Raw genomic sequence first — 57,671 nt, forward strand, 5'->3', positions numbered from 1 at the left:
GATGGACTCCGTTCGTCAGTTTTTTGATTCATTGAAAGCCCGAATTCTTGGATAAACACTGACTGAGTTTTAAATGGGAAAAACTATAAGGCGCTGGATGCCTGAAGGTCTGAGGTACATGCTGGTGTCATCACTGGCATTTGCCCTGATGTCGAGCAGTGTAAAACTGGTCAACACCTACAATATTCCGGTTCTCCAGATTGTTGCCGCGCGGGCTTTTATTTCGCTGTTGCTGAGCTATGCGGATATAAAAAGAAAGGGCATTTCACCATGGGGCAATAACAAACTGCTTCTCACCCTGAGGGGAGTTGCAGGTGTTTTTGCCCTGATGTGTATTTTCTACGCACTGACCATACTGCCGCTGGCTGAAGCTAACATTCTTCAGAACCTGACGCCTATTTTCACCGCAGTGTTAGCGATTGCAGTGCTTGGAGAGAAGATTCATCGCTCAACGGTTATCTGTATTGTCCTGTCGTTCCTGGGGCTGATCATCACGGTAAAACCGGGGCTTCTGGTGAGCAGCGCCAATGACCTGCCAGCGATTGGCGTCATTGCTGCACTGGCAGGGGCAGCAGGCAGTGCCATTGCCTATGTTGTTGTGAAAAAGCTGAGTGTCAGCGAAGACAGTTCTGTCATTATCTTTTATTTTCCCATGGTCGCTTTACCGGTCTCCCTGGCGCTGCTTGGGAAAGATATTGTACTGCCAGGCATGGAAGCCCTGATACTCCTGATTATGATCGGGTTGCTGACCCAGGTGTTGCAGATTTGCCTGACCCGGGCCATGCAGGTAGAAGCTGCCAACAAAGTGACTGCCTACTCTTATATTCAGATTATTTTTTCAATGTTGCTGGGCGGATTATTTTTTAATGAAATACCATCCGTATGGACATGGCTGGGCGGAAGCCTGATTGTTGCAGGCGCCCTGATTAACGTGATTGGTCACTCTCGACCTGTAAAAGAGCGACCTGTAAAAGAGCCAGAAAAAAATTCCGGAAACTCTCAGAAGCCAGGTAATACTGTTTCTCTTGAGTCTCGTTCTGCCTGACTCTTAAGTAAGCCACAAAAAAAACTCCGGACACAGTGATTAAGATTCTTACAGGCCACTGTGCCGGAGGGGATTGTGCATCCATTCACAGCTTCAAAGATCAAAGAAAGGCTGCAACAGTCGTGGAATCAATCCGGTGAATCTCAGCGGAGCATCCGTTGCTATCAGACAGATGCAGTCTTCGTGAGTGTCCACTATTGGCTGATGACTGACGTCACCGTCAAGGTCAGCCACATCACCGGCACAAAATCGCCCAAATTCATCGCTGTATGAACCCTGTAACACCAGAGTCAGTTCTGAACCGCTATGACTGTGTTTGGGCATGCAGGTGCCGGGGGATATTTTCAGCAGCCGTAACTTACCTGCATAGGCAGGAATAACGAACTGTTTCATACCCGGTGCCAGCGTTCGCCAGTGCAGTCTGTGAAGATCTTCCCCCAACATGGGTTGCAACGGTGCCGGAATGCTACCCGTATCGGTTCTGAAAACAGGCTGGGAAGGTTCAGGATCAATACCGTCAAGCATGGCCAATATCTGACTCCGGCTACCTTCCGACATAGGAACAGGCTCCAACTGCTCCAGCAGAGAACGTCCAACGTCCTCAGCCTCAGAAACCAGTTTACGACAGTGTTCGCAACTGGGCAGGTGGCAGGCAATGACCATCGCGCTGGGTTCCGGCAAACTGCCCGCCGCATAACTCATCAGGGAGCTGGGATCAGGATGATGTGCTGAGGTCATGATTCCCCTCCAGTTGGCTGGTCTGCCTGGCCAATCTGTTTACGCAATTTGACGAAGGCCAGGCGCAGGCCTGATTTCACACTACCTAATGGAATATCCATATCGTCTGCAATTTCCCGATGCGATTTTCCTTCAAAGTACACTTTGTAAACCAATTGTGACTGCTGGTGAGACAGACTGTTGATCGCCTGAATAAGCTTCTCGGAATCTGCAGAGGCATGACTGGGCTCAAACCCCATTTCCGGATAAACATCCATCTGAACCGTAAAGCCCGGCTTCTCTTTACGCATCCGGTCTATCCACAAGTTGCGTGCGATCCTGAAAATCCAGGTGGATGCCGTGGCTTTATCCGGGTTGTAGCTGGCACAGTGTCGCCAAACCGACAGCATGGTTTCCTGAACCAACTCTTCCGCTATCTCCCCATGAGCCCCTTTGCGGATCAGGTGGTTTTTCAAACGGGGAGCAAAGTAGTCATAGAGATGCACAAACAGCTGCCTGTCCCGGTATTTAGCCAGGTCGACCAGGTTCTGTCTCAGTGCTTCCGGAGTTGTGCTGTCTGATTCCATATTGTTTTTGTACGCAATAGCAGTGAACATCGTGCTGTCAGCCACACTATTGTAATCTCTTATTGTACGAGGCCAAGCAACTTTCGGATTATTAAATCTGTACTATAAATTGAATGTGGGCAAGTTGATGTATTGTTGGATTCCCATGTTCAAAACCATCCTGAATATGAACAAAAAAGTTTCTACGCGCCTGTATTATACTGGCCTGCTGTTGATTGCTGCAGGTGCCTGCAGTCTGTGGATAGAGAAAAGGTTTTATCAGTATGTTGATCATGATGGCTGGCTACATGAAAGTCTGTTTCTGCCACTGGGCGTATTCAGTCTTCTGCTGGGCTTTGCTGCCCTCTTCTTATTTACAACGCTTAAAATAATGGCAATGATTAAAGTCCGTCGTTGATCCAGTTATGCAAGAGGCTCGTAGAAACGCTAACAAACTGCACATCACTTACTTCTGGATGGAACCCAATGAAAGGTCATGGACTGAATATCGCTGTTATCGGCTCAGGCATCAGTGGTTTATCTGCTGCCTGGCTGCTGAGCAAACAACACAATGTTACTTTATTTGAGAAAGACGATCGCTTTGGTGGTCACAGCCACACTGTTGCCGTCGACGACGATCAACAGAGTGTACCGGTAGATACTGGCTTTATTGTTTTTAACGAAGCCACCTACCCTAACCTGACCGCCTTTTTTGAACATCTGGACGTCGATGTCATCAACACCGACATGTCCTTTGCTGTGTCCATGACCCGCCCGGGAAACAAAAACAACATCGAATACTCCGGCTCTGATCTTAATGGGTTGTTTGCCCGGAGAATCAATGCCTTAAATCCCGGTTTCTGGCGTATGCTGGTCGATATCCTGAGGTTTTACCGGGCAAGCAGAGAATGGCGGGCAACACTGCCGGCTTCAACCACCCTGCGTGAACTGCTGTCACGGCATACCTACGGTAAGAAGTTCGTTAAAGAGCACCTGATTCCTATGGGAGCAGCAATCTGGTCTACCCCTGCCGACAAGATACTGGACTACCCTGCCTTGGCATTTCTACGCTTTTGCGAAAATCACGGTCTGCTACAAGTCACCAATCGCCCCCAGTGGAAAACCGTAAAGGGCGGCAGTCGTGAGTATGTCAGAAAAGTCATCAGCCAGCTTGGCAGAAACACTCTTCAGAACTGCTGTATTTCCAAAGTAAAACGCTATCCGGACAAAGTGATTATCAGCAACCGTCAGGGAACAGAGTGGCAGTTTGACCATGTGGTGATGGCATGCCATGCAGACACAAACCTTCAGCTGCTCAGCGAACCTGATGAGCTGGAACAACTGTTACTGGGTGCCTTTACCTTTCAGCGCAATACCGCCGTATTGCACAGCGATGCGCGCTTTATGCCGCAAAATAAAAGGGCCTGGGCCTGCTGGAACTACCTGGGAACAGAAACCGGCTGTCACCAGGGGCCGTCTGTGACTTACTGGATGAACCGGCTGCAACACCTTGATGGCAAAGACCTGTTTGTCACCCTTAATCCGGGGTTTGATATTGACCGCTCATTGATTCACGGCAGCTATCTTTACGACCATCCGGTTTTTACCAGAGCCGCCATCGAAGCCCAGCAGCGCCTCTGGGAACTGCAAGGGCGTCAGCGCACATGGTTCTGTGGCGCATGGTTTGGCTATGGCTTCCACGAAGACGGGTTACAGTCTGGCCTTGCGGTTGCAGAAGCCCTGGGCGGTCTGAAGCGCCCGTGGTCGGTGGCCGGGGAAAACCATCGTCTGGTATTGCCGGAATCTTTCGGAACCGATGGCTTAACTGTCCACAAAACAGAGAGTGTTGTATGAAATCAGCCGTTTACTGGGGAAGCCTGATGCACAACCGGATTCGCCCCAAAAAACACCGTTTTCGCTATCGCATGGCGTCCTGGCTGGTCAACCTGGATGAGTTGCCACAGCTGGATCGATGTTTATGGTTGTTTTCCTTTAATGCCTTCAATCTCATCGCCTTTTATTCCAGAGATTATGGCGATGGCTCCGGCCGGTGCCTGAAACAGCAGGTCAACGAACTGCTCTCTGAAAACAACATAGCGGCCGCGGACCAGGTCGAGCTGATGTGTTCTCCCAGAATACTGGGTTATGTGTTCAATCCCCTGTCGGTTTATTTCTGTTATCGCAGCGGGCAGCCGGTTGCGCTGGTCTACGAAGTGTCGAATACCTTTGGTGAACGACACTCTTATGTTATTCCTGTCTCTGTGACCCCTTTAGCAGACGGTGGTCAGGAGGTTATCTACCAGACCGCCCGCAAACGATTGCATGTTTCGCCTTTCTTCCCAATGGACTGCCACTACCGCTTTCGTGTCCGGCGACCAGACCAGACGCTTTCACTGACGATTGAGCTGCTGGACAGCCAGGGCAAACTCTTTGCTGCTGTCTTTCAGGGAAAGAAAAAAGCCCTGACGAATCAACGGATTCTTCTGCAACTCTGTCTGCTGCCCTGGCAAACCCTGAAAGTAACAGCCGCTATTCACTGGGAAGCCCTGAAGCTGTGGGCCAAAGGGATCAGCATCGTCAAACATCAGCCCGCAGAACGACCTTATAGCTGGAGTGCTGGTGAATCCATGACAAGGAAAGGAGGCCGGTGATGAATACAGCGGAAAAAATGCCCTCAGGCACAAATGGAACCACACCATCGCTATTGAGCCTGCCTCTCTGGTGGCTGAAGCGCAAACTGGAAAGCGCTGATATCAGTAAAATCATTCTCACCCTGAACTCCGGAAAAGAACTTCACATCGGCTCCGTAAAGAGTGGTGTTGCGGTTGCCAGACTGACGCTACACCGCCCACTGGCCGTTATGAGGGCTTCGCAGGCAGGTATTACGGGTCTTGCTGAATCGTATATATCCGGCGGCTGGAGTACGCCGGACCTTGTCGCCGTCACAGACTGGGCTATGACCAATGAGAAGGCACTGGACTCATTATTTGAGCCAAACTGGCTAAGCGGGAAAATTCAGAGGCTGCTTCATTTATTAAACAACAACAGTCGTAAAGGAAGCCGGAAAAATATTGCTGCACACTACGACCTTGGCAATGATTTCTACCAGCCATGGCTGGACAACACCATGACTTATTCCAGTGCTTTATTTCACCATGAGAATGAGTCCCTGGAACAAGGGCAGCGCAATAAATACCAACTGATACTAGACTGGCTGGAGGTAAAACCTGAACAGACAGTTCTGGAGATAGGCTGTGGCTGGGGCGGTTTTTCAAACGCTCTGGCTGACCGAACCGGCAGTGCTTATCATGGGATCACGCTGTCTACAGAACAGTTAGCTTATGCCCGGGCAATGTGTAAGGACGCTGGTCACCAGTTCAGCCTGACTGACTACCGGGATCTGTCTGGACAGTTTGATCGTCTGGTGTCCATCGAAATGATAGAAGCTGTGGGTGAAAATCACTGGCCTGCCTATTTCAGGAAAGTATACGACAGTCTCAAGTCCGGAGGTGTTGCCGTACTTCAGGTTATTACTATTGATGACAAGCGGTTTGAAGTCTACCGGAAAGGGGCTGACTTTATTCAGCGCTATATTTTTCCCGGTGGGATGCTGCCCAGCCATCAGATTATGCAAAGCCAGACAGCAGCAGCCGGGCTTGAGTTAGAAGACTCGATGGCTTTTGGTCAGGATTATGCCCGAACCCTGAATCTCTGGATGAAGCGGTTTAATGCCTGCTGGCCAGAGTTGAATCTTCAAGGTTTTGATCACCGCTTCCACAAACTCTGGAACTTCTATCTGGCGTATTGCGAAACCGGTTTTAAGTGCGAAAGCATCAATGTCCGCTTTTATAAAATCAGAAAACCCATGATCAGTGAATATCAATGTGATGGAGCAAGACTATGAGGAAATCGGTTTGTCAGCTGCTGGGACTGGTTTCAATGGCCTGGCTGGCAGGGTGCAGCACCATAAAGCCGGATGATTACGCAGGCACAACCCCCACGCTCAGGATTGAAGATTACTTTCAGGGGCATACGCTGGCCTGGGGTATGTTCCAGGATCGTTTTGGCAAAGTCCGCAACCGTTTCAAAGTTGATATGAACGGTAATGTAAAAGACGGTGTACTGATTCTTGATGAAAGTTTTTCCTATGAAAATGGATCAACGTCAAACCGGCGCTGGAACATCAGGATTCTTGGCGACGGGCGATACGAAGGCACAGCTGATGATGTTATCGGCGTAGCTAAGGGCAAAGCAGCGGGACATGCCTTTAACTGGAAATACCAGATAGATTTGCCCATCGGTGACAAAAAGTGGCGAGTGTCGTTTGACGACTGGCTGTACCTGCAGGAAGATGGTGTGCTGATCAATGTAGCAACGGTTTCCAAATGGGGTATAACCCTTGGCAGGCTGGTGTTTGTCTTTGGCAAAGAAGAGCCCTTGCAAAAGGCGTTCAAACCATGAACACCGCAAGCATGCAGCAATAACGATGAAAGCAACAAGATGAAAACAATAAAAAGCAACGTTGTCTGGATTACCGGAGCCAGCATGGGCATTGGCAAAGCCCTTGCCCTTGAGCTGGCAAACCGGGGACACACGGTAATCGCCAGCGCCCGCAGCCGGGACAAGCTATCGGTGCTGGTTGAGGAATCCCGCCCCCTGTCGGGTGCGATTCATGCTTACCCTCTGGATGTGACCTGCCAGCAGGCAGTTAATGATGTGGTCATTGCCATTCAGAATGATTTCCCGACCATCGACCAGGCAGTGTTAAACGCTGGCACATTTTTACCAATGCCGGGTAGCCGGTTTCGTGCTGATGTCATTAAACAGCAGTTTGACCTGAATGTGTTTGGAGTCAGCTACTGTCTGGAGGCACTGATCCCCATCATGAAACAGCAGAAGCACGGGGTCCTTGCCATCAATGCGTCACTGGCTGGTTATCGTGGGCTGCCAAAATCAGCGGCTTACGGTGCCACCAAAGCGGCATTGATCAATATGGCCGAATGCCTGAAGCTGGACCTTGACCCGTATGGTATTGATGTCAAAGTCATTAATCCCGGCTTTGTGAAAACCCCCCTGACCGACAAAAATGATTTCACTATGCCGTTCCTGATGGAGAGTGAGCAAGCTGCCAGAATCATCAGCAACGGGCTGGCCAGCAATAAATTTGAAATACGTTTTCCTGCCGTCTTTGCAGGAATAATGGGCTTTCTGAGACGGCTGCCGTACCGGTGTTACTTTGCACTGGTGAAAAGAGTCAGAATCTGAGACCTGAACCGTATATTTCATCACGGCGGCAAGGTCCGGGCCGGGGCAGGTAATGCACGTGTACCATGACCAGATTTTCCAGAAGAGACCGTTTTGCGGGGAACTTTTTCATAAAATAATCGTCTTAATCCTGAGCACTCACAAATTTCAGATGAGATGAAGTGAGCCCGGCTATTCAGAAGTCATTAAAAAGAATTTGTTGAAATGATTTCAGGCGTTTCCCCATCTTCAATAGCCCCTTCAAAGGCAGCTGATCCCAATGAAGAGTCCAAAGCAGGCTGCTCGAAAGCACAGGCGTCTGCTTATGTGGGGTAGTCTTCTGTTTCGGATAGCCCGGCAGAAAAAAAGAAACCGGTGGTTGATCGATCGGTAAAAAGGGATCCGGACAAATGGCCTCAATATGGTGGTGGTTCAGAGGTCTGGAATGAGAAGTTCAATGAGGCAGTCTCTCAGGCTATAAAAAAGTTCCGGGAGGGTGAGTTGGGCAGTGAAGATTTAATCATGCACTTTGAAGAAAAAAGAGGTGAAATAGCTCGCAACAGGGACACCAGGCGTGATGATGCCTTTGGACGCCGCCGTCCTCTGCTGGAGGCTCCTCCAGTTTGTACATCTCTACGTAATTCGGAGAATAACCCCTATGCTTATGCATTGGGTAGAGCGCTTTCTATACAATGCCAGAAAAGCTACAAAAATATTTTGGGAGCTCACGGGCGGCGGTATTTAGATTACATAGTACCTGAAACTAAATTCTGTCAGGAGCAACGCCCATATTTTCGATTCGGGATAGTTAAGGGGTTTATAGGTGATATAGAAGTGCCTCTGACTCAGACCATAATACTTAGCCTTAAGAAGCAATATCCTAACCCTTCCGATCGCAGAGGAGGCGCCGAATTTGGTTGGTCTCGGACAAATTATATTGGAGAAAATGAAGAATCAGCTATCTGGGTACATACTGATCCGGAAAAAATAGACATTGTTATGCCTCATATACAGAACCTTGTTGAGAGGGCTGTCCAGGGGGATCTGACAGTGATCCCGAAAATTCACTGGTGGTATGTTCACCTTGCACCAACGACTCGAGGCCCGGGCGGTACTGCTGAAATCTTGATAAACACACTGTGTCAATTGAATGAAATTGAACTGCCGGGCTAGGCAGAGGGAATTGCTCCTTCCGTAGAAGTTTTGCTTCAGCCCGACGAAGAAACGTTTTGCAGAGACTATCACACCTTGTTTGAAACGCGACAGGAAGAGCTCAGGAAAATATTCAGCCCGTAAGGATTCACAGACATCTTCACGGTAAAGTATTAACGAATGCGTAAAAGTGTTTCTTAAACCATTAAAACATCGTAACCTGCCCTGGATCATTTGTTATTACCGGAAGCTGCCTGGAATGCTCTCTTATCTCACCGTTCAGACCCTTTACTTTGCCATCTACGGCCTGCTGATCTTTTTCGCCGGGCAATTGCTGAAAGGCGTGGATGTTAAAAGCTATGGCTATGCCGTTCTGGTTGCCCTGGTGCTGACGCTGGTTAACCTGCTGATCCGGCCGGTGCTTATTATCCTGACCTTCCCAATTACTGTGTTAACGCTGGGACTCTTTGCCCTGATCCTGAACTCATTGCTTATTTACATTGTCAGCTTGTTGATGGATGGTTTCTATATCCGGCATTTCGGCTGGGCAATTATTCTCAGCATAACCCTGAATATTTTCAAGTTTATTGCCTTGCTGTTTGTTCCTGCCCTGATGCTCTACTGAAACAGCCCTGAGCCTTCAGAAATTCAGGGCACTGTTGTAAACATAACCCCGGACATATATTGCAATATCCGGTTCACCCGGCAACTGTAACCAAATTCATTGTCGTACCAGACATACAGGACACAACGCTCACCCTCTACGATAGTCGCTTTGCCATCCACTATTCCGGTATTGCGGTTACCCACAAAATCACTCGAGACTACTTCAGGGGAGGAAACATAATCGATCTGCCTCTGGAGGTCGGAATACAGGGATGATTTACGCAGGTATTCATTGATCTCGTCACGGGACGTATTCCGGTTGAGGTTCAGATTAAGGATCGCCATTGAAACATTCGGGGTCAGTACCCGGATGGCATTACCGGTCAGCTTGCCTTTCAACTCCGGCAACGCCCTGGCAACGGCACTAGCAGCGCCGGCTTCGGTCAATACCCTATTTAACGGGGCACTGCGCCCGCGTCGTTCGCCTTTATGATAAATAATGGGTGATCAGAGTCAGAGCCAGATAAATCAAAGCAATTAGAAAAAAACTCTTATTTAAAAACAAACCGTCATAATGTCGTATTCAGATATAGAATGATCTGAGAAAAATGAATTCATTTAATAGTTAGCAACTATTCAATTTAGTATTGACTGATTGTAAAACAGAATGGGTATCCCCCTTTATTAAAAAAACGGGTATTACAGAACGAGGAGGTTGTGGTGATGTCCCTTATCGGATGTAAACAAATAACAGTCCAGCTTACTTTCTTTCTACTCTTTCTGGTTGCGGTTGACAGAACTTTTGCCCAGAACATCTCGACGACACCCATTAGCACAGTTACGGTGTTATCGACCCTGTCCAGTCTGGTATTGGCTGCTAAGCACAATCTCGCCTTATGCGATACGAAAGTGAATTCAAAATACCGAAGCGCCTGCCGGAACATAGTGAACAAACTACCGCCCTCTACCATAAGATACAACAATGTAACGGTTTATACAGAAGGCTGGTTCAGCACAGCTATCTCGGCCAAAACTGCGAACAGCATTCATATAATATATGGCGATCTGACCCTGGCAGGATCCATATTGGTTTTTGCCGACAATGTAGTCATTGCCGGCTCTGGTAATCCGCAACTCACACTTTCCAGTACAATATGGCAAGGTCTTCATACTATTATTTATTCGACAGGCAAGAACCTGTTCGTTGATGGATTACAAATTGATCCAAGAGGTCTTATTCTTCATCATCTGAGCCATGTGCTTAATCATTTTATACATATAAAAGGAGGCAGCGCTTCAATCAGTAACGTCAGCATAAAGGGTGCCGAAGCCGCTGCCAAATCTATTATTCTGGCTGAAGGCAAGTCGGATACTGACAGTCCTGCTTCACTGACTCTTACTGATGTTGAAATCAGGGATGATGATGGAGAAAATCACAGCTATGCCTTAGAAACTTCAGGGATTAACTCAATTACTCTGGAGAGAGTTAAAACTCACAATTTCACTTCGAACTGTGCATTATTTTCATTTGAAAATGCCCATTCAATAAAAATGGCTACCATACAGTCTCGCATTAATAACCAGAAGGCACCCAATTCATCGGGAATTTTAGCGATTTACACCCAGCCTTCTTCTGACGTAAAAATTGACTTTGAAGATGTCAGCTTCTCTTACAAAGTTACAACACACCAGTCGCCCGTTATTATTGCCGCAAAAGACACCATCAGTGGTCAACTGTCGCTGGCAGGCAAAAATTCATTTGATCAATTTGCGGTTCGTTATCCAACAGGGCTGACTGTGTCTGTTAAGCCTCAGGAAAAACCAACAGGGATTGTCAGTACAGAAAGCACAACAGCCAACACCAGCACAATCAATACCGTTACCACCACTCCCTACGCTCCTGAGTACTGGTGGTCAGATTTACCTGATTGCGCCAGTACTCCCTATCAGGAATACCAAAACTCAACCGCCAGCACTGACTGGAACAGCACACCAGGCAGTACCAGAACCGAATGGCCAGTTACTGCCACGCCTTATCTGTCAACAACTTCCAGCGTAGCCACAATCAGTTCAGCAATCAGTTCAACAATCACACCAGCAACCACAACTGCTATCGACTCAACAGCGTCTTCTATACAACCAGGTGCCATGACAACAACAGTAAAACCAGGCAGCTCAACGCTAAAAACAGAATCCATATCGGCACCGACTCCCGGCACAACAAAACCGTCTTCCGTCGTACACTCATCCCCTCATCAGACAACCGGAAAACCGGCTCCTTCATCACGGTTAACGCCTGACCAGCGTACATCATCTGCCATATCGCCTGTCATTAAAAACAGATCAACACCTTCTCTATCAACTCGCCCAGACGTCAACAAAGACCTGACGACTCTCTCACCAAATGTGACTGAAGGCTCGCACTCAGAAGCGCCCAATTCGGATACAAAGGGTACAGGTGGTTCAACATCGCAGTTTGAATGGAAGTACATGAGTTTCCTTAGCTCATTAATCATTCCCGCAGGCTATGCTTTGGCATTTACAGGATGTCTCAAGCTTAAAAACAAAAAAGCCTGTAAAGCGCTGAATATTCTTCTTGCAAATTGTCCTGAATGTTTAAAGTGGCAACGGTACATGTTTATCATGTATGCCGATCTTCTATCCAATATGGAAATGGGGGAAGTTGGGAAAGCAAGTGAAACTTTATGCCAGAATCCTGAAGAGCCTTTATTTTCAAATTAGAAAACCTCCTTTTTTGTTTTTCCGGGACACTCACTTGAACCAAAGTTCAGCGGATGTTCCAGATAACTCTGTCAGTGGTTCAACGGCTGCATTGGGCAAAGGTTATTGAGGTTATTAAGAAAATCCATCACCACCTGGTTAAAGGTTTCCGCCATAACCACTGGATAATAATGCTCACCTTTACTGAATACATGACGGTGACTATGTTGCAGGGAGTGAGCGACTTCATCACCCATAGTCGTGGGGATCAGCAGATCATCCTGCGCTGACAGAACCAGAGCAGGACAGCGTATACTGGCAACATTTTCAAGATTGTCCGCTTCCACGATAATGTCCATTCGTTCCAGATAGAGTTTTACGTGGGAAGGGTCAGGACTTTCTGAACGGTTGAGTAGCTGCGGATGAGACTGAATCCACCAGCAAGGATAAAGGTACATGGGGTTATAGCGCAGAAATGCCTGCCCGCCAGATGTTTTCAAAAAGCTTTGCCGCGCCTGAAAATACCGGGAAAACAACGCTAACTACCCTGCTACGGTGCAAACACGGTCTCTGCTTCAATCTGGTTGATATTGTCAGGACGGGCAAAAGGAGAAGGAGGCTCTTCTCCCGCATGTCGGGGACGACCAATTCTGCGAAAAAAATCTGCCAGGCCACCAGGCAGAAATACCCAGAAAAACTTCAGTTCGCCCTCTCCGGTATTGGTAAATCGATGATTTTTGTGAGGAGCCAGATAGAAAGATGCCCCTGAAAACATGGGATATTCCCTGCCATCAATTTCAGCCACGCCTTCACCTTCAAACACAAGGATCAGTTCCTGCTGACCACTATGCCGATGCTCCCTAACATGTCCGCCGGGAGCCACCACCTGAATACCCTGTTCTACACCAGTGGCCTGCTGATACTGACGGGACGACACCCTGATCTCGACATAACCATTTGCAGGCATTGGTTGCCAGTACCCTTCACTGGCAGGAAGGTTTTGCATATCGTCTTGTTCAGCAGATGACATAAATCGGTTTGCCCCAGCTCAATGACTTCTGGGTAAAACAGTATAGATTCTCAGTCTGGTCATGGCGGGTTATTGAAACATTCAATTTATGCCGGAAATCCATAATTGAGCAAACGATCAGGCTGACCGCGTCTATTATTAGCAGACTGCAGAGAACTCCATGCAAACCTCTCAATAACCCAACATGCCAGCAATAATACCGGAGGCAGTATGCACACTTCCTGTGTTATGAAACTCAGGTTCAGAACACTGATCCACACTGCGACAACCGTCTTTCTCCTGTATTTCCTGAGTGCCTGCTCAGAGAGTGAAGAAGAGGTGGTTGATGTAGTTCGACCGGTGAAACTGTTTACAGTAAAAGACAGTGGCAGAGAAAATATCAGAGAGTTCCCTGCCACAGTAGAAGCCACCGAGGAGGCGGAAGTTTCGTTTCGGGTTGCAGGAGAACTGGTTGAATTCCCTGCACACCCGGCTGATGAAGTCCGGAAAGGGCAGCTGTTAGCCAGGCTGGATGACCGGGATTTTAAAAACACGGTTGCAGTGCGTCAGGCCGATTACGATCTGGCAGCAGCAGACTATCGTCGCATAGCTTCCCTTCGGGAGAAGAAAGTGGTCTCTGTCGCTGACTATGATCAGGCCAATGCCAGACTGAAGTCCAGCAAGATATCCCTGCAACTGGCAAAGGACCAGCTGAGGGACACTGTTCTTAATGCACCCTTTTCCGGACGCATTGCCCAGACCATGGTTGAGAACTACCAGTCCGTGCAGGCGCAGCAACCCATACTGATTTTGCAGAGCAGCAATACCCTGGATGTCAGTATTCAGGTACCTGAAACCATTATCACTAAAATCCGGGAAGAGGAAGTAAACCGCGATTACTCCCCAACCGTGCGTTTTGCCGGCAACCCCAATAAAGAATATTCCCTGACCTACAAGGAACACGACACCCGGGTTACACCGGGAACCCAGTCTTATACCGTTGTCTTTACCATGCAGACGCCAGAAGAGCTGACCATTTACCCGGGCATGGGTGGCACCGTCACCATTGACTTATCGAAAGTCACTTCCCGATCCAAAGCACTGGCTGAATATATCATTCCGCTGACAGCCGTATTGAAAGACGACAGCACAGGTAAAAACTCTGCCTGGGTTTACAACCCTGAAACCGGGATTGTAAACCCGGTCGAAGTGACACTTGGCCCGGTTACCGACCAGGGCATTACCATTTTAAGCGGACTGGAAGCGGGGGAAGAAATCGTCAGTGCCGGGCTCAGTCGCCTGCACCCGGGCATGGAGGTGAAACCGCTGGAACGTGAACGGGGGCTGTAACCGTGAATATCGCTGAATATTCTATCCGCAACCCGGTCATCAGCTGGACATTTGTCGTATTACTGGTACTGGGCGGAGCTGTCTCATTTTTGCAACTCGGGCAACTGGAATTTCCTGAATTCCCAATCCCCCAGGCCATGGTCCTGACCGCTTACCCCGGTGCCTCGCCGGAACAGGTCGAAGAAGAAGTAACACTGCCTCTTGAGCGTGCCATTCAACAGCTTGAATACGTGAAAACCATCGACTCTGTATCCAGTGCCGGACTGTCCCAGATATCGGTTGAACTGCTGGAGACCTTCAAAGCCAGTGACCAGCCGCAGATCTGGGACGAATTGCGGCGAAAGATCGGTGACGCCCAGAGAACTCTTTCTCCCGGTGTCTTGCCGTCGCTGGTTAATGACGACTTCAGTGACGTATTTGGTGTTCTCTTCAATATCAGCAGTACGGACTACAGTTACCGGGAGCTGGAAAATTATGCCGATTACATACGCAGGGATTTGTCACTGATTGAGGGTGTAAAAAAAATCAGTCTGGCCGGTACAGTGACCGATCAGATCATTATCGAAATGTCAGAAAGCAAACTGGCGGCTCTGGGCATTAATCCCGCCCGTATCCTAAGCCTGATCCAGAACCAGAACGTTGTATCTAACGCGGGTCGTGTACTGGTTGAAGGACTGTCCATCCGCATTCATCCCACTGGCGAGTTTCAGGATCTGCATGAACTTGAACAGTTGCTGATCAGTAACCCCGGCAGTTCCGAGCTGATCTACCTGGGTGATATCGCCACCATCAGCAGGAAACCGGATGAAACACCCACCAACCTTTATCGCAGCAATGGCAACAAAGCTATTTCCATGGGCATCTCGTTTTCCAAAGGCGTGAACGTCGTTGATGTTGGCAAGGCCGTTAACAAACGGCTGGCAGAGCTGGAGTACAGTCGCCCCGTTGGCATCGACCTGGATATTGTTTATGACCAGCCTGCTGTCGTAGAAAAGTCCGTTGCAGCCTTTCTGATCAACCTGGTTGAAGCTGTGGCCATTGTCATCGTCGTTCTGCTCTTTACCATGGGTCTTCGCTCCGGCCTGCTGATGGGGGCGATTCTGCTGTTGACGATACTGGGTACGTTTATCGGCATGAATATCCTTAATGTCGAATTACAGCTGATCTCCCTGGGTGCCCTGATCATTGCCCTGGGTATGCTGGTCGATAACGCCATTGTGGTCACTGAAGGTGTACTGGTTGGCCTGCAGAAAGGCCAGTCCCGGATCGAAGCGGTTAAAACCGTCGTCAGCCAGAATCAATGGCCTCTGCTGGGTGCCACTATCATTGCGATTATTGCCTTTGCTCCCATCGGGTTGTCATCCAATTCAACCGGCGATTTTCTGATATCCCTGTTCCAGGTACTGCTGATCGCCCTGCTGATCAGCTGGGTTCTGGCGATTACTATCACTCCGCTGTTCTGTTACCTGATGTTCAGTGAACCCTCTGAAGGTATGGTCGGGGATGCATCTGACCCCTATAAAGGTGCATTGTTTACGGTCTACCGCAGTCTGCTGAACATCGCCTTACGACACCGGCTGACCTCACTGGCTCTGACCATTGCAGCCCTTGTCGCCGCCATCATTGGCTTCGGTAGTATCAAACAATCGTTTTTTCCGCCGTCCAACACGCCCATCTTTTTTGTGGATGTCTGGCTGCAGGAAGGCACTGATATCAGGGAAACCGAAAAGACCATGCAGGCCATTGAGCAGGAGGTTATGAACTACCAGCAGGTGGTCAATCTGACAACGGTTATGGGCATGGGCGCACAACGGTTCATCCTGACCTACGCTCCGGAAAAAGTGTACAGCAGTTATGGGCAGCTGATTATCGAAGTAGCTGACCTGAACACCATCAGAAAACTGATCCCGGAAATGCAACAGAGTCTGGAAAGCGGGTTTCCGGATATTGATTTTAAATTCAAGCTACTCGAAAACGGTCCGGCACCGGCTGCCCGGATAGAAGCCCGGTTTTACGGTTCTGACCCGGAGGTTCTGCGCAGGCTGGCTGCTCAGGCCATCGAAGTGGCTGAGGCGGAACCCAGTGCTTACGCCATCCAAAACAACTGGCGGGAGCAAGTGAACATTATCCGTCCACAATTTGATGAAGCCGCCGCTCGCCGTAGTGGGCTTTCCAAGCAATCCATTGACCAGACCATGCTGGTGAATTTTTCCGGCAAACAGATTGGCGTTTACCGGGATGGCAGTCACCTGTTGCCTATTGTGGCAAGGTCGCCGGAGGCTGAGCGCCTGAATGCAAACCATATCAGCGACCTGCAGGTCTGGAGCGATGAGCGCAACACGTTTGTTCCTGTCAGTCAGGCGGTGACGGCCTTTGCTACCGAAACTGAAAACCCGCTTATTATGCGCAGAAACCTGAAGCGGGTATTAACCGTACTGGCAGATATTCCTCCCTTCAGTGAAGAGACGGCTGATTCTGTACGTCAGAAAATTCTGGAGGGTATTGAAGCCATTCCGTTACCAGCCGGTTATTCTCTGGAATGGGGTGGCGAGTACGAGTCCTCAAGAGATGCCCAGGAAGGCATCTTCTCGTCACTGCCTGTTGGCTATCTGATTATGTTTCTTATTACCGTTTTCCTGTTCAGTACCATACGACAGCCCATTGCTATCTGGGCAACCGTACCGCTGAGCATTATTGGTATTGCCGCCGGGCTGCTGTTGCTGAGAATGCCCTTTTCTTTTACTGCCTTACTGGGAATGCTCAGCCTTTCCGGAATGATTGTGAAAAACGGCATTGTTCTGGTAGAACAGATTAATATCGAGGCCGCTAAAGGCTCTGTTACTCTGCAAACCGCCATTCTGGATGCCTGCATCAGCCGGGTAAGACCCGTCTGCATGGCGGCACTGACCACCATGCTGGGTATGATTCCACTGGTATTTGATGCCTTCTTCAGCTCTATGGCAGTGACCATCATTTTTGGTCTGGGCTTTGCCACCGTACTGACACTGGTCGTTTTACCCGTTATTTATGCGCTGCTTTACCGTGCCCGGTTTGATCAGGCATAGAGCTTAATAGCGGAACCTTCACTATGGTTGAAGTAAAAATTCTGGAGGGGCTTGTAAAGCTATATACCCTTAAATCACATATTGGCCATGTCCAAAATCTACTCATTTATTCTCATGGCGATTATTACGGGAAGAATAGTTGGAAAGGTATTTCCCTGCGTATGAAGGACAAATACTGTTTCAATGTCCCTTTGTGGACAACTCTTTACTTTTATGGGCCTCACAAATTGTCACTGCAGAATAACTTCGAGAAACTTATCAAGGGTCACTATAAACCTTTCGAGCTAAAAATGCCCGGCGATGAAGTTGTCGATTACAATCTGGCATGCGACCAACCCGGAAGGCTCAACCCGCTACGGGGGACTGAGGATGTAATCAAATCAATTTTGGTTGATACCCGATTAAGGGAAGCCTCATATTTTGTGAAAAACCCATTGCTGGGTTTTGACATTGTTACTGTGGAACCAGCAGGCTTAGCTGGGACAAACTTAAAGAATGTACTTGATATCCTGTATCGATCAGGACGTGTCTACATCAGGATTCACTGTAATTTTTGCCGCAACAAATCAGGAACCATAGGGAAACGCCACAGACCCGATCATGTATGAGTCTAAGGCTGTAGAGTTTTTATTGACCACCCGTATAGCTCTTCAGAAACGAGTTTTCCGGGCTGTGTGGGTGTGAGCAATGAAGCATAAAAAATCATTTGTAGCTTTTTCAAAAAAAAACGAATATTATTCGAAAAAATTTCACTATCCGGTAACCTGATGTCCAGACAACAAAAACGCCAGCAAAGAGAGGCCGATATTCTGACAGCAACGATCAAGTTGCTGGATGAGCGCAGTTTTCTCGATCTGCGCATGTCTGATATTGCCAAGGCAGCCGACTGCTCCATGGGTGCCATTTACTCACACTTTTCCAGCAAGGAAGATTTGTTACTGGGGTGTGCCAATACCATTTGTAGAATGATGGCTCCCCTGAAAGAGAGTATTTCCCAACAGAACCTGCCACCTCATGAACGTATGGTTCTGTTGTGCTTTTGCATGTGGTACAGCGACGACCAGAATCCGGGGCATTATCGTCTCCAGCAACTGGCTATGAACCCGACCATCTGGGAACGTGCCTCGACCCAACGCTATCAGGCGATCAACGAGTTCTCCAATGAAATGTACGCCTGGATGAATACAGTCTCTAAACAGGCTCTGGAGCAGCACCCGTCACTGCCTTATTGTGATGACCTGGCACTTGAGCTGGAGCTGGGGCTTGTTTCCTGCATGTGGGGGTTATACCAGATAAAAGAGTCCGGCTTCGAAGTATTTGGCACGGTGCTGTCTGGTGATAATGCTTACAGCATTCTGAAGCGCAACATCAAGCGTTTCTTCTCAAGCTGGGATATTTCCCCGGACAAATTCGACGACCGCTTAGATGCACTTCAGATTCTGGCGAAAGGCATTGTCAAAAAAGAGCTTCAGGCCTGACCAGACCTGAAAATATGGATTTTATTTAACCTTAATTGAATATTATTCGTTTTAAATTCGAAAGAAATTTTACTAAACCCCCCAAAAGAAGGACTTTCATGAAAGCAACTTCACCCTTCAGGTTTGCTCGTGCAGCGGCAACAGCAACCCTTTCTATCAGCCTGCTAACTGCCTGCTCACAGTCAGTAGAACAAGAAGCCAGTGTTGTGCGTCCGGTCAGACTGTTCGAAGTCGTTAATCGTCAGGCACAAAACCTGCGCGAATTTCCGGCTATCGTCGCCGCCAGCGAAGAGGCGTCACTCTCTTTCCGGATTCCGGGCGAACTGCTTGAATTTCCGGTGTCTTCCGCAATGATCGTGGAACAGGGGCAATTGCTTGCCAGACTGGATGACCGTGATATCAGAAATGAAGTTGCTGTCCTTCAGGCTGATTTTGATCTGGCAGAAGCCGACTTCCGTCGTATTCAATCCCTTCGAGAAAAACAGGTGGTGTCCCAGTCTGACTTTGATAACGCCAATACACGACTGAAAGCTGCCAGAGTCAACCTGCAACTGGCTAAAGACCGTCTCAGTGACACCGTTCTGACTGCTCCTTTTTCCGGCCGTATTGCGCAGACCCTGGCGGAAAACTATCAATCCGTTCAGGCTCAACAGCCCATTATGATTCTGCAGGATCACAAAACGCTCGATATCAGCATTCAGGTTCCTGAAAGTATTCTGACTCAGGTTCAGGAAGAGCGCGTTGATTCGTCCTATCAGCCAGTAGTGTCATTTGCAGGAAACCACGGCACTGAATACAGGGTGTCTTATAAAGAACACGCTACCCGGGTCACGCCAGGTACACAGTCCTATGAAGTTATTTTCTCCATGCCCGCACCAGAGGCATTTACTGTTTATCCGGGCATGGGGGCCACGCTAGCCATTGACATGACTCAGGTCATGGGTAATGGCAATTCCGCCTCTGAATACATTGTACCCATGACGGCTGTACTGAAAGACGACGCCAGTGGTCAATATCAGGTATGGGTATACAACACTGAAACCGGCACCGTGACTCCGAAGCCGGTAACCGTTGGCCGCATCACCCAGTCCGGAATAACCGTTACTTCCGGCCTTGAGGATGGTGAACAGATTGTATCCGCTGGCCTGAACCGTTTGCGTGCCGGTATGGAAGTCAAGCCGCTGGAACGTGAGCGCGGGGTGTAACCATGAATATCGCTGAATATTCAATTAAGAACAAAGTCATCAGCTGGACTCTGGTGGTTGTGTTGCTGGTTGGCGGCATAGTGTCGTTTAAAAATCTGGGACAGCTGGAATTTCCTGAATTCCCAATTCCACAGGCAATGATCAACACCGCTTACCCGGGCGCTTCGCCGGAACAGGTTGAGGAAGAAGTCACCCTGCCCCTGGAGCGAGCCATACAGGAACTGGAATACATTAAAGACATCATCTCTGTATCCAGTGCCGGAAATTCACAGATTATGGTTGAGCTTGGATTTGATTACAGTGCCGATCAATTCCCGCAAATCTGGGATGAGCTTCGCCGTAAGGTCGGTGACGTCCAGAGCCATTTACCACCTGGCGTCTATCCGTCCATCGTCAACGATGATTTCAGTGATGTGTATGGCATTCTCTATAACATCAGTGGAGAAGACTACAGTTACCGGGAACTGGAAGACTATGCCAACATTCTGCGCCGGGAATTAACTCTGGTAGAAGGCGTTAAGAAAGTCACCATTGCCGGTACGGTTTCCGAGCAGGTCATTATTGAGCTTTCCCAGTCCAGACTGACTTCGCTGGGCATTGACCCTAACCTTATTTATGGCCTGATTCAGAATCAGAACATTGTTTCCAATGCAGGAAGCATGCTGATTGAAGGGCTGTCAGTTCGAATTCATCCAACCGGCGAATTTCAGTCGATTGCAGAGCTGGAACAGTTGGTCATCAATGTGCCCGGCAGCTCTGAGCTGGTTTATCTGGGCGATATTGCCAGCATTTACAAAGCAACCGATGAAACACCAATTAATGTCTATCGCAGTAATGGCGAAAAAGCACTCTCTCTGGGGATATCCTTTGCCAAAGGCGTTAATGTCGTCAATGTAGGCCGGACGGTTGATCAGCGCATGGCAGAGCTGGAGTCCAGCCGCCCCATCGGTATCGAGCTGACAAAGGTGTATGACCAGCCCGATATTGTTTATCACTCCGTGAATGACTTTATCATGAGCCTGATTCAGGCGATTACCATTGTTATCGTGGTTCTGTTGTTCGCCATGGGGTTACGCTCCGGGCTGCTGATGGGTGGCATACTGCTGCTGACCATCTTCGGCACCTTCATTGGCATGAACCTTCTGTCCATTGAGCTGGAGCTGATTTCTCTGGGTGCGCTGATTATTGCGCTGGGGATGCTGGTCGACAATGCCATTGTGATCACAGAAGGTGTGCTGGTAGGCCTGCAGCGAGGACAGACTCGCATGGAAGCCATCAAGAATATTGTTGAGCAGAACATCTGGCCATTGTTGGGTGCAACGACCATTGCCATCATTGCCTTCGCTCCCATCGGTCTTTCGCCGGATGCAACCGGCGATTTCATGGGCTCACTGTTTCAGGTACTGCTGATTTCATTAAGTATCAGCTGGCTTCTGGCGATCACCCTGACACCGTTCTTTTGTCATATCGTGTTTAAAGATCCGGATCAGACGACACTGACCGGTAACTCTGAAGACCCTTACAAGGGGGTTCTGTTTGTTGTTTATCGCGCTATTCTCAATAAGGCACTGAGACATCGCATTGTTTCACTGGTGCTTATTGTCGCTACACTGTTTGCAGCCATTGCCGGTTTCGGTCATATCAAGCAGGCCTTCTTTCCCCCATCGAACACTCCTATTTTCTTTGTGGATGTCTGGATGCAGGAAGGGACTGATATACGACAAACTCAGGAAAACATGCGTGCGCTTGAGCAGGAAGTCCTTTCCTTCAATGAAGTACACAATGTCACCTCTGTGATGGGGATGGGCGCACAGCGCTTTATCCTGACCTACCAGCCGGAAAATGTATACAGCAGTTATGGTCAGCTGATCATAGAAACGGATAATGTACACACCATTGAAACGCTGCTGCCACAACTCCGTGACCGCTTTGAGAGCAAGTATCCAGAATACGATTACAAGTTCAAGCTTCTGGAGAACGGCCCTGCGCCTGCCGCCCGTATCGAAGCCCGCTTCTACGGACCGGATCCGGATGTACTGCGTCAGCTCGGTAGCCGTGCGATTGAAGTGATAGAAGCCGTACCCGGTGCTGTCGATATTCGCAATAACTGGCGCGAACCTGTATCCATTGTCCGTCCACAACTGGATGAAGCTGCCGCCCGTCGCAGCGGTATTACCAAGCAGGCACTGGACCGCACTCTGTTGATGAACTTCAGTGGTCAGACGGTCGGTCTGTACCGGGACGGCAGTTATCTGATGCCGATTGTCGCCCGTGCGCCTGAAGAAGAGCGCTTTAATGCTGACCATATTGACGATTTGCAGGTATGGAGCCAGGAGCGCAATGCGTTTGTTCCCATTAATCAGGCGGTAAAAGGTTTTTCGACGGAGACTGAAAACCCGCTAATTATGCGCCGGAACCTGAAGCGTGTCCTGACCATTATGGCAGACGTTGCACCCTTCAGTGACGATACGCCAGAATCCATGCGTCAGAAATTGATCAAAGAGGTGGAAGCGATTCCTCTGCCCGAAGGTTACAGCTTCGAATGGGGTGGTGAATATGAAACTGCCAGTGAGGCTAATGAGGCCGTCTTCAAATCCGTGCCAATAGGCTACCTGACGATGTTCCTGATCACCATTCTGTTGTTCAGTACTTTACGACAGCCGCTTGCTATCTGGTCAACCGTGCCGCTGAGTATTATTGGTATTACGGCAGGCCTGTGGATGCTGAATATGCCATTCACCTTCACCGCCATGCTGGGAATGTTAAGCCTGTCTGGCATGGTGTTGAAAAATGGCATTGTGCTGGTTGAGCAAATCAATATTGAAGCGAAAACAGCCACATCCATCCAGAAAGCCATTACAGACGCCTGTATCAGTCGTGTTCGTCCGGTCTGTATGGCAGCCATGACCACCATGCTGGGTATGATTCCGCTGATTGCTGATGCGTTTTTCAGCTCCATGGCGGTGACCATTATCTTTGGTCTTGGTTTTGCCACCGTGCTGACACTGGTGGTACTGCCGGTGATTTACTCGCTGCTGTACCGTATTCGTTTTGACCAGTAACTGAAAACCCAATGAATCCCGGCATCCTGTTTTTTCAGGGGCCTGAGCAACCTCTGTCGGGGTTCATTACTCTCTCCAGACGACTCCCGTATAATCCCCGGTAAATTTCAAGCAGGGATTCAACGATATGATTCGTTTTGCTGTTGTCGGTACCAACTGGATCAGCCACGCCTTTTGCCAGGCAGCTCATACCACCGGACTCCTCAAGCTGGCTGCGGTTTATTCCCGTACACTGGATACTGCCCATTCCTTTGCAGCCCGATATCAGGTCGATGTCTGTCATGGCAACCTTCAGGCAATGGCAGAAAGCCCCGATATTGATGCTGTTTATATTGCCAGCCCAAACTCGCTACACGCCTCCCAGGCAGAGCTTTTTCTGAAACAGGGCAAGCATGTGATCGGCGAAAAACCGCTGGCTTCCAGTATCAATGAAGTGAAACACCTGATCACTGTCGCACAGGAAAACAGTGTTGTCTTAATGGAAGCCATGAAAACCCGCTATCTGCCAAACCTGCAGATAATCCGGGAGGCTCTGCCTTCACTGGGCAGGATTCGACGGGCGCATTTCAGCTATTGTCAGTACTCTTCCCGCTACCAGAAATACCTGAATGGAGAAAACCCGAATACCTTTAATCCGGAGTTTTCAAACGGTTCCCTGATGGATATTGGCATCTATCCCCTGACGGCTACCATTGAACTGTTCGGCAAACCTGAGCAGGTTTCAGCCAGCGGCAGTCTGCTGGATTCCGGGGTAGATGCCCATGGCTCTCTGACATTGAGCTATGACGGTTTTGAGGTGCTGGTCAGTCATTCAAAAGTGAGTGACGGTCTGACGCCCAGTGACATACAGGGAGAAGCGGGTTCGCTGTTGATCGAACATATTTCTGACTGTCGCAAGGTGACTCGTATTATCAGAGGGGAAAAACCGGAAGACCTGACCACAGATCAACCGGAAAACACCATGGAATATGAAGCAAGAGTATTTGCCGAACTGATCCGAAACCAGCAATATCAGCACCCTGGCCTGATTACCACTCAAATCGTCAGTGAAATCATAACCGACGCCAGAAAAATGATTAGCGTCGTGTACCCTGCCGATAAGTCGTTATAACAGCGGACTGATCAACTGCATGGTATTTTCCAGCAATTTTCTCCGGAAAGGCCGGTTTGCCCAGCTTGATGCTTCGACAGGTTCAGACAAAGCAATGTAACTTTCCAGTAACAGCGCCATGGTCTGGCCGAAAGCCCGGTCGTAGATGATCAGGGTGACCTCAAAATTCAGCCAGACGCTGCGCATATCAAGGTTCACCGTACCAAACAGAATGGTAGAACGGTCCACCAGCACACACTTGGTGTGCAACAGCCCGCCCTTAAACTGCTGAATATTAACGCCCACATCCAGCAGTTCTTCATAATAAGAGCGACTCGCGTAATGCACCATACGGGAGTCGTTTTTTTCCGGCACCAGCAGTTGCACATCCACACCCCGCATAGCGGCAGAACGCAGCGCCGTTAACAGGGCTTCATCCGGTATAAAATAGGGTGTGGAAATCAACAACTCTTCTTTACTCTCATAAATCGCTGTCAGCAATACCTGATGAATGGATTCCCTTTCTACATCAGGTCCCGAGGGCATGATATGCACAGATGCCCGGTTGTCACTCAACTGACTTGGGGGCATTTCATACGTTGACTGAAAAACAGAGAATGGTTCACCCGTTTCCAGAGTCCGGTCCCATTGCACGACAGTGGACATGACATGAGCCGCCACACCTTCCATACGCACCATGGCATCAACCCAGCGTCCGACATTGGCGTCGGTTTTAAAATATTTCGGGTCAACCAGGTTAAAACTGCCGGTCCAGGCAATATCATCATCGACTGCCAGTATTTTGCGATGGTTGCGAATGTCGATGCGTTCCACCAGCATACGCAGTAAACCCACCGGCAGCGATTCGGTAACACTGATGCCTTCCAGACGAAAGCGCCTGCCCCAGTATTGCCTTAAAAAACGGCGACTGCCGACACCGTCCAGCACGACCACACAATCGACACCCCGTTTGGCTGCCCTGATCAGAGCTTCTGCCAGCTCCCTGCCACGCCCGGCGGTGTCCCAGATGTAAAACTCCAGGGCAATGCTTTTTTTCGCCCGCTCAATATCCTGAAGAATGCCATCAATAATAGCGTCGGTTTCGTGAAAGAGTTGCAGATTGCTGCAGGGGATAACCGGAATACCCAGCGCCTGCTCGGAAAGGGTATAGATACCCGCATGCTGCCAGGCTGAATCCTGTCTGAAAGGTGTGTTTGAAATCACCGAAGTCAGGTGATCAGACCACTGCTCATAATCCGGATACAGTTTTTCCAGCCGTTTGATACGCTTGGTTCCCAGACGACGGGGGCCAAACAACAGATAACAGACAAACCCGGCAACCGGCAGGGCAAACAACAGCACCAGCCACGCCAGGGATACCCCGACGGAGCGACGGTGCATAATGATGTTCAGCGCAAACGCCATAATAAGGGCAAGGTAAACGCCCCCAAACAGGATGCTGTACCAGGAACTGTCCATTAACTGCCATAAAAATCATTGTTATCAGGAAAACAGTAAGTGGCCGTAATTATTCCACAGCAGTTTTCCAGTCATTATCAGGGAGATTATCACAATCATCGGTCGAATGATCTTCTGACCACGACTCATTACCACTTTAGAACCCAGTCTGGCACCAATCAGCTGACCGGTAATCATCACCAGGCCTACTTTCCAGACCACGGCTCCGCCCAGAATAAAGAACAGTAGCGACGCGATATTGCTGGTGCAGTTTAACACTTTGGTATGGGCTGTCGCTCTGGTCAGGGAGAACCCCATCAGGCTGACAAAGGCAATGGCAAAGAATGAACCGGTACCCGGACCAAAGAAACCATCGTAAAAGCCAATACCGAATCCGGCCGTCAGGGCAAACAGGTTCATGGAAAAGCGCTGTTTACGATCTTTATCGCCAACACTGGGAGAAAACAGGAAGTAACCGGCAATACCGATCATCAGGAAGGGGATTATCTGTTCCAGCACACTGGCATCAATCATCTGTACCAGCGTTGTGCCGATTGCACTACCCACAAAAGTCAGGACAATGGCGAGCTTCAGGTCGCCCAGTTTCACCATGCCTTTGCGGACAAAATAGTAACTGGCAGAAAAGGCTCCGCCACTGCTTTGCAGTTTATTGGTAGCCAGCGCCTGAGCCGGAGTTAATCCTACCGCCAGCAAAGCGGGTACCGTAATCAACCCACCACCACCGGCAATGGAATCGACAAACCCTGCCGTCAACCCCACCAGAAACAGCAACAGCGCCCAGTCCAGACTCAATACAAATTCCAAAGCCAGCCTCTTCGTACAATGAAACATTAGTTCTAACAACGCTGCATTGTACGTAGTTATATCTAACTTGGCATGAGGGGTTATGCGGTGTTCATGCTAACTCAGAAGCCCCAAAAGCCTGCATTAAAGTTAATGCGTTTTTTGAACCATCTCAGCTCTTTGTTTATTGGATGATGCTTGTAGAAATGCATTCGCTCATGGCTGTTTATTATAAAATCTGCACAACGAAAAAAGCCTGCTTAATTACTTAAGCAGGCTTTTCATAAATATGGCTGGGGTAGCAGGATTCGAACCTGCGCATACCAGGATCAAAACCTGGTGCCTTACCGCTTGGCGATACCCCAACTGATGTCATTACGACAAGGATGATGGTAGCTAGGGGCAGATTCGAACTGCCGACCCCAGCATTATGAGTGCTGTGCTCTAACCAACTGAGCTACCTAGCCATCAAACCGGAGCACATTATCTGGATTTCAAATCAATCTGTCAACCGTTATGTCATTAAGTTTCAACTCAAAAACAACCAGACCGGGGACTCAACTTCTGTTTCGCAGAAGCCGACAGAAAGATGGCTGGGGTAGCAGGATTCGAACCTGCGCATACCAGGATCAAAACCTGGTGCCTTACCGCTTGGCGATACCCCAACTGTGTCGTTAAGACGCTTTCGAAGTTACCATCGTTTCAATCAATGTCAACCAGTGGTTGCAGTCATTGTTTGAAATGGTAGCTAGGGGCAGATTCGAACTGCCGACCCCAGCATTATGAGTGCTGTGCTCTAACCAACTGAGCTACCTAGCCCCGAAAGACGAAACGCATTCTCAGGATTTATGCCTTTCCTGTCAACCACTTGGACTGCATTTTCAGCAAATACCTACCCACACTTCGTCATTGCGCTAACCTTTTTCAAAACGATGTATAGGATGTAGCCTGCTTTGCTGAACTTTCACACCCAGCTGACACCGGTCGATCTCAGCGCTTTAGACCCGGACTCTTTTGCAACCGGAACACTGCCCGACAGTCTGGCAGGGATTGATATTGGCATTCGCCCCTGCCGCAGCAATGGCCCAAACATTTCAGCGGTTGAAAGTGGTCAGAAGCTGCTGATCCATAACTATGGTCATGGCGGCGCAGGCTGGTCCCTGAGTCATGGCAGTGTCCTGCATGCCCTGTCACTGTTTGAAGACCGGCACTGCCGCCGGTCGTCTCCCATTACAATCATTGGGGCAGGCGTTATGGGACTACTCACCAGTCTCTACCTTTATGAGCGCGGTTATCGCAACCTGGAAATTGTTGCCCGCGAGTTTGAAGGCATCACCTCCTGTCGCTCAACGGGTTATTACGCCCCGCTGGCAATGAGCCTGAACAGTGACAAACAGCAGGCGTTCATCAATGACATCGGGTTCACCACATTCACAACCTTTCAGGCTATACAGCAAGGCAGCCACCCTTTGTTTAAAGTGGGCATCAGCCCGGTCAATGTTTACGCCGGTACTGGTGATCACTCTGAAGGAACACTGGAAACCCAAACAGGGCTTGAGCCTTATGTAGCAAAGGGACTGCTTCCGGAACCGGAACTTGGAGAAATTGATTTCGGCAACGGTCAGAAACACGTTATGCGTCGTTTTCAGACCTATTTTATGAACACCCCGGATATCATGGCTGAACTGACCAGCCTGCTGAACCAGAGAGGCATACGCCGCACCCAAAAAAACATAAACGAGTTCAGTGAAATCAACAGCGATATCATTTTCAACTGTTCAGGCATTGGCGCCAGACTACTGAACCACGACAACAACATTCACCCCAATCTGGGTGTTCTGCTGCTGTTAAAGCAACCGATTATAGAACAACTGCATTACATTATTTACACCCGCTATCGCAGCCCCTGGTCAGCCCCAACGGAGGACAACTACATCTACTTTATGCCCAGAGGCAACGGACTGCTCGGTGCTACCTTTATTCCCTTTAATGAAGGTACTGACGAAGCAGAAAACATGAAACAGGTTCGCCGCATTATCCTTGAGAACAAAGCCTTCTTTGGTACATAAGTACGCAACCAGACAACACAAAAGGAACCTCTGGCACTTCTTCCTGTCTTAACACTGATAGAGCTGATGATCATATCACCGCCCCTTAATAGTCGACTTAAGGAAGTTATAGGAATGGATTCTGGCAATAACGTTAGCTTCTCTGGTTCCGGCAATCCTGTATACCGCAGTGAAAACCCGGATTACAGGAGAGAGCGTGGCCGCTCCCGGGGGAGAAGAGGCCATTTCCATGGGTGGGCGACAACATCAGGCCAGCCTCGAATGCCAGCCCCTCAAACGACTGCCAGGCATTCCGCGAGCCGGGGAGCTTCGATAGCTGTCCGTGGAGCCATGCACACCAGCAGCAGTAGCGAGGAAACCCCTGAACAAAAATACGAACGCCTGAGCAATGATGAAACCCATTTAAGGATGGCCTGCTTTCTGGGCGACTTGTATTTTGAAGGCAAGTCCCTGTTCAACGAGCCCGTTTCAGCATCAAGGGTAATACAGGAGTTTGACAAGTCTCTTGACCAGAAAAAATGCATCCTGCAAAAAGGCGTTTTCCTGCGAAAACTGTTTTTCAAAAATCACACGCTAAACGGTAACCCAGTCTCCCCCGAGACTGTCTTATCTGTGTTTAAAGAATCCGGTGCATCGGACGAAATTGCGTATTTTTACAGAAATCTCTGTCTGCAGGGAATCAGGGTGCATGGAAAGCCTGTCAAACCCGAAAAAGTCATGTCGCTGCTGGCTCCGATTCAGCCGCCCTACGTAAAGGGTAAATTCCTTGAGGGATTATTCTGGGAAAAAATCCCACTGGAGTCAGGCCCTGTAACATCACAGATGGTACTGGACGAATATAAGCGTGTGAACGCCAGGAGAGAGGCAACCCAGTTCCTCGAAAGAATCCAGCCCTATGAAGATATTCCTTCGTCAGACCACAGGGCCAGAAACACACCCCGGAATGAACCAAAAGCCTTATCAGCCTTTGTCTGTCGCCCCAAAAGTCTCGCCACCCCTTTAGGTACCAGACAACGTGACCGTGCTGCAACTCTGGCTGAAACTGAAACCCCTGAGCATCAATATGAACGACAGCTCAGCGATACAACCAGTTACAGACGTGCCACCTTCCTGAGAGAACTGTACGAGGAGGGTAGAACGCTTTACGGCAAACCCGTTTCGGCATTAATGGTTGTAAATGAGTACGACAAGTCTTTGAATCAAACAAAATGTACTTTGGCAAAAGGTGGATTTCTACAAAGCCTGTTTTTTCATAACCGTCTGCTGAATGGCAAACCAGTCACTGCAGAATACGTCATATCGGTACTGGAAAGAGCCGGAGGACTAAAAGAGCTGGCGTACTTTTATTCATTCCTGTGCCTGAACCGGATACCCGTCGACGGTGAGCCTGTTACCCCGGAAAGCGTGATGGACAGGATGGAACACGAAGGCACTGCTGTGATGAAGGCCCGTTTTCTTGAATCACTGTTCTGGGGGGCGGTTCCACTGTCGTCGGCCCCCGTATCAGCAGACGACGTCTTAGCAGAGTATAAAAAATCACAGGACAGTGAAGCACAGGGGCGCTTTCTTGAGATGCTGTGCCTGAATGGCGTTTCATTGAAAAACGGTCCTGTGACAGCAGAGTCTGTGGAACAGCTTTACAAGCAAAGCCCACAGCCTCGCATCATATTTCTCGCTAAATTATGTCTCGCAAAAATGGCGTTGAATGGGCAGCCTGTCACACCCGAAATGATCATCGGAGAGCTGGGAGAGTTTCTCGGCCCACGGGATATAAGGGCTCGGTTCCTCATGGATTTGTGCCTGGAAGAAATCAAACTGGATGGCGAATTTGTATCTCCGGATGCTGTGGTAACCGCTTTTGAAGGCGCGAACGCAGAAAAAGAGCTGAACTGGTTTCTGGGTGAACTCTGCCTGAGAGGAATGATACTGAACAGCAGACTGATAAGCCCTGAAACCATCGTCGAAAAACTCAGACAGCCAGGCAACTCGCTGGAGCTAGCCAGATTTTATAGAAAGATGTATGAAGCAGACATTCAACTGCATGGTGAATTTATCCAGCCTGAAACCGTATACGAAGCGTTTCAGGCGGTTCCCGATTACATTGATGGCAAACACCTGGAACTCGCTCATTTTAAGGAAAATTTATTCTACCAACGGATCTGCCTGTATCAGGAACCTGTTACAGCAGAATATGTAGAGACAGCCTTTGGTAAAGCTGAGACTGGAAAGTTCAGGCAGGCAAGGGCTCACTTTCTGAGGCAGTTATGCCTGCAAGACATCAGGCTGAATGGCCAGTGTCCAACCCCCGAAGCCGTAAGGGATCTTATTCCGGCAACAATGTCCGGAAGAATCGACCTTGCCCGTTTCCTTCAGGAGCTTTTTTTCAAAGGCATAATGTTAGACGAAAAGCCGGTGACCCCGGAAGACGTAGCGGGTGCATTTCCAGAAACAAACGAAGGCAGGCTTGGACTGGCACGTTTCCTTCAGGAGTTATGCCTGAAAAGCATCAAGATAAACGGAAAGTTTGTTCGGCCAGAAACCGTCATGAAAAAATTACAGGAAACGGGTTGTGAGCTGGAACAGGCTCGCTTCCTGCAATCACTGTTCCTGAAGGGCAGAAAACTGAATCATAAAGAGGTCACTCCCCGGAGAGTAGCGGATGCCTTCCCAGATACAGTGGAAGGGCGGCTGGGGCTCGCCTGTTTTCTGCAACAGCTCTGCATGAAAGGGATAAACCTGGGCGGGGAGATGATATCTCCTGAAACAATCACACGGCAGTTTGAGCAGGAAAATGCATCTCTGCAACAAGGGCTGTTCTTACAGGCACTCTGTCTGCAAAAGCGCCCTGCAAACGGCAAGCAGGTGCCACCGGAAGTCGTGGTTGAAAAGCTGGAACAGGCAAGAGGTCGCCTGGAGCTGGGGCATTTCCTTGAAGAACTCTGCCTCAGAGGTATGCCTCTTAATGGACGCCCTGTAAAGCCTGAAACAGTCATCCATTATTATCAGAAAAATCGCTACCACCTGGAACAGGCTAAATTCATTGAGCGTCTGGCATTATCCGGCAAAACCACCGACACGGATATTTCTGATGACTCTGTATTAAAGGGCTTTCATGGGCTGTCAGTTTCGACAGAAGCGTACCAGATTGACTACCTGTTGAGCCGAATCCAAACCCTCCCCCCTGGCAATGAGGAAAAAAGACTTCAGCTGTATCAGGAAGCTGTTCGCCTAATAAACGACAGCGGCTTCACTTTTGACAAGACTTACTACTCTGCTCTACTCAAAATCCGCGCTTTGCTGCACGGATTGCCAGCTTACCCGGCCGGAAGCAAACTAACGCCCGATACGGTCGCCAGAGACATAAGGAGCATGCCCGTATCGGAACAGACCATCAAGCTGATGTTCTTCTTCCTGGCAGAGTGCTGTTTTCAAAAGTGGCCCCTTGACGGAACTCAGGTATCGCGGGCGCAGGTAAAGGCTTCCCTGAATGACCTCCCAGCCTCTAACGCCAGAACAGCCCTTTTTTACTGGTTTAATGAACAATGTCAGCAACCTGGCAGACAAACCTTCCCAGTACCTGAGCGCAACCCGGTCAAAGCTGGCCGGAGAAATAAACACCAGACAAGAGAACAGCAAAAAAACGTTCAACCAGCTTCTACCAGCCATTCACCAGTACCGCAGACACCAGCACCACAGGCACAAGCACAGCCACCTGTTACATTACCCCTGAGCGTGAACAAACCAGAAGGCAGTCATAACGCATCATCCAGAGTTATGAGTCTGATCAATGAGGTAAACAACCTTTACCCACACCCGGTGATCGTCATCACAAGGGACCTTTCGAACTATTCGCAAGGGCATGGTGAACAGATCAACCTGATTGGTACCGATGAAGGTATCGAGAAACTGGCAGAGAAAATACGCAACGAGTTTAACAGCCAGGACGACAATGAGCCTGAAGTGCCTACACAGTGTCTGATCTGGAGTATAACGAGCTGTAGAGAACTGCATTTACCACGTAAGGTCTTTATGACCTTGACAACAGCCCGCATCAGAACAGAGCTGACCATTAAAGCGGATACCTATCCAGGCCTGCCGGTAATAGCGGAAGATGCGGGAATCGGGATACACGGGGGAGCTCAGCCAGCAGCCTCAGTTCCCTCCTGTTCTATCGAAGATGAAGCGATACTAATTGCTGAGCGCATCAACCATTTGAATGAACATCTGTTAACACCGAAACTCTTAAGTACCAGAATGTACGTGCCAAACTCTGTGATCTTTTACGATGAGGGAAGTAGTGTATTTGCAATACTCATGCATGCAATGATGAGCCTCAATAAGGCTGAAGAACTCTCGGGTATGCAGGAGCCTTCCCTGAATGCAAGGTATAAACAGATGCTCGAATCCAGCATGACATCACTTAAAAGCAAAATAAAACAGCACCCCAAAATAAAGGGCTTCATTAAAGCAATGGAATCCTGGCTGAAAAACACACCGCCGAATAATAACTACGAAGAAAAACGGCATGCGTTTGTTAAAAAAATAAAGGAACAGGCATCGCTGCTGCTACGAAATTAGCCAAAGCCCCTGCAAGAGAGAAAAGAGCAAACAAATAGAATAGAAAAAATAGCAAAACGCATGGAGCAACAGGATCATGTTACATGAACACTCCATGCGTACTTTATAGAATACCGGTTTCTCCAATGAACCCGGCTGAAGCAGACCAGGCTCTCAGAAATTATATTTCAGAGAATAAACAACACCACTCTGAGACTCAGCATAACCCAGCTTGTTCTCAGCATAGCGGTATTGCAGACCAGCAGTAACACTGTCGGTTGCGTGCCACCACAACTCCAGCGCGCCATTATGGCCTGTCTTTTCTGATTTGCCTCCGACGTTAAGATAGTCTTTATCGCGACCGAACTCTGTTTCGTGCCAGTTAAACAGCGTGAAGTTCTGGTTCATCGCGCTGAAGTCATAGCTGGCAGTCCAGCCCAGAACATAACCGTTACTGCCGTTAAAGTACGTGGACTGGGTATTGTGACCGGCAAGGAAGGGCTTGAAGAAGAAATTATCACCAACAAAGTTATAACCAAAACCAAAGAAGCGGTTTTGTTCATCAAAACCCTGGCCACTAATGTCAAAAATCTGTCCAAACAGATTAAAACCTGTATCACCAAGGTTAATACGGGTATTACCTTTAATCGCTACACGACGTCCATCAAACCTTTTTCCGTCTTCATGACGAGAGCTGACTTCCTTATCGTGTACTTTTCGTTGGGTTTTTCACATCAACAAAGCCGTACAATTCACCCCACGAGAAGCCTGACCCACCTTCCACTCTCAGGTAAGCAAAATCACGCTGTTCTGTTTTATTTTCTGTACTGTTTGTCCAGTCCATAAAGTTCAACTGAACATTACTAAAACCGTACAAGTAATCAGCATTAGCAGAAGTGGACATCACGCCTGCGGTCAAAGCTGTAACCGCCAGAGCAGTAGCACGTAATGGTTTCATATACACAACCCCATTATTAGTAAATTTTTTAGAGTGCTGTTATAAGGTCTGATCTTAAGAAGAGTCTTTTTGTTAAATCGAACCAGATCTTCGTTAAAGGCAAGCTGCCTGACACGGATAGTAGTGGGTTGTGCTGCTGCTTTTGCTGAGCCAGATCAACATATCACACCATATTATCTCACCTGTTAACATACATTTGAAAACTGTCATCTTTAACCGGTTAGTTCATGCTTTTTTATTGACTATGGAAATGCCGCTTCTATCGCCGGAGACGACAAAAACATCAAGTCAGGGGGCATGCGCATTACAACTGTGCAAACAAGAAATTATGCTTTGACACAAAACCTGAATATTCAAGTATCATACTAGGGTTTCCTGTTTTACCTGCATTTCGGGGGAAGTGCAGTCAGCAAACAGGTAACACTTGTCTGACTTGCTCGATAGGGGATTTTTAATGCTAAAGAAGAAGTTTTTTAAAACAAAAAAAGAAGCTGAAGTTACTTTTGAGTTTTCCAGGGACGACATCAAATCCGTAGCACTCGCCGGAGAGTTCAATGAATGGAATCCGCTGAAAATGAACTACGTTAAAAAGGACAAGGTCTTTCGTACAAAAGTCCGTCTGCCAAAAGATTCGACATTCCGTTTCAAATACCTTCTGGATAATGAAACCTGGGAAAACGATTATCAGGCTGACGCTTATGTACCCAACACTTTCGGTACCGAAGACAGCGTGGTAAATACCAAAAAAAGCGTTTAATAAAACGTTGATGGTAAAAGAGTCAGCAACGCTGACTCTTTCCACTCAAAGGCAGAGTATTAAACGTTAAAACGGAAGTGCATTACATCGCCATCCTTAACGATGTACTCCTTGCCTTCCAGACGCAGACGACCGGCTTCCTTCGCACCCTGCTCACCATTGTACTCGATGAAATCGTCGTAAGAGGTCACCTCGGCACGGATAAAGCCACGCTCGAAGTCTGTATGAATAACGCCAGCCGCCTGAGGCGCTGTGGCACCAATTTTAACCGTCCAGGCACGCACTTCCTTCACACCGGCAGTGAAGTAGGTCTGCAGGTTCAGCAGCTGGTAACCCGCGCGGATCACACGATCCAGACCGGGCTCTTCCATACCCAGGTCCTGCAGGAATTCATCACGCTCATCATCTTCCAGCTCGGAAATTTCAGCTTCCAGTTTGTTGCACACAGGTACAACGACCGCACCTTCCTGTTCAGCAATCTCACGCACTTTATCCAGGTAAGGATTATCTTCAAAACCGTCTTCGTCCACGTTAGCAATGTACATGGTCGGCTTGGTGGTCAGCAGGTGGAACATGCGGGCCAGTGCCTGCTCATTGTCGTCCAGCTTCAGGGAGCGAACCGGGTTACCTTCTTCCAGATGCGGAATCAGCTTTTCCAGCAGTGCTTTCTGTGCAACAGCTTCCTTGTCACCACTCTTGGCAACGCGGACTACACGCTGGTGCTGTTTTTCACAGCTTTCCAGGTCAGCCATGGCCAGCTCAATGTTGATGATGCCGATATCCGCTTCCGGATCGACCTTGTTGGAAACGTGAATAACATTATCGTTTTCAAAACAGCGCACAACGTGGGCAATCGCATCGGTTTCACGGATGTTTGCCAGGAACTTGTTACCCAGACCTTCCCCTTTGGAAGCACCTTCTACCAGACCGGCAATATCGACAAACTCCATGGTGGTCGGCAATACACGCTCAGGACTGACAATCGCTGCCAGCTTGTCCAGACGGGGATCAGGCATAGCCACTACACCGGCGTTTGGCTCAATGGTACAGAACGGGAAGTTTTCGGCGTCAATGCCTGCCTTCGTCAGTGCATTGAACAGAGTAGACTTACCGACGTTGGGCAAGCCAACGATGCCGCATCTAAAACCCATAAAAGTTACCAGCCTTTATCTATTAACAAAAAGAATGAATGGGGCCGGATTATAAGGACTGCAAGACAATAATTCACCTGATTTAAACCCCGGTTAAACCACTGCCTGAAGGGTATAACAATACCGCAAAGCCACTTTACCAAGGGAATAAGCCCAACCAGATCGGCTAAATACCTAAAGTTGTACTAGTCTTTCGCTGCACTACTTTATGTACAGATGGTTTATTTCCAGTTTGTTATTTGCTCCCAACAGAGACAGTACGAGATTCTCAATGCCTGACAAGAATAAAACCGTGGCGGTTATCAGCGGCGGCCCCTCTCCGGAAGCTGAAGTTTCACGCATTGCTGCCAACCGGCTGATGCCGTCACTGACCAGACACTATGGCAAGGCTGTCCAGCTCGAGCTGGATAAACAACTGCCTGAACAACTGCTACGGCATGAGGTCGATGTCGTATTCCCCGCCACTTACGGACCACAGGGAGAAGACGGCTGCCTTCAGGGTTTACTGGAAGTGATGGGGATTCCCTACATCGGCTCCCGGCCACAGGCCAGCGCCAACGCCCTGAACAAAGTCACCACCAAGCGGATTCTCAGCCATCTAGGCATGCCGCTGGCAAAAGACCTTGTGATCTACGCCTCAGATGGCCTTGAGAAGAACGTCAACGACTGTATTGAGCAACTGGGCGAACAAGTGATTATCAAACCGTTCTCCCAGGGCTCCGGAATCGGCATCCAGTTCGCCAGGGGTTATGACCAACTGAAAGCTTGCCTGCAGGAAAGCTTCAGCAAAGACCATGAGCTTTTGGTTGAAGAATTTATAGTGGGCAGGGAGATCACCGCTGGTGTACTTGAGCTGGACACCACACAGGTTCTGCCCGTTATCGAAATCACTACCTGTGACGGAGCCTGGTACAGCTATGAATACCGTTACAACCCGGGCATGAGTGACCATATTATTCCCGCCCCCATCCCACAGGAACAGTACAGGCGTGTGCAGGAACTAACCCTGCTGGCCCACACCGGCCTTGGCTGCCGGGATATCAGCCGTTCCGATTTTATTGTACCGGAGTCTGGCGAACCCATTCTGGCGGAACTGAACAACCTGCCCGGCATGACGCCCACCAGTCTGTTCCCGGACAGTGCCCGACATGCAGGTATTGAGTTTGAGGATTTAGTCTGTTGTCTGGTTGACCAGGCCTTAAAGCGAACCAAAGCGAAGAACCCCGCGGCAATATGGAAGCTGCCGGAGCTGGCTCTGTCGAAGTGATTTTGAATGTATTACGTACGAGCATTATTCATGACAAGCCAGCTTATCAAAGCGATGGCGCTTTTCATCATAACAGCAACAACGAGTAAGGCTAATGAAGAATGCCACTATCTGTTTGAATGACCTGGAAGGGGATATAACCATTCTTATGTGCGGACATTATTACCATTACGACTGTATCCACTTATGGCTTGATACTTACTTGAACTCTATGTGTCCATTATGCAGGCATGCCGTTAGTGGCAGACCTGAAATCGCTGATGGCAGGCTTGAAGAGGCTTTCAGAGTCTTTACGGAAGACCTTCAGGAAAGAGCAAACCGCTATTACCATGCTGCGGTCCGGGAAGAAATAAGCTCCTTTATTAAGTTAGCTACTTTATCAGCGGCACTCATATATTGCTGGCGAATGTTTCAGAGATGAATATTTACCCAACCCCTTTCCACTGACACCAGCCCTGTCACGAAATACAAACAGGATAATCTTCCGCTTTATTTTCTTTTCTGAAAACTTTGCCAGTTTACGTGACTACCACAGCGCCTCTTCATGTCCATTAAACTCTGAATGTATGCAACTTCTGAACCGCCTTCTGACGCGCACCGTTAACGACTTCAGCCGTTACACGAACCGCTTCGTCAATCACCGCATCAATCCTCTGCCGATCAGCTAGCGGCGGTTTATTCAGCACATAGTTCACCACTTCCTTACTGTTTCCCGGATGACCAATTCCAAGCCGCAAGCGCAGGAAATCCTTATTATTCCCCAGGGAAGCAATAATATCACGCAACCCGTTATGGCCACCGTGACCACCACCCTGTTTCAGACGCCCGACACCGGGAGGCAGATCCAGCTCATCGTGCGCCACCAGAATGGACTGAGGTGGAATTTTATAAAAGGTGGCCAGAGCACCCACCGCCTGACCACTGCGATTCATAAACGTGGTCGGGTTCAGCAGACGGACATCCTGACCATTGATGGAAATGCGGGCGGCATGACCAAAAAACTTTTTTTCTGGTTGCAGGACGGCACCGTAAGCACGTGCCAGCTCTTCCACAAACCAGAAGCCAGCATTATGGCGGGTATCATCGTACTGAGCGCCCGGGTTTCCCAAGCCCACAATCAGTTGGATGGCGTTCTCTGATGGTTTAGCCATAATCGAAACTCACTCCTGATAACAGTCTGAAAACGTATAAATTCTACACATAAAAAAACAGCTTTCATCACTTTAAGCAATGAAAGCTGTTTTCGACAGCTCTGGATTCAACCAGAGCCGTTACTACTGGAAACAGTAAGACAGGGTCTTACTCTTCGCCAGCTTCTTCTTCAGAAGCTTCGTCAGCTTCAGCAGCACCGCGGGTCTTCTGTACGCTGGCAACGTCCAGATCGTGACCTTCGCCCTGCAGCATAGCAACCAGCTGAACGCCTTCTGGCAGAGTCAGGTCGGACAGGTGTACGTGACCACCCAGCTCAACCTCAGCCATGTTCACTTCGATGAACTCAGGCAGGTCAGCAGGCAGACATTTAACTTCAACTTCAACGCGAGCGTGAGTGATAGCACCGCCAGCCTTAACACCAACACAGGCATCTTCGTTGATGAAGTGCAGAGGCACGTGAGTGGTTACCGCGTGAGTAGCGTCTACACGCAGGAAGTCCATGTGCATAGCGAATTCTTTCGCCGGGTGACGCTGAACGTCTTTCAGGATAACCTGCTGAGCAGTACCTTCGATGTCCAGGTTAACGATCTGGGAGTAGAAGGATTCAGTTTCCAGTGCCTTACGGATAGCCTTGCCTTCCAGGGTAACCTGTACAGGCTCAGCTTCACCACCGTAGATGATGGCAGGTACTTTATCTTCGTGACGCAGGCGGCGGCTCGCACCTTTCCCTACATCTTTACGCACAACAGCGTTCAGAGTAATAGCTTCAGACATTTTCTTTCTCCAGAATGCCGCCCTTCCACATCAATCTTGCGACCAGACTATGGGAGTTTAACTGCGGCTGATATAAAGGCGACGTATCATACCTGCAACCCACACCAAAAAAAAGCGCAGTGACCGAAATCACTGCGCCTTTTTTTCAGACCTGTATCAGTAAACTGTCTTACTGAAACCAGTAACCTTACTGGAACATGGCACTGATGGATTCTGCATTGCTGATTCTGCGAACAGATTCAGCCAGCAGCGGGGACATATCCAGCTGACGGATACGACCCAGAGCCTGGGCAGCCGGGCTCAGAGGGATAGTGTTAGTCACTACCAGCTCGTCCAGCTGGGAGTTGGCAACATTTTCCAGCGCACGACCGGACAGAACCGGGTGCGTGCAGTAAGCGATAACCTTGGTGGCACCCTTTTCCTTCAGGGCAGCCGCAGCGGCACACAGAGTACCGGCGGTATCGACCATATCGTCAACCAGTACACAGGTTCGGCCAGATACGTCACCAATGATGTTCATCACTTCAGACTTGTTGGCTTCAGGACGACGCTTGTCGATGATAGCCAGCTCAGTGTTCAGGCGCTTGGCAACAGCACGGGCGCGAACAACGCCACCGTGGTCAGGAGAAACCACCATCAGGTTGTCGTAACCCTGGCGTTCCATATCGTCCAGCAGGATCGGAGAGCCGTAGATGTTGTCAACAGGGATGTCGAAGAAACCCTGAATCTGGTCGGCGTGCAGGTCTACAGTCAGTACCCGGTCGACACCCACGCTGGCAATCATGTCAGCTACGACCTTGGCACTGATTGGCACACGACTGGAACGGGGACGACGATCCTGACGCGCATAACCGAAGTAAGGCAGTACAGCCGTGATACGAACCGCGGAAGAGCGGCGCATGGCATCGGCCATTACCAGCAGTTCCATCAGGTTATCGTTGGTAGGAGCGCAGGTGGACTGAATAATAAATACGTCCCTGCCTCGCACATTTTCCTGGATTTCAACAGCAATCTCGCCGTCGCTGAAGCGGCCGACATAAGCCTTGCCTAAAGGAATGTGCAGGTGATTAACAACCTTGTGAACCAGCTCAGGGTTTGAGTTGCCGGCAAACACCATCATTTTCGACACGGGTAAGTACCTTGCTCTCGACGTGGGTGTAGGAGGATGATTTTCTGTGTGCGATGTTCGCAGCAGTCAGGACTGCTACTAGCAGGAAGAGAAGATTCAGCAAAATGGCTGGGGTAGCAGGATTCGAACCTGCGCATGACGGGATCAAAACCCGTTGCCTTACCGCTTGGCGATACCCCAGTAGCTTTGGAGGCTACAAATTCGTTTGCAGTGAATACTGTAGCTGTGGAAATCATGTCGTACATGCTTCGAGCTGATGCGCGGCCTGCAAATTGTGCAGCGTGCTGTGTAGCGGAGATGTATTCACGCCACGGGCAATAAAAGACTGAACGTCTGAGCCTATCGTTGCCATAGCCGCTTCCGCTTGTTCGCGACTGGCAAACGGCGCAAATACGCATGCACCTGATCCGCTCATCATAGCCTGCCCTATGCTCGAATTTCTGGCATTATCCAACAGCTGTATGCAAGTTTCAACTTCAGGATAAAGTCGCCGAACCAATGGCTCAAAATCGTTATGCAGCAGATTTTGACGCCTCTGTTCTTCGTACGTTTCCAACGCGGCGCACACTTTAATCGTCGGTGTATCTCTTGTCAAATCCCTGTGGGCGTACATCTTTACGGTATTTACATGACAATCCGGCACCAGAACCAGATACCAGCATTCCGGCGGGTGTGCAGACGTAAGAATCTCACCCACCCCTTCGGCAAACGCCGCCGAACCGCGTACAAATACCGGCACATCAGCCCCCAGCTGCAACCCCAGTTCAGCCAGGCGCTCCTCAGGCAACTGCAAACCCCAGAGCACATTCAGGCCAAGCAGTGCCGTGGCTGCATCCGAACTCCCGCCACCGACTCCGCCCCCCATCGGCAGCCGCTTGTCCAGCCGGATACGGGCTCCCTGCTGCGTACCGGTTTCCTGCTGCAACAGGCGGGCAGCTTTAAGAATCAGGTTGTCGTCGCTGACCAGCTCAGGCAGGTTACATTCCAGTTCCAGTGAATCCTGCAGGGTAAAACCCAGCTCATCGCCATAATCAAGAAACTGAAACAGCGTTTGCAGGGCATGATAACCATCCGGCCGGCGTCCGGTGATATGAAGAAACAGATTCAGCTTGGCAGGCGCTGGCAACACCAGTTCAGACTTCATGAATTGCAACCAATTAGTGTTTAAAAATGACCGTTTAAAAAATGTGAGATTATTTAACCTGCCAGCGTCTGGCAACCAGTGTCATTTGAATATCGTCTTTTTCGACCCTGATCCGCCCCGGCAAAGATACTGGAGGCTGACTCTGGTATTCCAGATACTCAATCGTCCAGCCAGCCTGTTTCAGGTGCGACAACTGTCCCTCATTGTCCAGCTGCATGGACGTTTCCTGAATACCCGGCACCGGCACACCCTGAATCCAGAACCGCAGGTAGCTGACCGGCAGTTGCCAGCCAGTCAGGTCGTACAACAGGGCTTCTGGTGTATGACCCTGATAACGCTTGCCATCGGCTTCAACCATGATGCCATGGTCGTTACTTTCGATCTTCGCCAGTGATTGTCCCAGTGGGCCATCCAGATACACAGTAAAATCCTGCTGGTTCTGCAACCATTCCACCGACATGGAGCCCGACTGATCGGGTACCCGCAGGCCCAGTCTGCCCATCAGCTGCCAGTGATTCATCTGTTGCAGTTCCTTATAGCGGGTTTCCCATAATGTCTGCCGAAGCTCTAATGACAGTTCAGGCTCTTTGGGCGTAGTGGCACAGCCGCTGACCAGAATAATCAGCAGCAGTGCAGGCAGAGAAAACAAATTACGCATGACGGATTGTGGTACACCTTTAAACAACATCTGATTATCAGCCAGTCAGGGCTTGGAAGCCACCGGGGCAGAAGCAGCTTTACTGTTCCCTTTCGGTTCAACCTTCTCCAGCCGCTCCCTGGTAGTCCTGAGAATTTCACTTTCAGGTTTTTTCTCCAGAGCCTCCTCCCACAGGGCTATCGCTTCATCCTTGCGCCCCATCATCCAGAGTACTTCCCCCAGATGAGCAGCCACCTCATGATCAGGGAACTTATCATAAGCCTGTTTCAGGTACTTCAACGCCCCTTCAAGATTGCCCAGCCGGTAATTAATCCAGCCCATGCTGTCCATGATCGCCGGGTCTTCACTATCAATGGAGTAAGCTTTCTCAATCAGTGTCCTGGCTTCTTCATACCGATCCGTGCGATCGGCAAGGGTATAACCCAGGGCATTTAAGGCAGCAGCGTTGTCAGGCTGCAGCTTGATAATGGCACGCAGGTCTTTTTCCAGCCCCTCCAGCTTGCCCAGCTTTTCCTGCACCATGGCACGGGCGTAAAGCAGGTTTATGTTTTCCGGGTGACGAAGCACTGCGGCATCAAACAGGCCCAGCGCCTCGTTGTATTCCCCTGCACCCGTCAGTATCTCCGTTTCCAGCATATACAGCTGAACAGCGTGTATCGGATAACGATTACGTGCCTCATCCAGATGCTTTCGGGCATCTTTCAGACGCCCCTGTGACAACATCAGTTGCACCAGCGACACCTGGGCCCGCATAAACTCTTTTCCGGGCGGAACATTCAGAAAGTACGTTTCCGCCTCTTTCAAATTTCCTTTCTTTTCACTGATTCGACCCAGATAGTAATTGGCAGTTCCTTTGCGCTGCCCCAGTTTTAACAACCGTTTAAAGTAAGTCTCGGACCGGTCCAGCATATCGTTTTCAAGGGCGATCAAAGCCAGGGAAATCAGGATTTCAACATCGTGGGGGGACTGTTTCAGCAGTTCTTCAAACTGAATACGGGCTTCATCCAGTTTGTTCAGGTGAACCAGTACCCTGGCATACAGCAACCGCAGCCGGGGTCGGTCCGGGTGACGTTCAACAGCATCCGCCAACATCTTTTCAGCCTCGTCGCCTCTACCCAGTTTGTTGAGAATGCGCCCTTTCAGTATCAGCGCCTTAACGTACTCCGGGTAACGTTTGAGCAGCTGATCACACAACTGCATGGCTTCATCGTTTCGGCCCGCCTGTTGCAGCAAAATCGCTTTACCCAGTTTCAGGGAACGATGATCCGGATACTCTTTCAGAATGGTATCAAATGTTTTCAGCAGGCTGTCACGGTCTTCGTCAGACAGTTCCGTTGCGCTTGAGGCAAGAAAATCAAAATTGGCTTCACCGTGCAGATCCAGGGTTTTCCGCATCTGATCAACCGCACGATCAAGCTGCCCGTCCCTGACCAGCTCTATGGCACTGGCCTGCAAAGCGCGGGTATCATCAGGTGCCAGCTCTGCCCACAACAGGGCGGCATCCAGAGAAGCCTGTCTGGCACCAATAAACATGCTGATCTGATAGGCTCGTTCAGCTACACCAACATCCCGGGTTTTGTGAGCCTGTTTAAGGTAATTGCCCAGTGCAAGATCGTAGCGTTTGCGTTGCCCCCCCAGCTCGGCGACCAGCAGATCATAAACCGTTTCAGGTTCAAATGAACGAACCGGTTCTTTTTCAACTTCAATGGTAATGTTGTCAGTCAAAGGCTCCTGAGGATCCTGTCCGGACTGAATTCCCTGCGTGGCAACACATCCCCCCAAAGCAGCCAGGCCCAGAGAGAATACCGACACTCTGGCCAGCAATAAGGAGAAACTTTTGAGTTCCTTCATGAATGGTATGCCTTTACCCGATTGGAATGAATGTCCACCCGCTCATCATGACATACCCTGAAGTACATAGACACAGAGTTTGCAGTTGCAGGCGTTCCATAGGAGAATTGATCGGCCGAAAGACCACAGGATACACGTTGAAGGTCTTAATTCGCCCCGACAGCGATGAATAATAGCAGTATCAATAAAAGCAGCATGTCGAGAATCAGGAGTCCAATGGGGTACCTAACAGCCGGAATCAATCATAAAACCGCCCCCGTTTCCCTCAGGGAGCAGGTTGCCTTCGCCCCTGAGCAGTTGCCTGAAGCACTGCACGATGCCTGTCGTTTCCTGAACACCCGGGAAGTGGCGATCCTTTCTACCTGCAATCGCACCGAGCTTTATCTGGGTAATCAGGTCAACCAGCAACAGGCACTGGACTGGCTGACCCGGTACCATAATCTTGACCACCAGCTTCTGCAGGATCACAGCTACATCTACAAAAATGAGTACGCCGTTCGCCATATTATGCGCGTTGCCTGTGGACTGGATTCCATGGTGCTGGGGGAACCGCAGATTCTGGGACAACTGAAAAGTGCTTTCGCCACCGCCCAGGAAGCTGGCACTGCCGGTTCCTGTCTGTCACGCCTGTTTCAGTTCAGCTTCACCAAAGCCAAACAGGTGCGAACCGAGACAGCCATCGGTCGTCAGCCAGTTTCTGTCGCCTATGCGGCCACCACGTTAGCCAGACAGATTTTCTCGGATCTGAGCCAGAACACCGCCCTGCTGATTGGTGCCGGTGAAACCATTGAACTGGTTGCCAAACACCTCCATCAACAGGGTCTTCGTGACATCATCGTGGTCAACCGGACCATGAGTCGCGCCCGCATGCTGTCAGACCAGTTTGATGGCCGCAGCGCCCTGCTGTCTGATATTCCCCATATACTGCCGGAAGCAGACATTATCATTGCTTCAACCGCCAGCCCGGTACCTGTCCTTGGCAAAGGTGTTGTTGAAAGAGCCCTGAAGCAGCGCAAGCATCGCCCTATGTTTATGGTGGACATTGCAGTACCGAGAGACATTGAGGAGGAGGTAGGCGAACTGGCCGACGTATACCTTTACACGGTGGACGATCTGCAGGGCGTTATAGAAGACAATATGCAGCAGCGCCAGGAGGCTGCACATGAAGCAGAACATATTGTTGAAGCAGGAACAGACGAATTTATGGCGCAATTGCGTTCGCTGGATGCCGTTTCGATACTGCGAGCATACCGCCTGCAGACCGAAAACATCAGGGATATGGAACTGGAAAGAGCCATTGCAGCCCTGAGTAACGGCACACCACCGGAACAGGTACTGACCCAGTTTGCCAGAATACTGACCAATAAACTGATGCATACTCCCAGTGTGCAGCTAAAAAAAGTAGCGTCCGAAGGTCTTCAGGAGCGGTTAGAATGGGCTGAAGATTTGCTGGGCATTGAGCAAAGATAAGCTCATACCTTTCGCCCGACGTCCGGATTTTAACCATCTCCGCCTTTACACAAACGACAAAGTATGCCTAATATCTTTTGCATAAGGGTAAAAGTCATGTCTGATACCTGAACACATAACGAACCCCGCCCTCTGCACAAAAACAACAACAAGGTTGCAGCCGCAATGACATTTTCAGATAAATACAAAGGTCGGTATGCCAGCTTTTTAATTGGCCTGGCATGGACTGTCGAAATTATTGCCGTTCTTATCGGGCTGACCATCGCCATCGTGGTGTCCATTTCCGCCAATGAGTCCTACAGTAATCAGGAAACCGCCAGTCTGCTGGGCAATAACGCATCCATACTGGTGGCAGGTCTGCCATTCCTCCTGGTAGCAGTGGTTGAACTTTGCAAAATACCACTGACGTTTGCCTTTATGGCAGTTAAGAACGTGTTCTGGCGTGGGCTGTTCCTGTTCTTTGTCGCCTTCCTGTGCCTCATCACTTTTGAAACCATGCTCAACGGTTTTGAGCGCAACTTTTCCAACCTTAATTACGCCATTGATACCCGCAAGAACAACATTGAAAACATAGATGCTGAGATTGAATTGCTGAATCGCCGCATGGAGCGTGTACAGGTGTTCACAGCAGATGACCTGGTCCAGGAAACGGACGCCATGCAGCTTGATATCGATGAGCAGTACCGTACCAGTGTTAACCGCATCAATGCTGAAACAGAAGCCGTGATCAGTGGCATCGATTATGGTTATCAGGAAACCCTGGATGCCGAAGTTCTTACTCTGATGGAGCGTCGCGATGGCTACTACGACAACTGGAACACTGAACGACAGCAGATCGAAGATCGATTTTCTGAACTGCTGCTGGGCAATCTTTCAGACAGTCGTAATGAACGCCAGCGCCTGCTGCAGGAACTGGAAGCTCTGAAACAGGAGATGAACCAGGCACTGGCTGGTGCCAACTTTTTCACCCGCACAACGATTGATAATAAATACCGGGGGCTGATTGCTGCCAAAAACCAGCAGATTGACCAGATAACTACCGGCTATCTGGGGGGCGACGCACTGACCAGGCAGGCCACCATGGAAGAACAGCTTAAGCAGCAGCTGGCTTTTGCCAACAGTAAGTACGAAGGGCGCATCGACGAAATCAACCAACGCATTGATGACAGAAAGCAGGCCATTATCGATCAGGACGATGCTAATGCCCGGCTGCAAAGCGATGTGCTGGCCAATGCTGACCAAAGTCGCGCCAACTTCCTGTCAATCAAGCTAAATCAGGAAGGCGAACTATCTGAATACAGCGAAGGAAAGCAGGCAGAGCTGGGCGCCATAACCGTTCAGGTTAACGAGATAGAAGACAAGGTTTTTCTACTGCAAAACGACCAGCGTAATGTTCAGGCTGAAATTAACCACATGATTAACCAGAACCAGATTTACCGACTGGCCATGTACGCTTTTGGCAAGGAGTCACCCACCGATGTTGACCGGAAAATGGTGGGGATTGTTGCCCTGGTCTGGTTTGGCTCTCTGGCACTGATCGCTTCCGTAACCGGCGTTATGCTTTGTCTGGCAGGTTTCTACCTGAAACGGGAACTGAGGCTGGCGGCTGAAACAGCCAAAGAAAAAACAGCTGCCAATCAACTTGCCATAGAAACGGTGAAAGCAGCAGCAGAAAACTCTCGGGAAAAGCAGCCTGAAGAACGAAAAACCAGAGAAACAGTTGAATACAGCTGATTCAGAAAAAGACAGGAGAAAGCTCTGCCTCTAATAGCTATCACCATTCATCTTCACTAAAGAGTTTGACGATAGCCTCTATGGAGTCAGAAGCGCTGGTTTCTTCATAGTTCGGGTTGACAGCCAGCTTGAGCGTCGACGGTGGTCCTCCGTACCAGCCTCCTTCCATCGGCGTTTGCCTGTTACTGGGCCAGACGACACCGACGATAAAATTATTAAAAATCGGGTGGGTAAAGTTTACGTCACATACTTTGTCGAGCAGGTGATTGTGAAAACCGTAGAGCGCAGACTGTGGAGCACCGGGAGCGGCAAAGCCTCTAAAAGAGCTTGCGTTAATCAGGTACACATAGCCAATACTGTCATAAAGAAACCAGCCAGCCACGTGCGAGCAAATGGTGGTTGAGACACCGGCCCCTCCCTTATGAAACCGAGCCGAACCGGAGGAAGCGTGAACCAAACGACTCACCCGATCCGCTCCACCAACCCTAGGCGTGAACATCAAGCCCTGTTCAAAAACGACCTCGGGGGGCTGCACACTAGCCGAAAAAACATAGCCCGAAAAATATTTCTGCGCACCGATACTCTGCGAACTGGTACCGGCGTCTATAAGGTTAGCGCCCTTGAGCAGGGTAGTATCATGGATTTTACTGCTGTCGGTTAAGGTGACATAATTCTCATACACATTACATCTGCCTCTTTCCAAAAAGTCATCTGAAGGCGAACGTTAAGAATAGCCCTTTATTGCCTGACTCTTACTGCTTTCTGGTCACTTTAAGAAGATCACCCTGATCAGTCAGCAGATAAATCGCCCCCTCGCTGTCCACTTCAATATGGCGCAAACGCTGCTCCAGATCAGTTAACAGCGATTCCTGTCCTGTCACCTGACTGCCTTCCATCTTAACCCGGCGCAACTCTCTTGATTTCAGAGTCGTTGCCAGCAGGTCACCCTCCAGCTCTGGAAACATAGCGCCGCGGTAAACCAGCAGCGACGAGGGCGCAATAGACGGCGTCCAGTCTACAAACGGCTGCTCCATTCCCGGATACTCCTTGTAAGGTGTGATGGTGGCACCGGAGTAATCCCTGCCATAAGTGATAACAGGCCAGCCATAGTTTTTACCCGGCTCAATGATATTGATTTCATCCCCCCCTTTAGGGCCATGTTCATGAGAAAACACCTGCTGCCGGCGGGAATCATAGACCAGCCCCTGAGGGTTTCTGTGACCAAGCGACCAGATGGCAGGGTGCGCCCCTTCCTCTGTAAAAAACGGGTTACTGTCCGGAATAGAACCATCGTCGTTCAGCCGCACAATTTTACCGAGCAGACTCGACTTTTTCTGGGCGCTTTCCCGAAAGTTAAAGCCATCTCCTGTCGTCAACAAAAGTGTCTTGTCCGGCAGAAAGGCTATACGCCCCGCATAGTGTACAGGCGTGTTTTTAGCGGGCGTCACAGTGAACAACACCTGTTGTTCAATCAGCGTTAAACCCTGCAACCTGGCACGCATCAGGCGCAGAGCGTTAGCGTCCTTGCTGCCATGGGCATAACTCAGATAGAGCCAGCCATTCTGTTCATAATCGGGGTGTAGTTTGATGTCCAGCAATCCACCCTGTCCGCGATAAAATACATCAGGCACACCTTTGATGGGCTCTGATACCTGCCCTGCCTTTATCTGTCGTAACTGACCGCTGCGCTCTGTTACCAGCAGGCTTTTTTCAGGCAATCTATTATCCACCAAACCCTGATCCGGCAGAAATACCATTGACCAGGGCGCATCAAGTCCACTCGCCAGCGTTGACACCTGATAAGGCAAACCCGGCACCACCGGGCTGACACTGGCATTTGCAGACATCATAACCAGATACACCAAAGCCATGATGTAGACGAGAATCCATTTAACTGACCATTTACCCATGATCATGTACCTCCTCCTTCCGGTTTCTTTATCGCAACAAACACCACCCCTCCCAGGGCTCCGGCAAGGCACTGACAGACCAGCCCTGTGGTACTTCTCGCCCCGGCGATCAAACTGATCTCCATCAGTGGATACATGGCTGCAAAAATCGTGAGCATGGTGACAAAACCGGCCAGGGGGAAAATCCACAGACCTGTCTGCAGCTTTCTTCTGACCCAGCCAGCAAACCCGAAGGCTGGCAATAAGCCAATGGCAATAACAGTGCCATACCCCGGCAACAAACCGATCAGGTCCTCAATGGTGGTATAAAAACGTGAAGTGATAGAAATTGAGATGCCGATCTGTTCAAGATCAGCTATTACAAACTGGCTATGGGCAATACTGCCAGCGACAAAGGTCACCAACACTGCCGGTAGCCATGCTGACAGGTATTCCTTCATAAGCTTTTTTCTTTATTCTGTTTTACTTCGAAAATACCGCTGCCTGTTCATGGTCGTCTTCAACATTTTCACAAGTATTAGACTGCGGCAAACTGCAAATGTCCATCCCAAAAACATATAAACGACAGTATAAATCTGATGCTACAGTCAATTATTTCTGATGTTCTGCTACTTTCTGTATTAATAGATTTTCCAACAGTTTTCACTAGACTTTAATGTGCTATATCGAATTAAAAGGAGTACAACGTCATGAACTCTTATTTTAAAGACGATAGCCATTTCAGAAAGTCATTGGAATGCCCTCCGTGTTTTAATGTTGCCTGCGTAGCTGTGGCGATTAGCCCTAAGCAGGAGGTTGCCTTAAGAAACAGTAGCGATCCGAATAAAACGACACTACTTTTTACCCGATCCGAATGGAGTGTATTTATCAAGGGTGTTAAAAACGGAGAATTCGACCTTAGCTAAAATTGGGTTGCTTGCTTACCCGGCACTCATCACAGCGTCACTTTTTAGGAACCATGACACCTAAAGCGAGTCGCTCTCAGCATATTACAGTGCTGCAAAGAGTTCAGGCAAAGCCCCGAGAAGTTTCTGGCAAACACCGGTTGGGACATGACTGTTACTCCAGTAAGCAATCACCGGAACACTGACTACCGCAGACGTGTAATTCAGGATCACCAGCCTGCCCTCACTGATCTCCTCACTGATGTCATTCATGGGAGCAGGACACCAGCCAATGCCCTGCCGGACCAGATACAGGCCGGTTTCATAGTCTGGCACCTCTGTATAAGCCCGGGCATCAAAAAACTCCCTCATACCTGCAATTAAAATCCCTCTGTGAGTCAACAGATCCGTGTCAGTCACCTCATGAACCCCTGCCAGTGGATGCTCCGAGCTACAGCAAAAGGCAAACTCGCACATGCCCAGCTGTTTGGAGGAGAAATTACTCAAACTCTGTACTTTAGGAGCTGAGACCACCCCCAGATGCACTTCAGCATTGGCAAGACATTCATTCAGCTGACTGGTTGTCATCTGACGAATCGTCAGTTCGTGTTCTGGAAAAAAATGGCAGAAGTGCGCCACCATCGCTTTCCGGTAAGCCACCGGCAAAAAGAAATCGAAACCAACCACAAGACTGGCATCCGCCCGTTTAAGGGATTCAACAGCATTGTGCAGGTTAACCGTGTCACTCAGAACCTGCCGACAATAAGGCAGCAGTTTCTTTCCGTCCTCGGTCAATGTGGGTCGATAGGATGTTCGGTCCATCAGTTCCAGCCCCCACTCCGCTTCCAGGTCCGACACCCAGGCACTGATTTGTGACCGGGACCTGTGTAGCCGCCGGGCAGCAGCAGAAATTGAGCCGGTTTCATGCACCGCTACAAACGCTGAAATAGAAGCATACTTCATGGAACAATCCACTGAACTGGATTTAAGATCGTCAAGATTAGCGTCAAATGGGTATGGAAAGTGTAAACCCCTGTGTCAGGGTGAGTAAAAAAACGTCTGCTTCATTCCAGTGAGTAAATATTTTTTCTTTTAAATCAAAGAGTTATAAACAGTGTCGCAACTTTCAGACACTTCCTGATCTATCAGAATAAACCGCGAATCACGACAATACACCCATCTTCAATGACAGAGGCAATGCCAACCAGGGCTGTAGCCCTCGCCTTTGTTCGAATCATAAGGAGTTCATTATGAAAAAGCTGACCACTGCTGCAATGATCGCTGCTCTGGGTGTATCCGCCAACGTTATGGCTGCTGACTGGTTTGTTGGTGGTAGCGTTGGTGCCGGTTTTAACGATCAGTCCGTTTCCGGCACCAATATCAAAAAAGCTGACGGGCCTGTACGTTACGGCGTTCAGGTAGGTGCCTATCTGAACGACAACATGCGTGTTTACGGCTCTTACAACACCGGTAAAGACGATGCTAAGAGCGGCGGTGTAAAAACAGAAATGACCCAGGAACAGTTCCTGCTGTCTGCTGACTACCTGTTTGGCACTGGCGACCTGAAGCCCTTTGCAGGTCTGACCATCGGTCACGACAACACCGAGTTCAAGGTGAGTGGTGCAAACGGCTTCAAGAAAGACCAGGGTAAAGTTGCCATGGGTGGTCAGGTAGGTGCTGTTTATGCCATGGGTAACTTTGACCTGGAAGCTGGCTACCGCCATCTGTGGCACGACACCAAGATCAAAGCGAATGGTTCCACTTTGAAAAACAGCAGTGACGGCAACCTTTACGCCTCCGTGTCTTACCGCTTTTGATACGCAATCTTAATGCTGTGTGACTTGGCGACCCCTGAACGGGTCGCCTTTTTTTTGCTTTCCCCAAAATCGTCAAAATCTCCGCCCCCGTCCGATTCCTGATACACTACGCCCACCCTGTTATTCCCCCGGCACCCGACAAAACATCCGGTGCTGAAGTGACTGAGAACACACTTTGACAATGAAAGACTCTACCTTTGTCAGCCTGAGCAGCAACCTGACAATCAAACTCGACAACCTGCTGGACCGCTATGAAGAGATTGCTGCACTGCTGAGCGATCCGGAAGTGATTGGCGATCAGGATAAATTTCGCAAACTGTCCAAAGAATACGCCGAACTGGAACCTGTGGTTCAGGCTTATCAGGAATACCGTCAGGTCATTGAAAACATGGAAGAAGCCCGGGCCATGACCGAAGAGGATGACCCTGAAATGGCGGAAATGGCAGAAGAAGAACTGCGCGAAGGCAGAGAACAACTGCCCGGCCTGGAGCAAAATCTCCAACTGCTGCTGCTGCCAAAAGATCCCCGTGACGCTTCCAATACCTTCCTGGAAATCCGTGCCGGTACCGGTGGTGACGAAGCCGCTATTTTTGCCGGCGACCTGTTCCGCATGTACTCCCGCTATGCCGAGAAGCGGGGCTGGAAAATCGAAATTATCAGTGCCAACGATGGCGAACACGGTGGTTACCGTGAAATTATCACCCGCATTGTCGGCAATGCCGTTTACGGGCGACTGAAGTTTGAATCCGGCGCTCACCGTGTTCAGCGTGTTCCGGAAACGGAGTCCCAGGGGCGCATCCACACCTCTGCCTGTACGGTGGCCATTATGCCTGAGCCGGACGAACAGGAAGCCATTGAGATCAAAAAGGAAGACCTTCGGGTAGACACCTTCCGCTCCTCCGGTGCCGGTGGTCAGCACGTTAACACCACCGACTCGGCGATTCGTCTGACTCACCTGCCAACCGGCATTGTGGTGGAATGTCAGGACGAACGTTCCCAGCACAAAAACCGCGCCAAGGCGATGGCACTGCTGTCGGCCAAACTGCAAACCGCACAGGACGAGGCAGCCGCCAAAGAGATCAGCGATGCCCGTAAAAGCCTGGTAGGCAGCGGTGACCGTTCCGAGCGCATCCGTACCTACAACTATCCTCAGGGGCGGGTTACCGATCACCGCATCAACCTGACTCTGTACAAACTGTCTGAAATTATCGAAGGCGACCTCGACCCGGTGGTTGAACCGCTGTTACAGGAGCACCAGGCAGAATTGCTGACAGGTCTGTCCAATGATTGATTGCCGGATTGATCGACTGCTGAGCTGGGCAACAGAGCTTCTGACAGACAGTGAAACAGCTCGCCTGGACGCTGAAGTTCTGCTGTGCCATATCCTCCAGAAAGACCGAAGCTTTCTGTTTACCTGGCCAGAACATGAACTGAGCGAGCAACAGCTGTCTGATTTCAAACAGCTGGTTGTACAGCGTCAAAAAGGGACTCCCGTCGCCTACCTGACCGGCGAGCGCGATTTCTGGACGCTGAAGCTGGCGGTTTCACCGGCCACCCTGATTCCCCGTCCTGACACAGAACTTCTGGTTGAACAGGCACTGGCAAAAGAACTGCCGGAAAATGCTACTGTCGCAGACCTGGGTACAGGCACCGGCGCTATTGCGCTGGCTATGGCTAGTGAACAAAGACAGTGGACAGTGGTCGGAGTTGATAAGTTTAAGGACGCAGTAAAGCTGGCTGAACAGAATGCCCGGAACAATAGCATTAACAATGTGACGTTCTATCAGGGCAGCTGGTGTGAAGCGCTTCCAGACGACAATTACCATATGATCGTCAGCAATCCGCCTTATATCTGCAGTGATGACAAACATCTGAGCCAGGGCGATGTTCGCTTTGAACCCGAAACAGCCCTGGCATCGGGTGCTGATGGTTTAGACGACATTCGCATTATCATTCAGCAAGCCGTTTCCAAACTGCAAAATGGTGGCTGGCTGTTGTTGGAACATGGCTATCATCAGGCTGAATCAATACAGCAACTGATGCGCCATGCTGGATTCAGCAGGGTGTCAACGGTTCAGGACTTGTCTGGGCACGACCGTGTAACGCAGGGGCAACTCTTCTTCTGACAGCTCTTTTCAGACAGCTCTTTCTGATAACAATGAACGCCTGATGAGATTTTTCGAGCAAACCTGTTAAGTATTTTTACTAACAAACTGCTTCCGATCAGGCGTTCCCGGTCTTATAATCCTTCCTGTAGACATCTTTTTGATTGGCCACTTTATAAACGGCAGTTAAGGACTTATGTACTCTGCTCTTTGTTTTTCAGAGAACCCTGCTACTGCGCCCAAGGCTCACCTCGAGTGTTTAACCAAAAAGCTGTTGTAAATTTACCCATGTAAACCTGCATTCTCGGTATGACCTGCCTGTCAAAACAACGTCATACTTAAAGAACAAAAACGGGAGTCGCAATGCATTTACGACGGCTACACCACTTTTTACGACAGGATTACGCTGTTGGCGTTCTACTGATTGTTGCGGCTATTCTTGCCAAAATTGCTGTTAACTCGCCTCTGGCTGACTATTACGACCTGCTTCTGCAGCTACCGGTTAACTTCAGCGTTGGCCCACTGGAAATTAACAAACCTCTGCTACTCTGGATCAATGATGGCCTGATGGCTGTATTCTTTCTGCTGATTGGTCTGGAAGTAAAATATGAAATTCTCAGAGGTGACCTGAGTACTCCGGCACAAATCGCACTGCCCGGCGTTGCTGCCATTGGCGGCATGGTCGTTCCCGCCCTGGTCTACATTTTTTTTAATTATAAAGACCCACTCGCCATGCAGGGCTGGGCTATTCCTGCCGCCACGGATATTGCTTTTGCTGTAGGCATTCTGGCACTTCTGGGAAAACAGGTACCTACCTCGCTGAAAACATTCCTGCTGGCGCTGGCTATTTTTGACGACCTGGGTGCCATCGTCATCATTGCCCTGTTTTACACGTCAGAAATGTCTGTTGCCTCCATGATCCTGGGCTCCATTTTCCTTGCCACCCTGGTCACCATGAACCGTCTGAACGTGGCGAAAACCGGCCCCTATCTGTTTGTTGGCGCACTACTCTGGATATGCGTACTGAAATCCGGAGTACATGCCACTCTGGCTGGCGTACTGCTGGCTTTCACCATACCGTTAAACCTCAGGGACAGAAAAGGCCGCTCTCCACTAAAAGCGCTGCAACACAAACTGCACAGCAGGGTGAACTATGTCATCCTGCCTATTTTCGCCTTTGCCAACGCAGGCATTGAGTTAAGCCTGTCGCAGCTTCAGTCACTCTTTTCACCCATTCCACTGGGGATCATGATGGGACTGTTTGTGGGTAAGCAAGTGGGTGTATTCACCTTCTGCTATGTAGCTATCAAAGCTGGAATTGCCAAAATGCCACCCGGAGCCAACTGGGCTCAGCTCTATGGCTTGTCAATTCTTTGCGGTATCGGTTTTACCATGAGCCTGTTTATTGGCTCCCTCGCTTTCGAAGAGTTGGGTATTGCCTATCTGGCAACCGATCGCATTGGCATTCTTGCCGGGTCATTCCTGTCAGCTGTTGTTGGATATTATGTTCTGAAACGCAGCTCTCAGTCTGGGGAACACTCAACCTCCAAAGCATCTTCTCCCCCCTCTACACCCTCTACCCCGGAGGCTCAATAGAAGGGGCGGCTTAATTTCGTTATAATCGCGATTCTTCAGGCCCTTCTAGAAATGGTGTGGATGGATGGAAGCAAAGGCAGCTTTACTGGTCAATCTGGGCTCACCGGACAGTCCGACAGAAGAGGATGTTCGTCGCTATCTGGACGAGTTCCTGATGGACAAAAATGTAATCGACCTGCCCTGGCCGCTACGGCGACTGATTGTCAGCCTGTTTGTACTACCGAAAAGACCGGCACAATCGGCTGAAGCATACTCCTCCGTATGGACAGACGAAGGGTCGCCACTGATCAACATCAGCTACCGGCTACTGGAGCAGGTTCGCCAACATACCGATATGCCGGTTGAACTGGCTATGCGCTATGGCCGTCCTGACATGGAAAGCGCCATCGTCAAACTGGCAAGCAAGCCTGAAATAAAAGAACTGCTGCTGTTCCCCCTTTATCCACACTACGCCATGTCAACGGTCAAAACCGTTATTGATAAAGCTCAGGCCATTATTTCAGACAACCAGTTACCCATTTCGCTCAATATCCATCCGGTGTTTTATGACCATGATGATTATATTGATGCACTGGTCAACATTGCCCGGCCCTGGCTGGAAAAAGACTATGACCACCTGATATTCAGTTATCATGGGGTGCCTGAACGACACATCACCAAAGATGACCCAACCGGCAGTCACTGCCTGAAATCAGGCGACTGCTGTCATAAGCCTTCTTTTGCCCACCACACCTGTTACCGACATCAGGTTTACCGAACCTCTGCCAGCTTTGTGGAAAAAGCCGGTATCCCTGTGGATAAATACAGCGTGGCATTTCAATCGAAAATAGGCCGTGACAAATGGCTGGAGCCGTCCACACTGGACACCATCAGACAACAGGCAGAACAGGGCGCAAAAAAGCTGCTGGTCATCTGTCCGGCTTTTGTTTCAGACTGTCTGGAAACGCTGGAAGAGATTGCCGTGGAAGCCAGGGAAGCGTTTATTAAAGCCGGGGGTGAATCCCTTGAACTGATTCCCTGCCTGAATGATAACCCGGAGTGGGCAAGGCTCCTGAGCAGCTGGCTGGAGCAGCCTCTCAAGGCCTGACGCTATAGGGACCAGCCTGCTACAGGGTTTTCATAAAATCCTGTAGCTTTTGATCCGCAAACAAACGCTCCAGCACATCGCTCAATACCTGGTTCACCAACTCCTCATTTTTTTTGTCCGAAGGAGCCTTGGGAACCCGTTCCAGGATATCGGCACTGTAAGAGCCTTCAAAACGCTTGCCAGCGTGCATGACTGCGACCCGGATTTTTGCTTTGACTTCAACCTGCGTTACATAGCTGCCCTCAGGAACTCTGTATTCCAGCGAATCCAGATACACCTGAAACTGCGGTGCATTGCCGGACGCTACCACAGAGGCTCCCATCTCCCTCAGCCCCCGTTCAACCGCAGAGCGCAGTGCCAGAGGCAGATTATCTCTGGCGGTAATCACATTAGTGTCGTATACACCGCCACGATGACCAATAACGGGAGTCAGGCGCTCATCGAAAACCGTCACCGATACGCTTGAACTGAGAGTACCCCTGGTCGACTCTGCCACAGTGACAGAAGGGTTAACTTTTACAGCCTGAGGGCTCATGGCACAGCCGCCAAGCGTCAGCAACACCCCCAGACCCGTCATAGGCAACAGTTTTTGCCAGCGTGATTTTGTTATCGTCATTGAACTGCATCCTTAGTTTTTACTCAGCTACTCTCAATTTGCTTCTGTAGTCTCCATTGTTCACAACCGCTTGGCAAATCCAACAGATGGATATATAGTGCCAAAAAGAGAAGTAAAAATACCTACAACACGAACCAACAAGATGAACTCTGCAAGCACAGTCAATACAGGTATAGCCAATCAGCCGGTCAGCCGGTCGACCTGTACTTATTCCACTACACGCTCCATCACTTTTTCTATAGAGAACATCAAGAACCTGTTCCTGCCTTCCCGCATGCTTCTGCTACTGCCCTGAGCAGTATATCTATTTTCACCTTCGACCCAGATCCATTACGAACCGTTAACATTGAACGGGTCACTTAAATACCGGATCAGGCATAAAAAAACATTCTTTTACGTATATGGCTAACGCC

Annotated in this window: 51 protein-coding genes, 5 tRNA genes and 1 pseudogene (1 of these 57 cut by a window edge); 31 read left to right on the top strand and 26 right to left on the bottom strand. The window is 49.5% G+C overall.

Annotation, left to right across the window (positions count from 1 at the left end; genetic code table 11):
* Positions 1-55, top strand: partial view of a D-alanyl-D-alanine carboxypeptidase family protein gene (locus tag V5J35_RS06370; RefSeq protein WP_354010446.1) — the final stretch only. It extends 1,124 nt beyond the left edge of the window; only the last 55 of its 1,179 coding nucleotides appear in the window; its start codon lies off the left edge, out of view; the stop codon is at positions 53-55.
* Positions 56-73: 18 nt separating this feature from the next.
* Positions 74-1,045, top strand: a complete 972-nt coding sequence (locus tag V5J35_RS06375; protein ID WP_354010447.1) for a DMT family transporter — start codon at positions 74-76, stop codon at positions 1,043-1,045.
* 93 nt (positions 1,046-1,138) lie between these two features.
* Here V5J35_RS06375 and V5J35_RS06380 read toward each other — a convergent pair whose 3' ends face one another.
* Positions 1,139-1,783: a ChrR family anti-sigma-E factor gene (locus V5J35_RS06380; RefSeq protein ID WP_354010448.1), complete on the bottom strand. Its 645-nt coding sequence runs from the start codon at positions 1,781-1,783 to the stop codon at positions 1,139-1,141.
* Entirely contained in the window at positions 1,780-2,394 is a 615-nt protein-coding gene (locus V5J35_RS06385; RefSeq protein WP_354010449.1) for a sigma-70 family RNA polymerase sigma factor, read from the bottom strand. Before V5J35_RS06385 ends, V5J35_RS06380 begins: the two co-directional genes overlap by 4 nt.
* Before the next feature lie 100 nt (positions 2,395-2,494).
* On the opposite strand from V5J35_RS06385, the gene V5J35_RS06390 reads away from it, so the two are divergent.
* The 8 genes from V5J35_RS06390 (at position 2,495) to V5J35_RS06425 (ending at position 9,349) form a co-directional block, all read left to right on the top strand.
* The gene (locus V5J35_RS06390; protein ID WP_354010450.1) at positions 2,495-2,746 is read left to right on the top strand and encodes a DUF3955 domain-containing protein; all 252 of its coding nucleotides are present in this window, start codon (positions 2,495-2,497) and stop codon (positions 2,744-2,746) included.
* Between the two features lie 68 nt (positions 2,747-2,814).
* Positions 2,815-4,182 (top strand): NAD(P)/FAD-dependent oxidoreductase, encoded by a 1,368-nt coding sequence (locus V5J35_RS06395; RefSeq protein WP_354010451.1) that lies wholly within the window; start codon positions 2,815-2,817, stop codon positions 4,180-4,182.
* Positions 4,179-4,979, top strand: a complete 801-nt coding sequence (locus V5J35_RS06400) for a DUF1365 domain-containing protein (RefSeq protein ID WP_354010452.1) — start codon at positions 4,179-4,181, stop codon at positions 4,977-4,979. Before V5J35_RS06395 ends, V5J35_RS06400 begins: the two co-directional genes overlap by 4 nt.
* Positions 4,979-6,232 carry a cyclopropane-fatty-acyl-phospholipid synthase family protein gene (locus V5J35_RS06405; protein WP_354010453.1) on the top strand — a complete coding sequence of 418 codons (1,254 nt, stop codon included), beginning with the start codon at positions 4,979-4,981 and terminating at the stop codon, positions 6,230-6,232. Before V5J35_RS06400 ends, V5J35_RS06405 begins: the two co-directional genes overlap by 1 nt.
* Positions 6,229-6,789: a DUF3833 domain-containing protein gene (locus tag V5J35_RS06410; protein WP_354010454.1), complete on the top strand. Its 561-nt coding sequence runs from the start codon at positions 6,229-6,231 to the stop codon at positions 6,787-6,789. The genes V5J35_RS06405 and V5J35_RS06410 overlap by 4 nt, the downstream gene beginning before the upstream one ends.
* 39 nt (positions 6,790-6,828) lie before the next feature.
* Entirely contained in the window at positions 6,829-7,593 is a 765-nt protein-coding gene (locus V5J35_RS06415) for an SDR family NAD(P)-dependent oxidoreductase (RefSeq protein ID WP_354010455.1), read from the top strand.
* Between the two features lie 354 nt (positions 7,594-7,947).
* The gene (locus V5J35_RS06420; RefSeq protein WP_354010456.1) at positions 7,948-8,745 is read left to right on the top strand and encodes a hypothetical protein; all 798 of its coding nucleotides are present in this window, start codon (positions 7,948-7,950) and stop codon (positions 8,743-8,745) included.
* Between the two features lie 238 nt (positions 8,746-8,983).
* Positions 8,984-9,349: a phage holin family protein gene (locus V5J35_RS06425; protein WP_354010457.1), complete on the top strand. Its 366-nt coding sequence runs from the start codon at positions 8,984-8,986 to the stop codon at positions 9,347-9,349.
* A gap of 23 nt (positions 9,350-9,372) precedes the next feature.
* On the opposite strand, the pseudogene V5J35_RS06430 reads toward V5J35_RS06425, so the two are convergent.
* Positions 9,373-9,825: pseudogene (locus V5J35_RS06430) on the bottom strand (glyceraldehyde-3-phosphate dehydrogenase); the annotation flags it as partial.
* A 225-nt stretch (positions 9,826-10,050) separates the two neighbouring features.
* On the opposite strand from V5J35_RS06430, the gene V5J35_RS06435 reads away from it, so the two are divergent.
* Entirely contained in the window at positions 10,051-12,072 is a 2,022-nt protein-coding gene (locus V5J35_RS06435) for a hypothetical protein (RefSeq protein WP_354010458.1), read from the top strand.
* Positions 12,073-12,143: 71 nt separating this feature from the next.
* Here the strand turns inward: V5J35_RS06435 and V5J35_RS06440 are convergent, their stop codons facing one another.
* Positions 12,144-12,551 carry an alpha/beta fold hydrolase gene (locus tag V5J35_RS06440; RefSeq protein WP_354010459.1) on the bottom strand — a complete coding sequence of 136 codons (408 nt, stop codon included), beginning with the start codon at positions 12,549-12,551 and terminating at the stop codon, positions 12,144-12,146.
* A 50-nt stretch (positions 12,552-12,601) separates the two neighbouring features.
* Entirely contained in the window at positions 12,602-13,081 is a 480-nt protein-coding gene (locus tag V5J35_RS06445; protein WP_354010460.1) for a cupin domain-containing protein, read from the bottom strand.
* Between the two features lie 210 nt (positions 13,082-13,291).
* On the opposite strand from V5J35_RS06445, the gene V5J35_RS06450 reads away from it, so the two are divergent.
* From V5J35_RS06450 to V5J35_RS06480, 7 genes are all read left to right on the top strand, one after another.
* Positions 13,292-14,410 (top strand): efflux RND transporter periplasmic adaptor subunit, encoded by a 1,119-nt coding sequence (locus V5J35_RS06450; RefSeq protein WP_354010461.1) that lies wholly within the window; start codon positions 13,292-13,294, stop codon positions 14,408-14,410.
* A gap of 2 nt (positions 14,411-14,412) precedes the next feature.
* Positions 14,413-17,475, top strand: coding sequence for an efflux RND transporter permease subunit (locus tag V5J35_RS06455; protein WP_354010462.1), 3,063 nt, complete (start codon positions 14,413-14,415; stop codon positions 17,473-17,475).
* A 23-nt stretch (positions 17,476-17,498) separates the two neighbouring features.
* On the top strand, positions 17,499-18,083 hold the full coding sequence (locus V5J35_RS06460) for a putative adhesin (RefSeq protein WP_354010463.1): 585 nt from the start codon (positions 17,499-17,501) through the stop codon (positions 18,081-18,083).
* 159 nt (positions 18,084-18,242) lie between these two features.
* Positions 18,243-18,953 carry a TetR/AcrR family transcriptional regulator gene (locus V5J35_RS06465; protein WP_354010464.1) on the top strand — a complete coding sequence of 237 codons (711 nt, stop codon included), beginning with the start codon at positions 18,243-18,245 and terminating at the stop codon, positions 18,951-18,953.
* Positions 18,954-19,051: 98 nt separating this feature from the next.
* Entirely contained in the window at positions 19,052-20,158 is a 1,107-nt protein-coding gene (locus V5J35_RS06470) for an efflux RND transporter periplasmic adaptor subunit (protein ID WP_354010465.1), read from the top strand.
* A 2-nt stretch (positions 20,159-20,160) separates the two neighbouring features.
* On the top strand, positions 20,161-23,220 hold the full coding sequence (locus V5J35_RS06475; RefSeq protein ID WP_354010466.1) for an efflux RND transporter permease subunit: 3,060 nt from the start codon (positions 20,161-20,163) through the stop codon (positions 23,218-23,220).
* Between the two features lie 127 nt (positions 23,221-23,347).
* Positions 23,348-24,331: a Gfo/Idh/MocA family protein gene (locus V5J35_RS06480; RefSeq protein WP_354010467.1), complete on the top strand. Its 984-nt coding sequence runs from the start codon at positions 23,348-23,350 to the stop codon at positions 24,329-24,331.
* On the opposite strand, the gene cls is transcribed toward V5J35_RS06480, so the two are convergent.
* The 6 genes from cls to V5J35_RS06510 form a co-directional block, all read right to left on the bottom strand.
* Positions 24,326-25,789 carry a cardiolipin synthase gene (cls, locus tag V5J35_RS06485; RefSeq protein ID WP_354010468.1) on the bottom strand — a complete coding sequence of 488 codons (1,464 nt, stop codon included), beginning with the start codon at positions 25,787-25,789 and terminating at the stop codon, positions 24,326-24,328. The genes V5J35_RS06480 and cls overlap by 6 nt on opposite strands.
* Before the next feature lie 24 nt (positions 25,790-25,813).
* On the bottom strand, positions 25,814-26,593 hold the full coding sequence (locus V5J35_RS06490) for a TSUP family transporter (protein ID WP_354010469.1): 780 nt from the start codon (positions 26,591-26,593) through the stop codon (positions 25,814-25,816).
* Positions 26,594-26,862: 269 nt separating this feature from the next.
* Positions 26,863-26,937: transfer RNA gene (locus V5J35_RS06495), tRNA-Gln, on the bottom strand.
* Between the two features lie 25 nt (positions 26,938-26,962).
* Positions 26,963-27,039 (bottom strand) — tRNA-Met (locus tag V5J35_RS06500).
* A gap of 123 nt (positions 27,040-27,162) precedes the next feature.
* Positions 27,163-27,237, bottom strand: a tRNA-Gln gene (locus V5J35_RS06505).
* 77 nt (positions 27,238-27,314) lie between these two features.
* A tRNA-Met gene (locus tag V5J35_RS06510) sits at positions 27,315-27,391 on the bottom strand.
* 134 nt (positions 27,392-27,525) lie between these two features.
* On the opposite strand from V5J35_RS06510, the gene V5J35_RS06515 reads away from it, so the two are divergent.
* The gene (locus V5J35_RS06515; protein ID WP_354010470.1) at positions 27,526-28,641 is read left to right on the top strand and encodes an FAD-dependent oxidoreductase; all 1,116 of its coding nucleotides are present in this window, start codon (positions 27,526-27,528) and stop codon (positions 28,639-28,641) included.
* A 114-nt stretch (positions 28,642-28,755) separates the two neighbouring features.
* Positions 28,756-33,219 carry a hypothetical protein gene (locus V5J35_RS06520; protein ID WP_354010471.1) on the top strand — a complete coding sequence of 1,488 codons (4,464 nt, stop codon included), beginning with the start codon at positions 28,756-28,758 and terminating at the stop codon, positions 33,217-33,219.
* A 153-nt stretch (positions 33,220-33,372) separates the two neighbouring features.
* Here the strand turns inward: V5J35_RS06520 and V5J35_RS06525 are convergent, their stop codons facing one another.
* Positions 33,373-33,846: an outer membrane protein OmpK gene (locus tag V5J35_RS06525; RefSeq protein ID WP_354011373.1), complete on the bottom strand. Its 474-nt coding sequence runs from the start codon at positions 33,844-33,846 to the stop codon at positions 33,373-33,375.
* A gap of 55 nt (positions 33,847-33,901) precedes the next feature.
* Positions 33,902-34,156 (bottom strand): outer membrane protein OmpK, encoded by a 255-nt coding sequence (locus V5J35_RS06530; protein ID WP_354010472.1) that lies wholly within the window; start codon positions 34,154-34,156, stop codon positions 33,902-33,904.
* A 454-nt stretch (positions 34,157-34,610) separates the two neighbouring features.
* Between V5J35_RS06530 and V5J35_RS06535 the strand changes: the two genes are divergently transcribed.
* A complete protein-coding gene (locus V5J35_RS06535) occupies positions 34,611-34,913 on the top strand; it encodes an isoamylase early set domain-containing protein (protein WP_354010473.1) in 303 nt (100 codons plus the stop codon).
* Between the two features lie 59 nt (positions 34,914-34,972).
* Here V5J35_RS06535 and ychF read toward each other — a convergent pair whose 3' ends face one another.
* Positions 34,973-36,064, bottom strand: a complete 1,092-nt coding sequence (ychF, locus tag V5J35_RS06540) for a redox-regulated ATPase YchF (protein ID WP_354010474.1) — start codon at positions 36,062-36,064, stop codon at positions 34,973-34,975.
* 271 nt (positions 36,065-36,335) lie between these two features.
* Here ychF and V5J35_RS06545 point away from each other — a divergent pair, with 271 nt between their 5' ends.
* Positions 36,336-37,331, top strand: coding sequence for a D-alanine--D-alanine ligase family protein (locus V5J35_RS06545; protein WP_354010475.1), 996 nt, complete (start codon positions 36,336-36,338; stop codon positions 37,329-37,331).
* A 551-nt stretch (positions 37,332-37,882) separates the two neighbouring features.
* On the opposite strand, the gene pth is transcribed toward V5J35_RS06545, so the two are convergent.
* The 7 genes from pth to V5J35_RS06580 all read right to left on the bottom strand — a co-directional run bounded on the left by pth (position 37,883) and on the right by V5J35_RS06580 (position 44,039).
* A complete protein-coding gene (gene pth, locus V5J35_RS06550; RefSeq protein WP_354010477.1) occupies positions 37,883-38,482 on the bottom strand; it encodes an aminoacyl-tRNA hydrolase in 600 nt (199 codons plus the stop codon).
* A gap of 148 nt (positions 38,483-38,630) precedes the next feature.
* Positions 38,631-39,257, bottom strand: a complete 627-nt coding sequence (locus tag V5J35_RS06555; RefSeq protein WP_354010478.1) for a 50S ribosomal protein L25/general stress protein Ctc — start codon at positions 39,255-39,257, stop codon at positions 38,631-38,633.
* A gap of 187 nt (positions 39,258-39,444) precedes the next feature.
* The gene (locus V5J35_RS06560) at positions 39,445-40,386 is read right to left on the bottom strand and encodes a ribose-phosphate pyrophosphokinase (RefSeq protein WP_354010479.1); all 942 of its coding nucleotides are present in this window, start codon (positions 40,384-40,386) and stop codon (positions 39,445-39,447) included.
* Positions 40,387-40,491: 105 nt separating this feature from the next.
* A tRNA-Gln gene (locus tag V5J35_RS06565) sits at positions 40,492-40,566 on the bottom strand.
* A gap of 52 nt (positions 40,567-40,618) precedes the next feature.
* The gene (gene ispE, locus V5J35_RS06570) at positions 40,619-41,530 is read right to left on the bottom strand and encodes a 4-(cytidine 5'-diphospho)-2-C-methyl-D-erythritol kinase (RefSeq protein WP_354010480.1); all 912 of its coding nucleotides are present in this window, start codon (positions 41,528-41,530) and stop codon (positions 40,619-40,621) included.
* A 49-nt stretch (positions 41,531-41,579) separates the two neighbouring features.
* Complete coding sequence (gene lolB / locus V5J35_RS06575; RefSeq protein ID WP_354010481.1) at positions 41,580-42,188, bottom strand: lipoprotein insertase outer membrane protein LolB; 609 nt, start codon at positions 42,186-42,188, stop codon at positions 41,580-41,582.
* A gap of 45 nt (positions 42,189-42,233) precedes the next feature.
* The gene (locus V5J35_RS06580) at positions 42,234-44,039 is read right to left on the bottom strand and encodes a tetratricopeptide repeat protein (RefSeq protein WP_354010482.1); all 1,806 of its coding nucleotides are present in this window, start codon (positions 44,037-44,039) and stop codon (positions 42,234-42,236) included.
* Between the two features lie 216 nt (positions 44,040-44,255).
* On the opposite strand from V5J35_RS06580, the gene hemA reads away from it, so the two are divergent.
* Both hemA and V5J35_RS06590 read left to right on the top strand, forming a co-directional pair.
* A complete protein-coding gene (gene hemA / locus V5J35_RS06585; RefSeq protein ID WP_354010483.1) occupies positions 44,256-45,509 on the top strand; it encodes a glutamyl-tRNA reductase in 1,254 nt (417 codons plus the stop codon).
* A 165-nt stretch (positions 45,510-45,674) separates the two neighbouring features.
* On the top strand, positions 45,675-47,243 hold the full coding sequence (locus tag V5J35_RS06590) for a hypothetical protein (protein WP_354010484.1): 1,569 nt from the start codon (positions 45,675-45,677) through the stop codon (positions 47,241-47,243).
* 40 nt (positions 47,244-47,283) lie between these two features.
* On the opposite strand, the gene V5J35_RS06595 is transcribed toward V5J35_RS06590, so the two are convergent.
* The 3 genes from V5J35_RS06595 to V5J35_RS06605 form a co-directional block, all read right to left on the bottom strand.
* A complete protein-coding gene (locus V5J35_RS06595; protein ID WP_354010485.1) occupies positions 47,284-47,925 on the bottom strand; it encodes a hypothetical protein in 642 nt (213 codons plus the stop codon).
* Positions 47,926-47,995: 70 nt separating this feature from the next.
* Entirely contained in the window at positions 47,996-49,153 is a 1,158-nt protein-coding gene (locus V5J35_RS06600; RefSeq protein ID WP_354016294.1) for a PQQ-dependent sugar dehydrogenase, read from the bottom strand.
* Positions 49,154-49,155: 2 nt separating this feature from the next.
* The gene (locus V5J35_RS06605) at positions 49,156-49,593 is read right to left on the bottom strand and encodes a hypothetical protein (RefSeq protein WP_354010487.1); all 438 of its coding nucleotides are present in this window, start codon (positions 49,591-49,593) and stop codon (positions 49,156-49,158) included.
* A 249-nt stretch (positions 49,594-49,842) separates the two neighbouring features.
* Between V5J35_RS06605 and V5J35_RS06610 the strand changes: the two genes are divergently transcribed.
* Positions 49,843-50,058 carry a DUF397 domain-containing protein gene (locus tag V5J35_RS06610; protein ID WP_354010488.1) on the top strand — a complete coding sequence of 72 codons (216 nt, stop codon included), beginning with the start codon at positions 49,843-49,845 and terminating at the stop codon, positions 50,056-50,058.
* Positions 50,059-50,142: 84 nt separating this feature from the next.
* Here the strand turns inward: V5J35_RS06610 and V5J35_RS06615 are convergent, their stop codons facing one another.
* Positions 50,143-51,000, bottom strand: coding sequence for a LysR family transcriptional regulator (locus V5J35_RS06615; RefSeq protein WP_354010489.1), 858 nt, complete (start codon positions 50,998-51,000; stop codon positions 50,143-50,145).
* A 287-nt stretch (positions 51,001-51,287) separates the two neighbouring features.
* Here V5J35_RS06615 and V5J35_RS06620 point away from each other — a divergent pair, with 287 nt between their 5' ends.
* The 5 genes from V5J35_RS06620 (at position 51,288) to hemH (ending at position 56,642) form a co-directional block, all read left to right on the top strand.
* Positions 51,288-51,854 carry a porin family protein gene (locus V5J35_RS06620; protein ID WP_354010490.1) on the top strand — a complete coding sequence of 189 codons (567 nt, stop codon included), beginning with the start codon at positions 51,288-51,290 and terminating at the stop codon, positions 51,852-51,854.
* Positions 51,855-52,059: 205 nt separating this feature from the next.
* Positions 52,060-53,145, top strand: coding sequence for a peptide chain release factor 1 (prfA, locus tag V5J35_RS06625; protein ID WP_354011374.1), 1,086 nt, complete (start codon positions 52,060-52,062; stop codon positions 53,143-53,145).
* On the top strand, positions 53,138-53,980 hold the full coding sequence (gene prmC / locus V5J35_RS06630) for a peptide chain release factor N(5)-glutamine methyltransferase (protein ID WP_354010491.1): 843 nt from the start codon (positions 53,138-53,140) through the stop codon (positions 53,978-53,980). The genes prfA and prmC overlap by 8 nt, the downstream gene beginning before the upstream one ends.
* A gap of 342 nt (positions 53,981-54,322) precedes the next feature.
* Entirely contained in the window at positions 54,323-55,555 is a 1,233-nt protein-coding gene (gene nhaA, locus V5J35_RS06635; RefSeq protein ID WP_354010492.1) for a Na+/H+ antiporter NhaA, read from the top strand.
* A gap of 64 nt (positions 55,556-55,619) precedes the next feature.
* On the top strand, positions 55,620-56,642 hold the full coding sequence (gene hemH, locus V5J35_RS06640) for a ferrochelatase (RefSeq protein ID WP_354010493.1): 1,023 nt from the start codon (positions 55,620-55,622) through the stop codon (positions 56,640-56,642).
* Positions 56,643-56,661: 19 nt separating this feature from the next.
* Here the strand turns inward: hemH and V5J35_RS06645 are convergent, their stop codons facing one another.
* On the bottom strand, positions 56,662-57,258 hold the full coding sequence (locus V5J35_RS06645) for a YajG family lipoprotein (protein ID WP_354010494.1): 597 nt from the start codon (positions 57,256-57,258) through the stop codon (positions 56,662-56,664).
* Between the two features lie 97 nt (positions 57,259-57,355).
* Here V5J35_RS06645 and V5J35_RS06650 point away from each other — a divergent pair, with 97 nt between their 5' ends.
* The gene (locus V5J35_RS06650) at positions 57,356-57,553 is read left to right on the top strand and encodes a hypothetical protein (RefSeq protein WP_354010495.1); all 198 of its coding nucleotides are present in this window, start codon (positions 57,356-57,358) and stop codon (positions 57,551-57,553) included.
* The last annotated feature ends 118 nt before the right edge of the window (positions 57,554-57,671 follow it).

The sequence above is a fragment of the Endozoicomonas sp. NE40 genome (genome assembly GCF_040549045.1).
Taxonomy (GTDB): Bacteria; Pseudomonadota; Gammaproteobacteria; order Pseudomonadales; family Endozoicomonadaceae; genus Endozoicomonas_A; species Endozoicomonas_A lisbonensis.

What these genes read in the sequence shown, in the direction of transcription:
- V5J35_RS06375 (WP_354010447.1), top strand. Translation starts at nt 74, where the DNA reads ATGGGAAAAACTATAAGGCGCTGGATGCCTGAAGGTCTGAGGTACATG.
- V5J35_RS06380 (WP_354010448.1), bottom strand. Translation starts at nt 1,783, where the DNA reads ATGACCTCAGCACATCATCCTGATCCCAGCTCCCTGATGAGTTATGCG.
- V5J35_RS06390 (WP_354010450.1), top strand. Translation starts at nt 2,495, where the DNA reads ATGTTCAAAACCATCCTGAATATGAACAAAAAAGTTTCTACGCGCCTG.
- V5J35_RS06395 (WP_354010451.1), top strand. Translation starts at nt 2,815, where the DNA reads ATGAAAGGTCATGGACTGAATATCGCTGTTATCGGCTCAGGCATCAGT.
- V5J35_RS06400 (WP_354010452.1), top strand. Translation starts at nt 4,179, where the DNA reads ATGAAATCAGCCGTTTACTGGGGAAGCCTGATGCACAACCGGATTCGC.
- V5J35_RS06405 (WP_354010453.1), top strand. Translation starts at nt 4,979, where the DNA reads ATGAATACAGCGGAAAAAATGCCCTCAGGCACAAATGGAACCACACCA.
- V5J35_RS06410 (WP_354010454.1), top strand. Translation starts at nt 6,229, where the DNA reads ATGAGGAAATCGGTTTGTCAGCTGCTGGGACTGGTTTCAATGGCCTGG.
- V5J35_RS06415 (WP_354010455.1), top strand. Translation starts at nt 6,829, where the DNA reads ATGAAAACAATAAAAAGCAACGTTGTCTGGATTACCGGAGCCAGCATG.
- V5J35_RS06425 (WP_354010457.1), top strand. Translation starts at nt 8,984, where the DNA reads ATGCTCTCTTATCTCACCGTTCAGACCCTTTACTTTGCCATCTACGGC.
- V5J35_RS06445 (WP_354010460.1), bottom strand. Translation starts at nt 13,081, where the DNA reads ATGTCATCTGCTGAACAAGACGATATGCAAAACCTTCCTGCCAGTGAA.
- V5J35_RS06450 (WP_354010461.1), top strand. Translation starts at nt 13,292, where the DNA reads ATGCACACTTCCTGTGTTATGAAACTCAGGTTCAGAACACTGATCCAC.
- V5J35_RS06460 (WP_354010463.1), top strand. Translation starts at nt 17,499, where the DNA reads ATGGTTGAAGTAAAAATTCTGGAGGGGCTTGTAAAGCTATATACCCTT.
- V5J35_RS06465 (WP_354010464.1), top strand. Translation starts at nt 18,243, where the DNA reads ATGTCCAGACAACAAAAACGCCAGCAAAGAGAGGCCGATATTCTGACA.
- V5J35_RS06470 (WP_354010465.1), top strand. Translation starts at nt 19,052, where the DNA reads ATGAAAGCAACTTCACCCTTCAGGTTTGCTCGTGCAGCGGCAACAGCA.
- V5J35_RS06475 (WP_354010466.1), top strand. Translation starts at nt 20,161, where the DNA reads ATGAATATCGCTGAATATTCAATTAAGAACAAAGTCATCAGCTGGACT.
- V5J35_RS06480 (WP_354010467.1), top strand. Translation starts at nt 23,348, where the DNA reads ATGATTCGTTTTGCTGTTGTCGGTACCAACTGGATCAGCCACGCCTTT.
- cls (WP_354010468.1), bottom strand. Translation starts at nt 25,789, where the DNA reads ATGGACAGTTCCTGGTACAGCATCCTGTTTGGGGGCGTTTACCTTGCC.
- V5J35_RS06520 (WP_354010471.1), top strand. Translation starts at nt 28,756, where the DNA reads ATGGATTCTGGCAATAACGTTAGCTTCTCTGGTTCCGGCAATCCTGTA.
- V5J35_RS06530 (WP_354010472.1), bottom strand. Translation starts at nt 34,156, where the DNA reads ATGAAACCATTACGTGCTACTGCTCTGGCGGTTACAGCTTTGACCGCA.
- V5J35_RS06535 (WP_354010473.1), top strand. Translation starts at nt 34,611, where the DNA reads ATGCTAAAGAAGAAGTTTTTTAAAACAAAAAAAGAAGCTGAAGTTACT.
- ychF (WP_354010474.1), bottom strand. Translation starts at nt 36,064, where the DNA reads ATGGGTTTTAGATGCGGCATCGTTGGCTTGCCCAACGTCGGTAAGTCT.
- V5J35_RS06545 (WP_354010475.1), top strand. Translation starts at nt 36,336, where the DNA reads ATGCCTGACAAGAATAAAACCGTGGCGGTTATCAGCGGCGGCCCCTCT.
- pth (WP_354010477.1), bottom strand. Translation starts at nt 38,482, where the DNA reads ATGGCTAAACCATCAGAGAACGCCATCCAACTGATTGTGGGCTTGGGA.
- V5J35_RS06555 (WP_354010478.1), bottom strand. Translation starts at nt 39,257, where the DNA reads ATGTCTGAAGCTATTACTCTGAACGCTGTTGTGCGTAAAGATGTAGGG.
- ispE (WP_354010480.1), bottom strand. Translation starts at nt 41,530, where the DNA reads ATGAAGTCTGAACTGGTGTTGCCAGCGCCTGCCAAGCTGAATCTGTTT.
- lolB (WP_354010481.1), bottom strand. Translation starts at nt 42,188, where the DNA reads ATGCGTAATTTGTTTTCTCTGCCTGCACTGCTGCTGATTATTCTGGTC.
- V5J35_RS06580 (WP_354010482.1), bottom strand. Translation starts at nt 44,039, where the DNA reads ATGAAGGAACTCAAAAGTTTCTCCTTATTGCTGGCCAGAGTGTCGGTA.
- hemA (WP_354010483.1), top strand. Translation starts at nt 44,256, where the DNA reads ATGGGGTACCTAACAGCCGGAATCAATCATAAAACCGCCCCCGTTTCC.
- V5J35_RS06590 (WP_354010484.1), top strand. Translation starts at nt 45,675, where the DNA reads ATGACATTTTCAGATAAATACAAAGGTCGGTATGCCAGCTTTTTAATT.
- V5J35_RS06600 (WP_354016294.1), bottom strand. Translation starts at nt 49,153, where the DNA reads ATGGGTAAATGGTCAGTTAAATGGATTCTCGTCTACATCATGGCTTTG.
- V5J35_RS06605 (WP_354010487.1), bottom strand. Translation starts at nt 49,593, where the DNA reads ATGAAGGAATACCTGTCAGCATGGCTACCGGCAGTGTTGGTGACCTTT.
- V5J35_RS06610 (WP_354010488.1), top strand. Translation starts at nt 49,843, where the DNA reads ATGAACTCTTATTTTAAAGACGATAGCCATTTCAGAAAGTCATTGGAA.
- V5J35_RS06615 (WP_354010489.1), bottom strand. Translation starts at nt 51,000, where the DNA reads ATGAAGTATGCTTCTATTTCAGCGTTTGTAGCGGTGCATGAAACCGGC.
- V5J35_RS06620 (WP_354010490.1), top strand. Translation starts at nt 51,288, where the DNA reads ATGAAAAAGCTGACCACTGCTGCAATGATCGCTGCTCTGGGTGTATCC.
- prmC (WP_354010491.1), top strand. Translation starts at nt 53,138, where the DNA reads ATGATTGATTGCCGGATTGATCGACTGCTGAGCTGGGCAACAGAGCTT.
- nhaA (WP_354010492.1), top strand. Translation starts at nt 54,323, where the DNA reads ATGCATTTACGACGGCTACACCACTTTTTACGACAGGATTACGCTGTT.
- hemH (WP_354010493.1), top strand. Translation starts at nt 55,620, where the DNA reads ATGGAAGCAAAGGCAGCTTTACTGGTCAATCTGGGCTCACCGGACAGT.
- V5J35_RS06645 (WP_354010494.1), bottom strand. Translation starts at nt 57,258, where the DNA reads ATGACGATAACAAAATCACGCTGGCAAAAACTGTTGCCTATGACGGGT.